The organism is Acidimicrobiia bacterium (genome assembly GCA_035651955.1).
Lineage (GTDB): Bacteria > Actinomycetota > Acidimicrobiia > IMCC26256 > JAMXLJ01 > JAMXLJ01.
In genome coordinates, this window is record DASRES010000091.1 from 1 (window position 1) to 52941 (window position 52941).

The window sequence follows — 52941 nt, forward strand, 5'->3', positions numbered from 1 at the left end:
GTGCGCCTCGCCGAGGGGCTCGCCGCCGCGGTGCAGGACGCGCTCGCGGTGCGGAAGGCGGAGCACGAGCGCGAGGCCGAGGAGCTCGACCGCGACATCGAGCAGCGCGGCTATCCAGATCGGGCCGCGACCCGTTTGCGCCGGAAGCTCGCGGAGCGCCACGCGCGCCACGAGCGCTTCGAGCGCCGTCAGCTGCTCGTCGAGGGGTTCACCGCGCTCGAGTCGGTCTACCGGGACGCGCTCGCCGCGCCCGCGCCGCCGCTCAACGTCGACCGTGAACCGCTCGTCGTCGCACCGGGCGCGGCGGCGGCCGCGCTCGACCGGTGCCGCGAGGCGCGCGAGGCGTTCGAGTTCAACCCGAACGAGGGCCTGCTCCTCGAGTGGCTGCTGCTCCACCTCCCGGCACCGCGAGGCGCCTCCACGCTTTCGGCTCCGCCAGCCTCGCTGTCCGAGGTCTGAGGAGCACAAAGCGTTCAGGGCCCCGCGGGCCCGTCGGTAGACTGCGGGATCCTTCGCCGGGATAGCTCAGTCGGTAGAGCAGCTCACTCGTAATGAGCAGGTCAGGAGTTCGAGTCTCCTTCCCGGCTCCACCAGCAGGTTCGCAGTGGTGTCGTTCGAGGGACGGCGCGCCGGCGTGTGCTTCACGCGCGTGCGGCCGAGCACGGTTCGGCTGTGGTGAGCGCGGGTCGCAATCGCCTGATGCCGGCGCGGATGCGGGTCTTCGCGGTCTCGAGCGGAATGCCTTCGCGCGCGGCGATGTCGCGTGCGCTGCAGCCCCACACCCGCGCGAGCAGCACGGCGCGGCGCTGCTCCTCCGGTAGCTCTGACAGCGCGGCGTAGACGCGCGCGACGTCATCGCGTGGAGCGCATCCCTCGACCTGGTCGCGTCCCGATGTCGTTTGTGCCTCGAGGCCGACGTCTGCCGTCGCGACCGCGTCCGGGCGGCTCGCGCAAACCGCATCGATCGCCAGGCTGCGCGTGATGCTGAGGAGCCACGCCGCGACGCTGCCGCGTCGCGCGTCGAACCCGTCGGCGTGCCGCCACGCCCGGACGAAGGCCTTCTGGGCGACACCCTCGGCCGCGCGCACATCGCCGACGATGCTCAGCGCGAGGCCGAACACCCGGCGTTGGAACCGTCGAACGAAGGCGGATGCGGCGTCCGGCTCCGACGCCGCGAGGCCCGCCACGAGGTCCTCGTCGGGACGTTCCGCCGGCCTCGACCTCTTGACCCGACCCGCCATGCCGTCACCATTTCCGGACACCGTGTATCGTTACACGAACATCGTAAACCAGCTGATAAGATTACGCAACAGCCCGTAATGGTTTTCAGCAGTTCGCCGTACCGAGGAGCCACCGTGTCCGGAAGCGACGCCGCGCCGTCCGAGGCCGCCGACAGCCGTCGCGGGCCCGGGCGTCCCCGGGACGCCCGTCACGACGAGGCGATCCTGACGGCGGCGCGCGAGCTCCTCCAAGAGCAGGGCTACGGCCCGCTCACGATCGAGGCCGTCGCCAGCCGCGCCGGCGTGGGTCGCCCGACGATCTACCGGCGTTGGCCGTCCAAGCCGGCACTCGTCGTCACCGCTCTCATCCAATCCGCGCGCCTCGCGGTGCCCGAACCCGACACGGGGTCTCTGCGTGGGGACCTCGTCGAGGTCCAGCGTCACCAGGTGGAGCTCATGAGCTCGGCGGACAACCGCCGCGTGACGGCAGGCCTCGTCGCCGACCTCGCGGCCGACTCCGAGCTCGCGGAGATCTACGTGAGCGAGTACCTGTCGCCTCGCCGGGAGACGGTGTGGCAGGTCCTCCAACGCGGCATCGACCGCGGTGAGCTCGCTCCCGACGCCGACCTCGCGTTCGCCTACGACCTGCTCGTCGGGCCGCTGTTCATGCGTGCCGTCGTCTGGGGTCAGCCTCTCCCGCCCGACGCCGCCGAGCAGACCACAGACGCGGTCATCGCCGCGTTTCCCGGCGCGCGAGTCGGGCGCGACTCGTCGTCGCCGAGCACGCGCAAGCGTCGTTCGCCGACCGCGACGCACCGCGCCCGCAAGCGCTGACGCTCGAACGGTGCGTCGCCACGCGCGCGTCGCGGGCACCACGACGACGCGACCGGTTCGACGCGGCGTCTCTCCGACGCGCGACGTTCGACCGTCCCGTTGCTGCTCGGTACTGTCGCACGCCGACGGGCGGCGAGTGACGGGCGACACGACGGTTCCGGTTGCGTGTCGTCGACGGGAGGTGCCATGACCGCACTCCTCGAGGTCGACCACCTCGTGATCGGCGCCGGCGCGAGCCGTCAGACGCGGGCGCGGATGGACGCTTCGTCGAACAGCGTCGGCAGCACGTAGCCGTCGCAGCGGCGGCGCAAGCGATATCGCAACGTTCCCGCGTCGGAGATCACGTCGCTCACCTCGAAGCCGCTGACCCATCCGCCCTCGGCGAATCGGCATCGCACCTCGACACCTTCGAGGAGGAGCCGGTCGTCGTCACCGTGAACCTCGCTGTCGCGCGCGGTCGTGCGACGCGATTCCGTCCGTGAGGGCTCGACCGTGCCACCAACGACGCGTCGCTCGGGCGCGCGGTGGCTTCGAACGTCCAGTTCCAACGCGGCGCCGAAGCGCTCGAGCAAGACGAGGATGCTGTCCGTCTGCTCGCGTTGGCGTGACGCGATGCTCTCTCCCAGCTCGCCGAGCCGTTCGAGCACGGTGAGCATCTCACTGCTTCGCTGGTTCAAGGTCCCGGCGAGGTCGGTGACGCAACGGACGAGACTCACGATGAGCTCGTCGCGCAGCGCGTCGTCCGCACGGCGACGCGTCTCGACGTCGTCGAGCGCGCCACGGACCGCATCGCGAATCGCCAGGAGCTCGGATCGCAACGCGCTGACGAGCGCATCGCGTCGTCGAGCGGCGAACATCATCTGCGTGTCGGTGCCCGCGGCGGCGTCGATACAGGATGTCCGGTCACGTCACGGAACCCCCTGCCTCCATGACAGGCCGCCACCGTACGCGGAGGCGCCGTCGGTTCCGTGGACCCCGCGTCGGTCGTGGTCGCGTGCGCGGCCACCAGCCCGCCCGTCTCGCGCCGGCGCGGTCGGCTTCTCGAGGGAGATGGGCTGTTCGACCTATATACACGGTTCGGGGCGATCGCTACGTTCGCGCAAGAGCAAGAGGAGGTATGTCATGGTTCGACGCTTGCTCGTGTGCGGCCTCGCCGTGGTCGGCCTCGTCCTGTCGGGTGCGTCGGTCGCCTCGGCCGCGACCTATCCCAACGGCGGTACGCCGCCGACGACCGCCCAGGTCGAGGCCCGTACCGCGGTGGCACCGGCGACCGTGCCCTCGTCCGCACCGAGCTCCGGTCTCCCCTTCACCGGTGGAGACGTCGCCGGCCTCGCGAGCATCGGTGCGGGTGCGATCGTCCTCGGCGCGTTCCTGACCCGGCGGGGCCGTCGGCGAGCCCACTGACACGGACGCGGGAACCGACCGCCGGAGCACGCACGCGACGCCGCGCGCTCACGACGTCGGCCCGGCTGCCGCGAACCCCTGGCGCAGCGTGTTCTCCGTGACGACGCGCGGCTCGACGAACTGGAGGAGGTAGTCGGGTCCGCCGGCCTTCGAGCCGACACCCGACATGCCGAACCCGCCGAACGGCTGCCGGCCGACGAGCGCACCGGTGGTGACGCGATTGACGTAGACGTTCCCGGCGCGGAGATGCGACGCGGCGTGACGAATGCGCGCCGGTGACCGGGAGAAGAACCCGGCGGTCAGCGCGTACGCGGTCGTGTTGGCGAGCGCGAGCGCGTGCTCGAAGTCGTCGGCCGCCATGCAGGCGAGCACGGGACCGAAGATCTCATCCGTGAACACCGTCGCGTCCGTCCGGTTCACCACCACGACGGTCGGGCCCGCGTACCAGCCGCCGTCCGGGACGTCATGACGCTGGAGCACGACGTCGCCCTCGTCCATCGCGACGCGTTGGTACCGCTGCACACGCTCGAGCGCGTCGGCGTCGATCAGCGGCCCGACGACCGTTCGCAGATCGTGCGCGCTGCCGACCGGCAGCACGTCGACGGCACCCGTCAGCCGCGTCATCAACTCGTCGAAGATCCGTCCGACGCCGATGACGCGCGAGACCGCGGAGCACTTCTGACCCGCGTACCCGAACGCGCTCGCGACGATCGCCGGTACCGCGACGTCGAGGTCCGCGTCCTCGTCGACGACCGCCGGGTTCTTCCCGCCCATCTCCGCGACGACGCGCGTGACGTGGCGCTTGCCCGCCGCGGGTCGCGCGGCGCGTTCGACGATCTCGCATCCGACCGCCTTCGACCCCGTGAACGCGACGGTTGCGACGTCGGGGTGCTCGACCAGGTGCCGGCCGATCTGCTCACCGGGGCCGGGCAGGAACGCCATCACGCCCGGCGGTACGCCTGCTTCCAGCAGAAGGTGCACGAACCGGGACGCGACCCCGGGCGTCTGCTCGGCCGGCTTGAGCAGCACGGGATTGCCGGTGACCAGGGCAGCCACCGTCATGCCGGCGGGGATCGCCAGTGGGAAGTTCCACGGTGTGATCACGGCGGCCGGGCCTCGCGGCTCGTACTCGTAGCGGTTGCTCTCGCCGGGCGCCTGGGCGACCGGTCCGCCGTGCGCGAGTCGCAGCGCTTCCCTCCCGTAGTACTCGCAGAAGTCGATCGCCTCGGCGACGTCCGCGTCCGCCTCCGCGATCGGCTTGCCCGCTTCGCCCACCTCGAGCGCGACGAGCTCGTCACGACGTGCGCGCAACAGCACGGCCGCGCGGAAGATCACGTCCGCGCGCTCGCACCACGGTCGGTCGCGCCATGCTCCCCACGCGTCGAGGGCGACGGCGACCGCGTGGTCGACGTGCTCCGGCTCCGCGGAGCCGCTGGTGCACACGAGTCGCTCGGTGCAGCTCGGGTCACGCGACTCGATCATCGCATCGGTCGCGACGGCCTGACCCTCCATGAGGACGGGCGCGACGAACGGGTACTCACCCGTCGCGCGGTGCATCGCATCACGAATTTGGTCGCGCACCGGCGCGCGACGGAGCTCCGCGTGCGGCTCGTTGACGAACGCACCGCGATCGCGGGCGTCGGTCGCATCGAGCGCGGCCGGCTCCGTGCTCGGCGGGGAAGCGTCGTCCCGCTCCGTGGGTGGCACGAGCAGGCGGTCGAGCTGCGCACCCTCGGCGAAGCGCTGGCGGATGAACGACTCGTTCGACGTGTTCTCGAGCAGCCGGCGAACGAGGTACGCCATCCCGGGGATCAGGGCCCCGACCGGTGCGTAGACGCGTGTGCGCAAGCCGAGCCGGCGCAGGGCATCGTGAACCGGGGCCGCCATGCCGTAGAGGAGCTGCAGCTCGAACGCGGTGTCGTGGAGTCCCGCGGCGCGCGCGTGGACGACGGCGTAGGCGAGGCTGCGTACGTTGTGGCTCGCGAACGCGGGGCGGATCTCGCCGGCGCGAGCGACCATGAGCCGCACGCACCGCTCGTAGTTCGCGTCCGTGTCGCGCTTGTCGGCGAACACGGGCGACGGCCAGCCGGCCGCACGCGCCTCGACGGTCTCCGCGTCCCAGTACGCGCCCTTCACGAGACGAACCTGGAGCGGGACGCGCAACGTCCGCGCCGACCAGTCGATGAGCGCGCGCAGATCGTCGAAGGACTCCCGTAGGTACGCCTGCACGACGCAACCGAGCTGCGGGCCATCGGGGAACTCGCCGCCGATCGCGCGCACGAGGTCGAACGTCAGGTCCTTGACCGCGTAGCTCTCCGTGTCGAGATGTACGGTCGCGTCCGACGCGCGAGCCCGTTCCAGCACCGGTCGGACTCGCGTGAAGGCGTCGGCGACGGCGTGCCCGTTCTCGAGCGGGTCGAACCGGGGCGAGAGCGCCGTCGGCTTCACCGAGACGTTCGCCCGCGGCACCGGACCCCACGGGTCTCGTTCGAGTGCCGGGTCGTCGGGCCAGGACGCGCTGGTCGCGACGAACGCGGCGAGCAGCTCGTCGACGCGCGCCGCGTACTCGTCGGCCTCGGTTGCGGTCAGTGTCTTCTCGCCGAGCAGGTCGACGGTCGATGCCTGGCCTGCCCGCCACAGTCGCGTGAGGCGGGCCATCGCCTGGCGCGCCGTCTCACCCGCGATGAATTGGCGCGCCATGCGCGTGACGGCGCGACGGGCGACGCGCGCCGACAGCCGCGTCCCGAACGGCAGTCGATCGGCGACCGCGATCCCCGTCCCGACGACCGCGGGAGCCTCGACGCCGCCCAGGTACTCCTCGACGTGGCGCACGACGTCGGCGTCGTCGGTGCACGCGGGCAGGACGTCGACGAGCCGGAACAGCTGGGTCTTGAACTCGGGTGACGCCAGCGCCCAGTCGAGCAGTCGCTCGGTCCACGCGCCACCACCCAACCGGACGTGGCCCCGTCCGGCCAGCGTGCCGATGCGCCTCCCGAGCTGCTGGACCTCCGGCTCGAGGTCGTCGGGCGTCACGATCGAAGGGTAGCGACCGTTGCCGTCGACGCCGCGCCGGCGCGATCACTCCGTCAGCTGCTGTGCGAGGGTTGCCGCGAGCCACTGCTCGTAGCGTTGCGCGGTCCAGCCGCGCTCGCCGACGAGAAGCCGGTAGACCTCGGGTGACATCAGCGCGTGGATCAGGTCGGCTGCGTCGCGCTCACGCAGTCCGGGCCTGAGCGCGTGTGCGCGCGCGAGTGAGCGTGCGATCCGGCCCTGACCTTGCTCGCGCTGTCGTCGGATCTCTCCGAGCAGTTCCGCGGCGGCGGGATCGGAACCGGCCGCGCCCGTGAGCACGAGGTAGACGTCGTTCGCGCGCCGGTTGATCGCCGTCGTCACGCTCGCGAGCCCGGCGAGCACCTTGCGCGGGTCGGGTTCGCTGCTCAACGCCGCGACGTCCGGCCGTTCCTCCACCGCCAGAGGCTTGTCGTCACCGGCGATGGACGTGTCGAGCAGCGCCTTCAGGATTCCGAGCTTCGACGAGAACAGCCGGTACACGGTCGCGGCCGGCACGTCGGAGCGTTCGCTGATCGCCTCGACGGTCGTCGCCGCGTAGCCCCGTTCGAGGAACAGCGTTCGGGCCGCGTCGACCACCGCGCGGCGGGCGAGGCGCGTGCGGGCTTGACCGCGGTTGTTCTCGACTGCGATGTCGCGCTTGACGGGCTTCGGCATGAAACGATAGTATCACTCTCAGTTCGAGAGTACCACTACCGAAAGCGACGAAGGAGCGGACCGATGAAGACGATGACGTGCAAGCAGTTGGGCGGGCCGTGCGACCACGGGATGCGGGGCGACACCGCCGACGAGGTGATCAAGGCCCAGGACCGGCACCTCCGAGAGATGGTCGCCAACGGCGACGACACCCACGCCGGTGCGCTCAAGGAGATGAAGGCCAGGTGGAGGCACCCGATCTCGGGCATGGGCTGGTACCGGGCCGCGAAGCGCAACTTCGCGGATCTCCCCGAGGACTGATCCGGCGCGTCGCGCTCAGCTCCGCGATCGCGACGCTGCGGGCGGTCGCCGACGGTCGATCACACCGAGGCGGCCGCCCGGGTCGCCATGCTCGACGAGGCGTTCACCGATCGAGCCGAGTGCGAGGCAGGCCGGACACGCCGCTTCGCGCCAGGCCGCCGAGCCGCCACGCCGGCCCTGGCGGACGACCCAGAAGGCTGCCGCGCCGACGAGCAACACCACACCGAGGACGAGCGCGAGTCCCTTCGCGCGATCGATGAGATCGCGCGCGACCGGACCCAACGCGTAGCCGAGCACCAAGTGGAGTTGTGCGAACACGGTCGCGCCGAGGAGCAGCGGCGGGAGTGCCCGGCGCGGCGTCAGACCGGAGCCTCCTGCCACGATCCCGGTCATCGTGCGCAACCCCGGCGTCGCACGGCCGACCGCGAGCGCGCCACGCCCGCGGCGTTCGACCGCAGCCGTCATCCTCGCCAGCCGTTCCGCAGTCAGCCCGATGTGCCGCGCGATGCGGTTCACGAGCGCGCCCGCGCCGCGCGTGCCGACGAAGAGCAATGTCGTCCCGACGATCGCGACGAGCTCGAGCGCGAGCACACCGACCCACCACGGCAGGGCGCCCGCCGCGACCCGCTCACCCACGAGCAGCATGACCGCGTCGTCGGGAATCGGTATCGGCAGCCCGGCCTCCATGGGAACGAGCAGGATCAGGGCGAGCGGGAGCCCGATCCCGGCGACGTCGGCCGTGGCGAGCATTCCGTGCATCGCTCGAAGTACGCAGCGTCGAGGGCACGCGGATCACATCCTGATCCGGATCGAACGCGGCCCCGACCGGATCGCAAATCGCGCGCATCGTTGTCGGTGCGCCACGGCATGCCAGGATCAGCGGGCGCGCGTCCGGCCCTCACCCTGCCCGGCCGACGCGCGCAAGGGACGGCGGGAGCGGCCGTTTCCGCACTGGTTCGCGCCGCTCCCGCCGTCGTCCGCAGGGAGTTCGTCGCCGGGGCGCTCCGCAGATCGCAGAAGGTTCGCGGCGTGTCGCGTCACGCGGCGAAGTCGTCCTCGAGTCCCTCGAGCCGACTCAGCACGACGGCCACGACGACGTACGCGAACGACTTCGAGGCCACGGGCACGATGACGACGACGATCGACGGGCGCGCCTACACGCATCCGGCGAACGGCACCTGACGCGTTCACGTTGAGGACCTCGGCGACCTCGGCCGGTTGCACCGGAGCGGGTCAGGAGCTCGACGGTCCTTCCCCGCTTGCGACGCCGAACAGCGCGCGCAGCTTGCCGATCGTCGCCTGCTCGTCCGGGTTCACTGCCTTCGAAGATCGCGCCACGGCTTCGGCGATGTCGACGAACCAGCTCGCGACCTCACTCGCCTCGTCCGAGGGGAGCTTCTTCAGCGCGGCGGCCGCGGGCTCGAGCTCGCGCATGACGTTGTCGACCGCGGCCTCCGGTGTGGGACCGCGGTGCTCCTTCAGCTCGGTCCGTGCCTCCTTGGTGTTCGCCTCGGCGACGATCTCGCCGATGAGCTCGTTCGCGGCGCCGTGCTCGCCCGGTCTCGAGATGGAGCGCGCGCCCGCGCTCGCTTCCTTGACCATCGAGATCGGACCGTGCTCGCCGGCGTAGAAGAGCGCCGCGGTCACGAGGAGCGGCGCGTCCGTCAGGGCGTGCCACTCCGCTTCCGTGAAAGCCGACCTGTCCGTCATCCGAGACCTCCTGCTGGTGCTGCCCCTCGGGTTGCTCACGCGCTCGGCGTGCGCGCGCACGCCACAACGTTCCCTCGACGACGCCCTCCGCGCTCATCACCTTCTCACGGTCGCTCGCCCGTCGGGACCGGTGACGCCGTCGGCACCTACGGTTTTTCCCCTTTCTTGGCATGACTCCGCGCGGGTTCTCAGGATCGGCGGGCAGGTTGGGGCGCCGTGCACGCGGTGACCGCGCCCCGTCTCGACGCGCCCGGGTGGCGCCGGCCCGGCGCGCTCTGGTCGCCGTCCGTGGCGGGTGGGCTTCTCGCCGCGGTCCTCGCGACGGTCGCCACGGTGCTGGGCTGGGAGGGCGCCGACTGGCCCGCGCAGGTGTACCGGGTCGCGGTCTTCCGGACGTACGGGTTCATCGGGTTCGACACCGGTTGGTACGGCGGGCACTCGCCGGTCGCCTACAGCTCGCTGTTCCCGCCACTTGCGGCGACGATCGGCGTGCACGTGACGGCGATCGCGTGCGCGGCTGTCGCGACGTGGACCTTCGACCGTGTCGTGCGGGGCAGGTTCGGCACGACGTCGATCCTCGGCACGCTGTGCTTCGCGGCGGGGACCGTCGCCCAGATCGTCGTCGGCCAGCTCGCGTTCCTGCTCGGTCTCACGTTCGCGCTCGTCGCGGTGTTGATGATCGTCTCTGGTCGTCGCACGCTCGCCGTCGCCGCGGCGGTCGCGTGCGCGCTGTCGAGCTTCGTCGCCGCGCTGTTCCTCGTGCTCGGCGCGGTCACGTGGGCGGTCAGCGCACGTGACGGCCGGCGCGACGCGTTGCTCGTCGGTGCCGGCGCGGTCGTGCCAGTCCTCGTCATCACGGCGACGTACCGGCAGGCGGGACGATTCCCGTTCCCGATCACGAGCCTCGTCTGCGTGCTCGTCGCGTGCGCGGCGACGCTGTTCGTCCTGCCACCGTCGCAGCGTCTGTTGCGACGCGGCGCGCTGGTGTACGCGATCGCGTCCCTCGCGCTGTTCGTCGTGCCGACGCCCGTCGGCGGCGTGATGACGCGGCTGGGCACGACGATCGCGGTGCCTCTCGTGTGGTCGGCCGTGTGGCGCGTGCGGCGCGCGCTCGTCGTCCCGTTCGTCGTGCTGACGGTCGTGTGGCAGTTCGCGCCGGCCTTCGGCGCGATGACGACACCGCCCGCGGATCACGTCACCAGCTCCTACTTCACACCGCTCGTCGACGCGATGCACCGGGCCGACCCGGCGCCCGCGCGCCTCGAGATCGCGCTCACACGCATGCACTGGGAGGCCGCGTGGGTCGCGCCGAGCATCCCGCTGGCGCGTGGGTGGGAACGTCAGCTCGACATCGTCGACAACTCGCTCTTCTACCGCGGCCACCTGACCGCGGCGCGCTACCGCGCGTGGCTGGATGCGAACGGCATCCAGTACGTCGCGCTGTCCGATCTCCCGCTCGACGCGTCCGCGCGCGCCGAGGCGGCGATCATGCGCAGCAACCCGAGCTATCTCCGGCTGGTCTGGCACGACGTGCACTGGCGCCTGTGGAAGGTCGTCGGCTCGTCGGGCCTCGTCTCCGGTCCGGCCCATCTCACGTCGCTCGACGCGAGCGGCTTCACCGTCGTCGCGACGGGCAAGGGTGCCGTCGACGTGCGCGTCCGGTGGACGCCGACATGGAGCGTCGGTGACGCCGACGGCCACGCCTGCCTGACACCCGCGGCGCACGGGTGGACCGGCCTGCACGTCGACCGACCGGGCACCGTCCGCGTCACGTCGCAGCTCCTGCCGACGGGCTCGGATGCCTGCTGAGCGCGCAGCTCGCCCCATCTGACGAGCGACGGTTCGCCGCTCACTGCCTACGATCAACACATGAGAGGACACCGCGTGCGCGCGAGGGCCGCCCGCGCGCAGCAGGGCTCGTGAACGCGCGCTCCGACGTCCCCGACGTCGGCGATCTCGACCTCCCGGTCCTCGACCCCGACGACCCGTCGTTGCGGGGTGCGCGGTTTCACGAGGTGCTCGGCGACCTCGCGGCGCGCAGCTGGCTCGCGCGCGCCGAGCTCGGGTACCTCGTCCTCGACCGCGACGCGGGCATGTCGTTCCTCGGGGATCGCCGCCTCGCGTTCCCGTCGGTGCAGATCCTCGAGCTTCAGGGCGTGCACGAGGGCCCCGTCTACGACCGGACCCGCAACGGCCTCATGGCACGCACGGGCGACGATCACGCGCGGCTGCGGCGGCTCGTGACGCCGGCGTTCACGCCGCGCGCGACGGACCGACTGCGACCGCGACTGCGCGAGATGCTCGAGGAGCTGTGGGCGCGCGTCGCGCCGAACGGTCAGACCGAGTTCGTCGACGACTTCGCGCGCCCACTGCCCTCCATGGTGATCGCGGAGCTGCTGGGGCTCCCCGGCGAGGCCGAGCGGCTCGCGGCGTGGTCCGACGCGCTCCAGGGCGTCTTCAAGCTCACCGCCGCGCGCGAGCGTGCCGCCATCGAGACCGCATACCTCGACGTGTACGCCTACGTCGAGGATCTCGTCCGCGAGCGACGCCGGCACCCGGGCGACGACCTCGTGTCGACGCTCGCGGCCATCTCGCAGGACGGCGACCGGCTGACCGACGACGAGTGCGTGTCGCTGATCTGCTCGGTCATCGCGGGTGGTACCGACACCACCCAGGCGCAGCTCGCACACGGGATGCGACTGCTCGTCGAGCATCCCGACCAGTGGCAGCGACTGCGCGCCGACCCGACGCTCGCCGCCCGCGCGGCGAACGAGATCCTGCGCTACGAGCCGATCACACCGTTCACGGCCCGTCTCGTCACGGCACGCGTCGAGCACCGCGGCGTCGGCTTTCCGCAGCACACGGTCGTGTTCGTCTGCTCTGCCACGGCGAACCGCGATCCGGCGCTGTTCGACGCGCCCGATCGCTTCGACATCACGGTGGACCGGGGCTCCGCGCCGATTCTCACCTTCGGCTACGGCGCGCACTACTGCCTCGGTGCGAACCTCGCGCGCGCCGAGCTCGCGGAGACGTTCGCGTTCCTCGCGTCCCGCATGGGTCACGTCGAGTTCGCGGCCTCGCCGGTGTTCGGGCCGACGACGGGGATCTACACGATGGAATCCGTCCCCGTTCGGTTCGGCCCACCGTGAGCGACGGTGAGTCGCGCGAGGGCGTGGCGCTCACGAACCTCGACCAGCCCCTCTTCGACGGGGCCGGCGCGACGAAGCGCGACCTCGTCGACTACCTCGACGGCGTCCGTGATCGCATCCTCCCGGCCCTCGCGGACCGCCCGCTGTCCGTCGTGCGCGTGCACCGCGGCCAGGACGCGTTCATGCAGAAGAACGTGCCGAAGTACACGCCGGAGTGGATCCCGACCGTACGGCTCTGGGCCGAGACGTCGAAGCGCGACGTGTCGTACGCGCTCTGCGACGACCGGCGCACGCTGCTGTGGTTCGCGAACCAGCGTGCGGTCGAGTACCACCCGACGCTCGTGCGATTGCCGCACCTCGACCGGGTGACCCACCTCGTGCTCGACCTCGACCCGCCCGACGCCGGCGCGTTCCGCATGGCGGTCGACGCGGCTCGTCTCGTGCACGAGGTCCTCACCGCGGCCGGGATGTCGGGCGCGGTCAAGACGAGCGGCGCGAAGGGCCTCCACGTGTTCGTGCCGATCGACACGGACACACCGCCCGAGGACGCCGCGGCCGCGATGCGGGCGATCGCGGCGCGCGCCGAGCAACTCGATCCCGCGATCGCGACGACCGCGTTCATCAAGGCGGATCGCGGCGGCAAGGTGTTTCTCGACTCGACGCGTGCCTTCGGCGCGACGGTCGTCGCGGCGTACAGCCCGCGTGTGCGTCCGGGCACGCCGGTGTCGTTCCCGCTCCGCTGGGACGACCTCGACGACGCCGCTCCCGGCGACTTCACGATCCACACGGCGCTCCGCTCGCTCGGGGACACGGACCCGTGGTCGAGCGAGATGCCCGCGCCGCATGCCGTCGATGCGGGCCTCGTCGAGGAGGGCCGCGCGATCCCGGTCGCGCGGGTGCAGGCCATGCACGAGGGCAAGCGCCGGGCCCGGGCCCGCCGGTCGCGCTGATCGGCTCAGGTCCGGTGCGCGACGACGAGCAGACGCCCGGGGCGTGTCCCGGGCGCGAAGCTCGCGACCTCGTCGACCGTGATCTCCGGCCAGCCCGCCTCGCGCAGCCAGGCGAGCGCGGTCTGCCGGTCCGGCACGGTGAGCACGGCTTCCCCGATCGCCGCGAGTTGGCGCTCGCGCGCCAGACGCTCGGCGGACTCGGGCACCCCGCGTTCCCGCGTCGAGATGCTCGCCGCGAGCTCGCTTCGCCCCGCGGCGCGGTTGGCCGCGGTCGCGAGGAGACCGCGGAACGCAGGCTCGGGCAAGTAGCGCAGGACGCCCTCGCACGTGAACAGTGACGGTGCGTCCGCGTCGTGACCCGCGCGCGCGAGCGCGTCGCCGAGTCCGGGCTCGGTGAAGTCCGCGGCCACGAACGTGATGTCGGAGCTGTCGATGAGCAGCTGGTCGAGGCGGGCGCGCTTGTCGCGCTGCGTGGCTGGGTGGTCGACCTCGAAGAACCGGACCCCTGGTGTGCGGAACCGGAGCGCGCGGCCGTCGTAGCCGGCACCGAGGAGGACGACCTGGGCGATCCCGGTATCGATCGCGCGCAGCACCGCGTCGTCGAAGAACTTCGTGCGCGTCGCGATGTAGGAGAGGAACTCGCGGGTGTCGCGGCGTCGTCTCTCCCGTCGGGCGTCGGTGCGCCTGCTCGCGACCGACGCCGCCAACCGGTCGTCAGCCTCCCTGTCGCCGGTCGGCGTCGACGGGCGCTCGAGCACGGCGCGGGCCGCGGCGACGCCGGCGGCGGTGAGGGACGGACCGTCCGGGCGCATGGAGCCATGTCACCACGTTCCCGCGGCTCGGCGCACCGCGTGCCGGTGCCGGTTGGAGACGGTCGGCGCGCGGGACGCGTCAGAGCCCGGGGCTGCTGTGCATGAGGCCGCCGTCCGCGAACACCGTCGTCGCGGTCATGTAGCTCGCGCCGTCGCTCGCGAGGAACGCGACGACGCTCGCGATGTCACCTGGCTGGGCCATGCGACCGAGCGGGATCGCGGCGTCGAGCGTCTGGAGCTTCGTGGGATCGGCCATGGTCGACTGGTTGATGGGTGTCGCGACCGCGCCCGGGCCGACCCCGACGACGAGGATCCCGTGCGGCGCGAGCTCGACGCCGGCCGTGCGCGTGAGCATCCGCATCCCGCCCTTCGAGAGGCAGTACGGCGTGTTGCCCGGCATGGGCCAGTCCTCGTGCACCGACGTGATGTTGATGATCCGGCCGCCACCGCCCTGGGCGATCATCTGCTTCGCGGCGACCTGCGTCCCGAAGAACGCGCTCTTCAGGTTGACGTCGAGGACCTTCGCGTACTGGTCCTCGGTCGTGTCGAGCACCGAGGTCCGGGTCTCGATCCCCGCGTTGTTGACCATCACGTCGACCCGGCCGAACGCCTTCACCGCCGTGTCGACGAGACGCTGCAGGTCGGCGACCTTGCTCACATCGGCGTCGACACCGATCGCGCTGTCACCGAGCGCAGCGATCTGCTGTTCGAGCGCGTCGGTCGCCGCGGGGTCCGCGACGTAGTCGATGACGATCCGCGCCCGTTGCTGCGCGAGCGCGAGGGCGATCGCCTTGCCGATGCCGCTGTTGCCACCGGTGACGATCGCGACCTTGCCGTCGAGCGTCATGCCGAGCTCGCCTGACGGGACGCGCCCAGATGGGCGCGCAACACCGCCAGCGACTCCTCGGCGCGCCCGTCGAGCTCGAGCTCGGCGAAGCGGTCGACCGCGCGCTCGTGCGCCACGAGGTTCGCGAGCACCGCGTCCTCGCGATCCGGCGCGAGCTCGCGCAGGCGCTCGTACTTCGCGAGGTACGACGGGAGCGCGGCGCGCAGCCCGAGCAGCAACGCGTCCCACGGCTGGTCCCGGGTGCTCGCCGCGAGCGCGACGCCGTCGGCCCGGGCCTTCGCGGCGACCGTGTCGATCCCTGCGGCCTCGGCGAGCGGTCGCAACGTGGACGCCGTGTCCCGCTCGACCGCCTGCAACGTGCGCAGACGCTCGAGGCGCGCGGGATTCTGCTCGCCTGTCGCGTCGGCGAGCGCGCCGAAGAACGCCTCGCCCAACACCTCACCCTCGTAGGACTCGCGCAACAGCTCGTCGTGCTCGCTCATGGCTCCGCTCCTGCGGCTCGCTGCCCGGTCGCCGGACGCCGGGCCCGACCCTCACCGCGATCATGGTCCGGTCCACACCCGCCTGCAGGACCGATCACCGCCGCGACGGGGTGAAACTACCCGTACCCCCCGTTCGCCATCGGTCATATCGTTTCCGGACAAACAGGGTCGCTTCTGCTCAAGGGTGAGGGAGCGTATGAAGCGGGTCGGGGTCCTCGGTGTCCTCGTTCTCGTCGCGTTCGGCCTGTCCACGGTCGCCCGCGTCTCCACGACCGGCGCCGTGAGACCGGTCGCTCGCGCTGCCGCGGCGAGCGATCCGGTCATCGCCGCGGCCGGTGACATCGCGTGCTCGCCGAGCGATCCGAACTTCAACCATCTCCAGGGGAGCGGGAACCGTTGCCAGATGATGGCGACGTCCGACCTGCTGGTGAACCACGGGTTGTCCGCGGTGCTCGCGCTCGGCGACGACCAGTACAACGGTGGCTCCTACTCGGACTACCTCGCGTCCTACGACCCGACATGGGGACGCGTGAAGTCGATCACGCGCTCCGCCGCAGGGAACCACGACTACGGCTCGGCCGGCGCGGGCGGGTACTTCAAGTACTTCGGACTCGCCGCCGGACCGGCCGGTCAGGGTTGGTACAGCTTCGACGTCGGTGCCTGGCACCTCATCGCGCTCAACTCGAACTGCTCGGAGGTCGGCGGCTGCCAGACCGGGTCCGCGCAGGAGCAGTGGCTGCGCGCCGATCTCGCCGCTGACGCCAGCCCGTGCACGCTCGCGTTCTTCCACGCCGGTCGCTACTCGAGCGGCTACGGCGGCGACAACACCTACATGGCGCCGCTGTTCCAGGACCTCTACGACGCGGGCGTCGACGTCGCGCTCAGTGGGCACTCGCACGACTACGAGCGATTTGCGCCGCAGGACAACAGCGGGAACCTCGACAACGCGCGCGGCGTGCGCCAGTTCATCGTCGGCACCGGCGGCGCGTTCTTCACCGGCTGGCACGGCATCCGCGACCCCAACAGCCAGGTCAGCGAGAACACGACGTACGGCGTCCTCGACCTCACGCTCCACCCCGGGTCGTACGACTGGAGCTTCGTCCCCGTCGCAGGGAGCAGCTACACGGACACCGGCACGACGGCGTGCCATCACGCGGGAAGCGTCGCGTCGCCGTCTCCGCCGCCGTCCGGCACCCCGCCGTACTGGAACGGCCAGGACGTCGCGCGTGGTGTCGCGCTCAGCCACAACGCCGCCGGCGGATACGTCCTCGACCGGGACGGGTTCCTCCACGCCTACGGCGGCGCGCCCACACTGCTCGCCGGTCATGCCGCGCCGGGCAGCGATTTCGCGCAGAACCTCGCACTGACGGGCACGGACGCGGGCGGCGCGGTCGTCGACCGCGCCGCGGGCGTGTACGGGTTCGGTTCGCCACCACCGGTCCGCACGTGTGACGACAGCATCCGGTGGGGTGTGCCGACGCGCGCGATCGCGATCGACCCGGGCTGGACGAGCGGCACGCTGCGCGGTGCGACGATCGACGGGTGGGGCGGCATCCATCTCTTCTGCACGTCGCCGCCGATCACCACGACCGGGATCCCGTACTGGCCCGGGTGGGACGTCGTGCGCGGGTTCGCGATCACGCAGGGTGGCAAGGGCGGGTTCGTCCTCGACGCCTGGGGTGGCGTGCACGCGTTCGGGAACGCGCACCTGACGTCCGCGACGCCGTACTGGCCGGGCTGGGACATCGCGCGCGGCTTGGCGATCGACGGGAGTGGGCACGGTGTCATCGTCGACGGGTGGGGCGGTCTGCACGCGTTCACGTATCGCACGGGCTGAGGTGACGGATGGTCAGAGGCGAGGGAACCGCCGTGGCGCAGGGCGCGACCGCGCAGGACGCGTTCGACTTCGTCCTCGACCCCGCGCAGTACACCAAGGCCGACACGAAGATGGTGTGGGTGACGAAGCTCGCCGACACGCCGGACGGCATGCTGGCCCGCGAGGACGGCCGGTTCCTCGGCCGGCTTCCCGGGTCGGTCGTCACGCGCTACCGGTGGTCGCGGCCGAACCGCATCGACGTCACGCTCGAGCACGGCGTCCCGCGGTCGCTCCACGCGTGGTTCGAGCTCGACGACGTCGACGGCGGCGTGCGCATCCACCACGTCGAGGAGCTCGACCTCGGCCACGGTCTGCTCGGCGCGCTCCACGACGCGGTCGCACGCCGCTGGTTCGCCGAGTCGGTCCGCCGAGAGGTCGACGAGATCGCGCGGCTGCTCGAACAGGGGGAGCGCGGCCGCGGCCCGCGGTGAGAAGCTGATCGCGTGAGCTCCACCGCGCCGAACATCCTCGTCGTCATGTCGGATCAGCACCGGGCCGACATGATGGGCTGCGCGGGGGATCCCGGTGTGCTGACGCCGAACCTCGATCGCCTCGCGTCGGAAGGCGTCCGCTTCTCGCGCGTGAGCTGCCAGGGGCCGCTGTGCATGCCGGCGCGCGCGTCGTTCCTCACAGAGCGGTACGTGCGCGATCACGGCGTCTACACGAACTGGGGCGAGGTCGCGCCGGACTGCCCGACATACCTCCACGCGTTGCGTGAGGCCGGGTACCACACCGTGCTGATCGGGAAGGCGCACCTCTACCGCGACGAGGCGCACGACGCGCGCCATGTCGACGAGCTCGCGCCCCGTCTGCACGCGCTCGGGTTCGCGGAGGTCCACGAGACGGGCGACAAGTTCGCGACGTCGATACCGAACGCGTACACGGACCACCTGCGCGACCGCGGGCTCCTCGACGTCTACCGCCGCCACATCGCGGATCGCAGCTACCAGGGTGAGAACGAGACCGGTCGCGGCGCGACCAAGCGCGTGCCGATGTGGGACTCGACCCCGTTGCCGGTCGCGCTCGACGACTACGTCGACGCGTGGCACGGCGCGATCGCGGCCCGGTGGATCGAGTCGTACGAGCGGGACGAGCCGTTCTTCGCGTTCGTCGGGTTCCCGGGCCCGCACGATCCCTGGGACGCGCCCGCGGAGGCGGTGGCGCGCTACGCCGGCGTCGACGTCTCGATGCCCGCGTCGACGACCCGACCCGAGCTCGACGGGACCGGCCGGTACGGCGCGCTGCTGCGCGCGTTCCTGCACCTCTCCGACACGGACACGATGACGACCGACGCGATCCGCGGGATGCGACGCGCGTACAGCGCGGACGTCTCGGTCATCGACGACGGCGTCGGGCGGATACTCGGCGCCCTGGACGAGCGCGGGATGCTCGACGACACGTGGGTGATCTACACGAGCGATCACGGCGAGATGGGCGGCAACCACGGCCTCATGTCGAAGTGCGTGCTCTACGAACCCGCGGTGCGCGTGCCGCTCGTCATCCGGCCGCCGTCGGGGGTGCGGACGAAGCCGGCGGTCGTCGACGCGCTCGTCGAGCACCTCGACGTTCCCGCAACCGTGCGCGCGATCGCGGGCGCGCCCGACGTCCTCGGCAGCGAAGGCCGGTCCCTGCTCCCGCACGTGTCCGGCGACGGAGCACCGCTCGAGCGGCGCGACGTGTCGGTCAGCGAGAACTGGGGCTTCGCCGCGTTCGAGACCGCGCGCCACAAGCTCGTCGTCGACGAGGACGCGCTCGAGCCGTGCCAGCTGTTCGACCTGGCCGCCGACCCGCACGAGGACCGCAACCGCCTGCACGACCCCGAGTGCAAGAGCGTCGTCGAGGAGCTCATGGAGACCTACGCGCGGCCGTTCTTCGCGACGGCGCCGGCCCGCCCGCACTCGAGCCCCTTCACCGGCTGACGATGGCAGGCCTGGACGACGTGCGCCGCCTCGCAGGCGACGACAACGGGTTGGCCGTCGTCGCGACGTCCCGGCGCGACGGCACGGTCCAGTCGTCCGTCGTCAACGCGGGCGTCCTCGCCGATCCCGTCGACGGCCATGACGTCGTCGGGTTCGTCGCGCGCGGCGGCACGGTGAAGCTCGCGAACCTGCGACGCGATCCGCGCCTCACGATCGTCTTCCGCGCGGGATGGCGCTGGACGGCGGTCGAGGGGACGGCCGTGCTCGTCGGTCCCGACGACGCGCGCGCCGGGTTCGACGCGTCGCGCGTCCCGCAGCTGCTGCGCGAGGTCTTCACCGCCGCGGGCGGCACGCACGACGACTGGGACGAGTACGACCGCGTCATGGCCGCAGAGCGGCGCACCGCGGTCCTCGTCACGCCGCGGCGGGTCTACGGCACCGGCTGACGGGCGCAGTCGACCACGAACGCGTCGACGGGCTCGTGGCGTCCCGCGATCTCGCACCGGCGGGGCGACGCCGCGGGGAACCGGTCGCGCACGGCGTCGAACGCGGGCGCGCCGACGACGACCTCGTTCGCGCCCGCGTGGTGCTGGAGCCGGGACGCGACGTTCACCGCGTCGCCGAGCGCGGTGAAGTCGACGACGCCCTCGCCGCCGACGTTCCCGACGTACGCCGTGCCCGCGTGCACACCCGCTCCGAGCGCGAGCCCGCGCAGGTCGCGATCCGACCGCACCGTGGAGACGAGCTCGACACCGGCGTCGACCGCCTTCGCTCGATACGACGGACCGGCGATGCCGGGGATGAACAGCGCCATGACCTCGTCGCCGATGAGCTTGTCGATGATGGCGTCGTGCGCGACGAGGATCTGGGTCGCGACCGCGTAGAAGCGGTTGAGCACGCGGGCGAACGACTCGGCGCGTTGGTGCTCGCCGAACGTCGTCGAGCCGCGCACGTCCGCGAAGAGCACGCCGACGTCGACCTCGGCGCCGCCGACGGGGAGCGTGTCGCAGCACCGCGTGCACAGGGTCGGGTTCTTGCGCGACGGGCGGAACCCCGCGAGCGCGACCAGCTTCCCGCCGACGCCGCCGAACGGGTTGTGGCAGACCTTGCAGCGGGGCGCGGACGGCAGGTGCCGGAACACGACGTGGGCGAGACGCAACGGCCGGTGTCCCTCGACCAGCACCTTGTGCCACGTGTCGCTCGCCCGGTCGGCGTCGTCGCCGGCGGCCATCGCGCACTTGTACCACCCGGTCGCGGGGCGTGCCCGCGTGAGGCGCGCGGGCCGTCCCGGTGGGACGCGGGACCGCCCCGGTGGGGTACGACTGGACCATGGCTCCCCACCGCACGGAGCGTCTCGGCGAGTACGCGGCCAAGCGCGACTTCGCGCGCACGCCCGAGCCGTCGGGTGGGACGCCCGCCCCGCCGACGGACCAGCCCCGCTTCGTCGTGCAGCGACACCGCGCCCGGCGCCTTCACTACGACTTCCGCCTCGAGATGGACGGTGTGCTCGTCAGCTGGGCGATCCCGAAGGGTCCGTCGCTCGACCCGTCGGTGAAGCGCCTCGCGGTGCACGTGGAGGACCACCCGATCGAGTACTTCGACTTCGAGGGCGTGATCCCGCGCGGCGAGTACGGCGGTGGTGACGTCATCGTGTGGGACTGGGGAACGTACGAAGCGGTCCACGCGCCCGATCCGGTGCGCGCCGTGGAGCAGGGCGAGCTGCACGTCGAGCTCCACGGTCAGAAGCTGCACGGCCGCTTCGTGATGATCCGTCGCGGCGAGGACGCGTCCGGCAAGGAGCAGTGGCTCGTGTTCCACAAGCGCGACGAGCACGCCGTCGCGGGTTGGGATGCCGAGGATCACCCGCGCTCGGTCCGCAGCGGTCGCACGAACGACGAGGTCGCCGCGAACCCGGATGCGTCGTGGCGCAGCGACGCGCCCGCCGCCGTCGCTCGCGTCGACTTCTCGTCGTCGCGTCCGGACATCGCCGCGCTCGACGCGCTCGGCGCGCGTGGTGATTGGGAGTTCGACGGCGTCACCTTGAAGCTGACGAACCTCGACAAGGTGCTGTTCCCGCCGCGCGAGAAGGGCGGCGAGCCGCTGACGAAGCGCGACCTGGTCCGTTGGTACGCGACGATCGCACCGGTGATGCTGCCGTACCTCGAAGGACGGCCGCTGAACATGCACCGCTATCCGGACGGCGTGGACAAGCCCGGCTTCTGGCACAAGGAGATCCCGTCGCACTCGCCCGAGTGGATCACGCGGTGGCACAACGACGAGGCCGACGAGGGCGAGAGCGAGTGGTACGTCGTCGCGGACCGGCCGGCGACGCTCGCGTGGCTCGCCAACTTCGGCGCGATCGAGCTGCACGCCTGGACGTCGTGCATCCCGCACGTCCACGAACCGACGTACGCGCTCATCGACATCGATCCCGGCGGAGACACGTCGTGGGACGACGTCCTCACACTCACGCGCCTGTACCGCACGGCGCTCGGGCACCTGCACGTCTTCGGCGCCCCGAAGGTGACGGGCCAACGGGGCATCCAGATCTGGGTGCCGATCGAGCCGGGTCCGAGCTTCGACGACACGCGCGCCTGGGTCGAGGCGGTGTCCCGCGCGATCGGGAACACGGTGCCCGAGCTCGTGAGCTGGAAGTGGGAGAAGCACGCGCGCGGCGGGCTCGCGCGCCTCGACTACACCCAGAACGCGATCAACAAGACGCTCGTCGCGCCGTACTCGGTGCGTCCCGCGCCCGGTGCGCCGGTGTCGATGCCGATCCGTTGGGACGAGCTCGACGCCCCCGAGCTCCGCAGCGACCGGTGGACGATCCGCGACGCCGGTGCGCGCGTCATGGAGGTCGGCGACCTGTTCCACGACGTGCTCACGCGGAAGCAGCGCCTCCCGTCGCTCGGAGACGCCGCCTCCACGTAAGCCCTGCCCTGCCCCGCGCCGCGCGCGGGTCACGTCGTCGTGATCTCCTCGAGGACGTGCGCCCGCGTCACGTCGTGGTCGTGCGAGCCCTTCGCGTGCTGCTGCACCGCGGCCACGAGGTGCTCGACCTCGCCGCCCGGGTCGAGGCGGAACTCGACGCCGCACGGGCAGCGCGCGATGCGCACGCCCGGGCCGTCGAGGCCGTGCACGAGCTCCTCGGTGCCGGTGAAGTCGATCGCGACGCACGGCTCGTCGCCGACGACCCAGGCGTCGTGACCGGGTGCGACGACGTGCGCGTCGCCCGGGCCGAGCTCGCGCTCCTCGCCGTCGTCCATGCGGACGCGAAGACGCCCCGAGATCACGTACCCCGTGTGCGCGATCTTGCAGCTGTCCGTCCCCGCGAGCGGCTTCACGTCCTTCGACCACCGCCAGCCCGGCTCGAACACCGCGCGGCCGATCGTGACGTTTCCGAGATCGACGAGGCTGACCTCGCCGTGCTCGAAGGTCGGCTTCTCGTCCGGCGTGTCGAGGTTCTTGACGTCGATGCCCATGCTCCCTCCGTTCGTCGAGCGGCACGGGCATCGTGCGCCGGATGCCGAGGGCTCACATCGGTGAGACCACGTAACGGGATCGCCGCGGGCCTACGTAGTCGCCGTCGCGGGGTGATCCCAGCGTGACCGCGCGCCCGCTGTTGTCGCCGTCACGCGGACCCCGTACGCTGCCGCACCGGTTCAGGGGGTGATGCCCGATGGGTGATCTGTTGGCGGTCGTCACGAGCGTTACGACCAAGACCAGCGCCAGGCACGTCGCCGAGATCGCAGGGATCATCGGCGTGATCGGTGCGATCCTGGTCTTCGTCGGTGGCTGCTTCGGCCTCGGGCTGCTGCCCGGCGGCAACTCGACGGCCCGGCTCGAACGCATCGGCTATCTCGCGGGCGCCGTCCTGATCGGGGTCGCGTTCCTCCTCATCCTGCTCGCGATCCACAGCGGGTTCGGCTCGGTCACCGTCGTCCAGCACTAGACCGGCACGGGACGCAACTCGCGCACGCCTCGAGACCCGACGCGTCAGGTCATGAACCGCGGAACGCGCGCGACGCGCGGCGCCACACCGAGCGGTACGCGTCGAGCCCTTCCGTCGAGAGCCACGCGCTCGGACCGGACGCGATCGCGACACGTTCGGGGACGGTGCCCCACACCGGCACGCCCGCCTCGGTCCAGTCGGTGACCGCGTCCTGGTAGTCGCGCGTGAACGTCCGTGCCGAGCAGACGACGAGCCCGAACGGCGTTCGCTTGGGGACCATGTCGAGGACGGCCTCCACGCGCGCCGTCTCGACGCCGCCCACGCGTGTCGGCACGACGACCACGTCGGCACGGTCGAGCGCCTTGCCGAGGAGCCGCTCGTTCCCCGGCGGCGTGTCGACGACCGTGACCTCCTCGCCGTCGACCCGGTCGAGCGCCTTCGTGAGGAGCCGGTCGGTCGGCGCCTCCACGACCGCGATGCCGTCGAACTCGCCGTCGTCGGCCGCCTCGACCCAGTCGGCCGCGCTGGCCTGCGGGTCGGCGTCGACGAGCGTGACGTCGGACCGGCCGTTGGCCGAGACGGCCGCGAGGTACACGGACGTCGTGGTCTTCCCGACGCCGCCCTTCAGTGCTGCCACGACGATGATCACGGCCTTACCGTAGGTGGCGAGCGCCGGCCGGTGCCCGGGTCCGGGATTATCCCGGTGGCGGAGGCGTTGTCACCTGGAGCCGGCGAGCAGACGCGGCGAGCAGGCGCGAGGGGCCGACGCCGACGACCAGATGCGAGAGGAGCGGAGCGTGGCCGATGGGCTGACCGTCGAGGAGCGCGAGCAGCGCGAAGCGGCGTTGCGCGACCTGATCGACATGATGCGGCCGGCCGTGCAGCAGGACGGCGGCGACCTCGTGCTGCTGGACGCGAACTACGAGACCGGCGTCGTCGACGTGATGCTCCAGGGTGCGTGCAGCAGCTGCGCGATCAGCGCGTCGACGCTGCAGCTCGGCGTCGAGCGGATCCTGACGAGCCGGCTCGACTGGGTCACCGAGGTCCGTGGCGGCGTCGACACGAGCATCGACGACGACGAGAGCGCCGCGCTGGGTCGTGGCGCGTACGTCCCGAAGCTCTGATCGCACCGTGGCCCACGGAACCGCACCGGACATCGTCGACGACGAGCGCCACCACCGCTTCGTCGCCCGTGTCGACGGCCACGAGGCCGAGCTGGTCTACCGCCGCGATGCCGGCGTCGTCGTCCTCGTCCACACCGGCGTTCCCGACGAGCTCGGGGGCCGCGGCCTCGGCGGCCGGTTGGTCGCGGCCGCCGTCGACGACGCGCGCCGCCGAGGGTTGACCGTCGCCGTCGAGTGCCCGTTCGCGCGCTCCTGGATCGAACGGCATCCCGGCGAAGTCGACGGCGTCGCCGTCCTCGGCGCCGACCGCGGCGGGTCCGACTGATGGTCGCTTCCACGTGCACGCACCTCGATACCGTCGCCGACGTCGCGCCCAGCGACGACGGGTGCCACGAGTGCCTGCAGACCGGCGACCGGTGGGTGCACCTGCGGATGTGCCAGGAGTGCGGGCACGTCGGCTGCTGCGACAGCTCGCCGAACCGGCACGCCACCGCGCACTACCACGCGACCGGTCACCCGCTGGTCCGCTCGTTCGAGCCGGGCGAGGACTGGTGGTGGTGCTACGCCGACGGCCTGCTCTTCGAGGTCGACGGCGCACCGCCTTCGCCGTCGCACGCCTGACCACCGCTGGTCAGCCGTTCGTCGACACGGCCGGCTCGGACGCGGACGCCCAGTGACGGCGCAGGTGCCGCGCGAGCTCGTCGGCCCGTTCCAGCGGGAAGAGCAGCCGCGCGCCGTCGAGCTCGACGACGTCCGTCACCCCGGGGATCGTGTCGCGGAGCCAGTACGCCCACGAGACGTCGAACATGACGTCGCCCGTTCCCCACACGACCAGCGTCGGGACGCGCAGGCGCCGGAGCTCCGGTTCCACGGCGAGCAGGTCCTCGGGTCGCAGCGCGACGAGCAGCTGCTCGAAGCGCCGCGCGCGCTCCTCCGTGCCGATCACCGGTTCGAGGAACGACGCCACGACGTCGAGCGGCACGGCGCGTGCGTCCTCGAGCGACGAGCCGAGGAGCGCGGTGCGCGCGGCGTCGAGGTCCGCGAGCAGGGCGGGCGCGGTCGGTGCGAGCGCACCCTGGCGCGCGAGCTCGGCCGTCGGCGCGAACGCCTCGGGCGGGATGTTGTCGTGCGTTTCGCAGTTCGTCAGCGTGAGCGTGCGCAACCGCGCGGGCGAGAGCGTCGCCAGGATCTGCGCGACCGCGCCGCCGGTGTCGTTCGCGACGAGATCGACGCGGTCGAGACCCATCGCGTCGCGGAAGTCGCCGACGAACCGTGCGAGCGCGGTGAGCGAGACGTCCCCCTCGCGTGCCGGCGTGCGCCCGTGCATCGGCAGGTCGAGCGCGATGCAACGGCGCTCGTCCGCGACGCGCTCGATGACGTGTGCCCACAGGTACGCGTTCACACCGATCCCGTGCACGAAGAGCGCGACGGGTCCGTCGCCGATGTCGACGTAGCCGACGTCACCTGCCGGCGTGGTCAGGACGCCGCGGCGCGCGTCGAAGTCGTGCAGTTCCATTCGGGGGCCTCCTCGCTGCGGGGAATCAACAAACCGACCGTCGGTACGATACAGACCGACCATCGGTCTGTCAACGGGACGGTTGCCGGCGAGTCGGCGCGGCGCGAGGGTGGCGGACGCCCCCGACGAGGAGACGGCCCATGCCGGACAAGCCCAGCTACCTCGGACTGCTGAACGCGATCGCGATCGCGGAGTCGCACGCACACGCCTACCTGCGCGAGTGGGCGCAACGGACCCCGAGCGACGACGTGCGTCGCGTGCTGCTGCGCGTCGCGGCGCGCGAGGGCGAGCACGGGATGAGCTTCGCCAAGCGCATCAACGAGCTCGGCTTCGAGGTGCGCGAGAAGGACGACGGCACGTTCGACGACGCCATGGCCGTCGTCCGCTCCGACCGCTCCGACCTCGAGAAGATGAAGGCGCTGAAGCTGCACAAGCTCGACACCGGGTCGGAGCCCGACATCTTCGACGGCTTCTTCCGCGACCACACGATCGACATCCGGACGGGCGAGCTGCTCGGTCGTTACATCGCCGAGGAGCGCGACAGCGCCCGTCTCCTGCGGTCGTGCTACGAGCAGCTCAAGGCCGCGCGCGACGTCCGCGACGCTCCGGCGGACGCGCTCGCGTCCCTCGACGGGAAGGTCGACGCGCTCTGCCGTGCGGTCGAGGAGCTCCGGCAGATCGTCTGCGCGCAGGCGATGCCGGCGAGCACCGCGTAACGCCCACGCCGCGGTCCCGCGGGACCGCGCGACGGTCGTTCTGATTCCCGGGAGTCCCGCCTGGCGAGACCCACGGGCATCTGAATCGTCGCGTTCGCCACCTCCGCATTGCCCACACCCCGATGGGGCAGTGCCGCCCCTGGTTCCGTTCGGTGCGCGATGTCACCGTGCCGGAGGGAACCGAGCAAGGGGGCAGGGCATGAGACGGCTCATCGTTCTCGTCGCGCTGTGCGCGCTGGCGCTGTCGGCGTGCAGCATCGACGACTGGACCGCGTTCGGGTTCAACAACCGGAACACCTTCAACAACATCGGTGGGGTGTCACAGGACGCGATCAACACGTCGAACGCGTCGCAGCTGCAGCGCGCGTGGACGTCGAACGTCGTGCAGGGTGGCTACGGCTCCAGCGGTGTGGTCACGTGGACCGACACCAATCAGTACAAGAACCAGCACGCGTACTTCGACAACAGCGGGATCCTCTGGTCCGTCAACACCGTCACGCACAAGGTCGACTGCGCGGCGAACGACGGCAGCGAGACGTCCGGCTCGAGCGCGAACGACCCGGTCGTGTCGGACGGCGGGCTCGGTTGGTACAACTCGCAGGCCGGCAACGAGTTCGAGCTCTACGACCTGCAGACGTGTGCCGAGCGTGGCGGAACCGACGTCGCGCAGTCCGACTCGGTCCATCCCACGCTGACGATGAACAACGACGGCTACATCTACGTCGGCACCGGTTACGACGAGGTGGACGGGACGGGCACGAGGCAGCTCTTCGGGTCCGTCACGAAGCAGCCGACCACCGCGGCGGCTCCCGGTTGGCAGACGTGGATGGCGACCCCCGTGTGGTCGCCGCCGGCGATCATGAACGGGGTCGTGTACGCGACGACCTACGACACGCTGTACGCGATCCGCAACAGCGACGGCACGGTGCTGTGGCAGACGACGCTCGCGCCGGGTCACACGTCGCCGTTGCGTGCACCGATCGCGGTGCCGACCGTCAACGGCGCGGCGAACACGCCGACGATCTTCGTCACCAGCGAGTCGACGGTGTGGTCGGTGAACGCATCGACCGGCGCGGTCCGCTGGGCGCACAGCAACAACGTGCTCCGCAACGCCGGCGCGACGATCGCCAACAACCAGCTGCTCGTCGCGGCGACGGGCGGCACCGGCGCGCCGGTCCTCGTCTCGCTCGACGCGACGACCGGCGCGGCCGGCTACTCGAAGACGCTCGCGACGCCGTCAGGTGCGTCCCTCGACACGCTGTACGAGCCCGCGACGACGAACGGTGTGCTGGTGATGGCGGACGGGACGGCGGCATGGGCGCTGCGGATCACGGACGGCGCCGTGCTGAAGAGCATGGTCGTCGCCGGCAACACGTCAGCCCACCCGACGATCTCCGAAGGCGACGTGTTCTTCCCGGTCGCGAACGGCATCGACGTGTGGGGCCTGCCCTCGTAGCGGGCGGCTACGTCTCGGGCAGCGGCGGCATCGTCTCGGCAAGGTCGCGGAGCTGGTTCTTCGCGACCTTGTCGAGCGTCGCGCGCGGGAAGTCGTCGACGAAGTAGACGGCGCGCGGAACCTTGAAGTCCGCGAGGTTCGTGCGGCACACGTCGACGATCTTCCGCGCGAGCGCCTCGTCGTCGTCGCCACCACCACCCTTGATGACGAACGCGACCGCGACGACGTCGAGCATCGGGTGCGACCGGCCGACGACGGCGACGTCACCGACGCCGGGAACCTGCCGGCACACGTCCTCGACCTCCTTCGCCGAGACGTTCTCGCCCCCGACCTTCAACATGTCCTTGTCGCGCTCGCTGTAGAACACGGCGCCGTCCTCGCCGACGCGCACGCGGTCGCCGGTCTTGAACCAACCGTCGTCGGTGAAGCTCGTCGCGTTCGCCTCGGGGTTGCCGTAGTACTCGAGGAAGAGCTGGATGCCTCGCGTCCCGCGCACCCACAGCTCGCCGATCTCGCCGTCGGTGCACACCGCGCCCGTCTCCGGGTCGACGACGAGGATCTCGTAGCCCGGCGTCGGGTGGCCCATCGACCGGACGGGAACCCGGTCGCCCGGGCCGCCGTGGATCGCGTGGATCACGGTCTCCGTCATCCCGTACGCGGGCAGCACGCGCGCGCCGAGCATCGCCTCGAGCTCGGGAACGACGAGCCCGAACACGCCGACCTCGAGCGCGCAGTCGGGACGGGGCTGTCCTGCGATCGCCTTGAACACGAACGGGATCAGCGAGATGTGGGTGATCCCGTGCTTGCACACCACCTCCCAGAAGCGGCTCGACGAGAACTTCGGTTGCAGCACGACGGTCCCGCCCGCGCCGAGGATCGTCCACATCGACCAGCTCTGCGCGTTCACGTGGAAGAACGGCAGGTAGACGAGGTAGACGCTGTCGCCCGTCACGCCGATGTTCGACGGGCCGACGCGTCCCGCCCACAGCGCGTTCGCGTGCGTGTGCACGACCGCCTTCGGCCGCGACGTCGTGCCCGACGTGAACATGATCCCCGCGGGGAGCATCGGCTCCGGCGCGCGTGTGGGTGCGGCGTCCGGATCGTCGAACAGGTCGTCGAACGCGACGAACCGCCCGCCGTGTGCTTCGGTCGACGCGGGCTCGCCGCCGTCGTCCGCGGTGACCGCGATCCACTGCAGGCGCGGCCCGGCGGAGGCGACGAGCGGCGCGTACCGAGGCTGGGTCACCGCCGCGACGCAGTCCGCCTGCTCCACGAAGTACGTGATCTCGGCTTCGACGCTGCGCGTGTTCGTCGTCACGCCGACCGCTCCGATGGTCGCGCACGCGTACCAGGCGAGGACCATCTCCGGGCAGTTGTCCGCGTGGACGAGGACCTTGTCGTGCTTGCGGACACCGCGCGCGGCGAGTCCGGACGCCAGCGCACGGACGTCACGGCGGAACTCCGCGTACGTCCAGGCGCGCGTCGACCCGTCACGCGGCTCCCACACGAGCACGCGGTGGTCGGGTCGCTCGGACGCCCAGTGGTCCAGCAGCCAGGGGATGTCCTGACCGGCGAACTGGAACGCAGCAACGGTCTGCGGGTCGATGTCCGGCATGGCAGGTCTTCCGTGATCCGGGAGCGGGTGAGCGGCCAAATGTATGCAGGCGGGTTACGCTCACGCCCCCCGGCGGCCGGCCGACGAGAACCGGGCGCCGATCGGAGGACGAAGATGCGGAGGCAGATCGGATCGTTCGCAGCGCTCGTCAGTGCCGTCGCGCTGCTCGCCGCGGCGTGCTCGTACGTCCCACCGCCCGCGGGCACGGCGCCGCTGCGCTACCGCGACGCGGTCTTCGCCACCGTGTCGAAGACCGCGGACCTGCCGTACGGCTCGGCGGTCGACCAGAACGGGCAGACCGTCACGCTGCTGCTCGACCTCTACCAGCCGGTCGGCGACACCGTGACGGCACGGCCCGCGATCGTGTGGGTGCACGGCGGGTCGTTCTCGGCCGGCGACAAGACGTCACCGGAGCTCGTCGACGAGGCGAACGTGTTCGCGGCGAAGGGCTACGTGAACGTCTCGATCGACTACCGCCTGTCACCGACGGGATGCTCCTTCGGCGGGGCGACCGCCGCGTGCGTCCAGGGGATCATCGACGCGCAACATGACGCGCAGGCCGCGGTCCGCTGGCTGCGCGCGAACGCGACGACCTACCACGTCGACGCGAACCGGATCGCGATCGGCGGGTCGTCGGCCGGCGCGATCACGGCGCTCCAGGTCGCGTACAAGCCGTACGACCCGGGCGTCAGTGGCAACGCGGGGTATCCGTCGGACGTCGAGGCCGCGCAGTCGCTCTCGGGGACCGCGATCCCGACGAGCCTCCCGCGCGCGGGCGGGCCCCAGGTCGTCTTGTTCCACGGGACGAGCGACCCGGTCGTGCCCTACACGTTCGCGCAGCAGACCGCCGCGAACGCGCAGGCCGTCGGCGACGTCGCCGTGCTCGAGCCGCTCGACGGCGCCGGGCACGTGCCCTACCTGCAGTACCGCAGCCAGATCCTCGACCAGACGACGAACCTCTTCTACCGCGCACTGGATCTCGCCCACGCGCAGCAGTGACCCCGCGCCCCGCGTTGGTACACAAGTCGCGCCCATGACCGCGAGTTGTGTACCAACGCGCCGGGCGGCGGCGCGGCTCAGTACCTGAACTGACCGATCAGCGTCTCGAGCTCGGACGCGAGGTGCGCGAGCTCGCCCGCCGACTGGCTGCTCTGCGACGCGCCCGACCGCGTCTCGCTCGCGGCCTGGGCCACGCCGCCGATGCTCTCGGCGATCTCGCTCGTGCCCTGGGCCGCCTCGTTCACCGTCCGGCCGATCTCGTTCGTCGTCGCGGTCTGCTGGTCGACGGCCGTCGCGATCGCGGTCTGCGTCTCGTTGATGCGGTTGATGATCTCGCCGATGCGGCCGATCGCCGCGACTGCCGCCTCGGTGTCGCTCTGGATCGCGCCGATCCGGCCCGACACCTCGGCAGTCGCTCGCGCGGTCTCCTGCGCGAGCTCCTTCACCTCGTTCGCGACGACGGCGAAGCCCTTGCCCGCGTCGCCGGCCCGGGCGGCCTCGATCGTCGCGTTGAGCGCGAGGAGGTTCGTCTGCTCGGCGATCGCCGTGATGACCTTCACGACGTTGCCGATCTCGGTCGAGCTCTCGCCCAGCCGCCCGACGACCGCGTTCGTGTCCTGCGCGATCTCCACCGCCGACAGCGCGGTGCTCGCGGCGTCCGTCGCGCTCGCCGAGATCTCGCGGATCGACGCCGTCATCTCCTCGGTGCTCGCCGCGACCGAGTTGACGTTCGCGGAGACCTCCTCGGCCGAGCTCGACACGCTCCCCGCTTGCGCGGCCGCCTGGTCCGCCGCGGAGCCCATCTGGTTGCTCACCGCGGAGAGCTCCTCGGACGATCCTGCGAGCGTCGACGCCGTCGACGCGATCTTCGCCATGGCCGCCTGGATCTTCTCGACGAACCGGTTGAACGACCGTGCGACCGCGCCGAGCTCGTCGTTGCTGCTCGCGTCGAGCCGCGCCGTGAGGTCGCCGTCGCCGTCGGCGATGTCGGTCAGCGTCTCGTCCAGACGGCGGAGCGGACGCACGATCGACCGCGTGATGAGCAGCGTCGCGCCGATCGTGACCAGCAGACCGATGACGCACAGGATGACGAGCAGCGTCGTCCCGGACGACGCCTCGCTCTTCAACTGGCTCTGCAGGCTCGACGACCGCTGCTCCTCGAGCTTGCGGAGCGCCTCGAACGCGACCGGCAGGTCGTTCGACGGCTTCAGGTTGTCGACCGTCATCACGTGGATCGCGCGCTGGACGTCACCGGCGAGCGCGAAGTTCCGCACCTGCTGGGTGAAGCCGTTGTAGTCGGAGAGGTCGCTCGAGATCCGGTCGAGCAGCTTGTTCTCGGCGCTCGACGTCGTGTTGGCCTTCGCCTGCGCCAGCCTCTTCGTCGCGCTGCCGTAGGCGTCCTCGACCTGCTTCCACGTCGTCTCGGCGAGGTCGTTCTGGCTCGGGTCGCGCAGCGCGACGACCGCGGCGTACATGTTCGACTGGTCGTCGTCGAACAGCCACCCCTGATAGGCCTGTGCGACGGCGGCCTCGACCACGTGGGCCTTCTGCACCTGGTTGGCCCGCGACTTCATCTGCCCGAACCGGATCGACGCGATGATGCTGCACGCGAGGAACACGACTGCACCGACCGCGCCCAGCGCGATGAGCCGCGTCCTCACCGAGACGTTCGAGATCTTCTGCACGGAGACCGCCCTGTTCGCCCTGCCACGTCGTGTCCGGGGGTCTCTCGGCTCCGCACGGGGGCGACCTGAGCCATATCGCGACACGACCTGTCGCTGATATGACGCGTTGTCGACCGCTCGCGGCTTTCGCGCGGGTCGTGCCAGGTGTCACACGGGACGTCGCGTGGCCTGGCGCCGCCGGCGGGCGAGCTCAGCTCCCGCCCATCGCGGCCGCGGCGCGGCGTTGCATCTCGTCCGGCGAGACGTCCTCGACGTGAGTCTGGACGCTCCACACGTGGCCGAACGGGTCCTCGATCTGCCCCGAACGGTCGCCGTAGAACTGATCCTGCACGTCGCGGCGGACCTTCGCGCCCCCCTTGACCGCACGCGCGACGACGTCGTCGACGTGTTCGACGTAGATCGACAGCGTCACCGCCGTGCCGCCGATCGACTTCGGCCCGCGGATCTCCATCTCGGGGTACTCGTCGGAGAGCATCAGCACCGAGTCGCCGATCGTCAGCTCCGCGTGGCCGATGCGCCCGTCGGGCGCGGGCATCCGCATCCGCTCCTTCGCTCCGAACACGCGCGTGTAGAAGTCGATCGCGGCCGTCGCGTCGTCGACGCACAGGTACGGCGTGACGGTGCGGTAGTCGTCGGGGATGGGCTTGACCTCGGCCATCGGCACAACCTCCTGCTCGCTCGCGGACGAGTGTGCCCCGCGGGGCTCAGCGCGGATCGGGCCGGTCGAGGTTCCAGTGGCGCGCCACGGTGCACAGCCAGCCGCCGTCGCCCGTCGGGACCAGCCCGAAGCGGCTGATCGTCCGCTGGCCGCCTTCGTGATCGCTGTACAGGAGCTCCACCTGGATGCGCTCCCGTCCGGAGATCGCGCTGCGCAGCGGTTCCGCGACGGGATCGTCGCGGTCCCGGATCGCGCCCTGCCAGAACCCGACGTCACCGGGCGGCACGTAGAGGTCGCGGGTCTGCGCGCGGAACTCCTCGGGCTCGGCGTGCGGCCGGCTGCCGTCCCACGCGGGGAGGACGTGCCAGGAGTGCAGGACCGCGATGCCGGAACCGACGTTGCGCAGCGGCATCGACAAGTAGATGACCTCTTCCGTCATCTCGACGCTGCCCCGACCGCCCCCGACCTTCGACATGTGCTCGTCGCCCCAGGTGATCTTCTCGACCGGGTCCTGCAACCGGGAGTTGACGAGCACCGGGCGCAGGCGCGTCTCGAGCGCGCGCTCCGCGGTTCGCGCGGCCGCGTTCGCGGATCGCACCGAGGCGAACGTCGCGACGGCGAGGACGAGCGTCCCGCCCGCGGTCGCGAACGACGACACGGTCGCCCAGTCGGTCACGTCACACCAGCCGCCGGTCGATCGCCCACCGGGTCAGCTCGTGGCGGTTCGACAGCTGCAGCTTGCGCAGCACCGCGGAGACGTGCGTCTCGACCGTCTTCGCCGCGATGTTCAGCTCGCGCGCGATCTCCTTGTAGGAGTAGCCGCGCGCGATCAGACGGAGGACCTCGCGCTCGCGCGCGGTGAGCTGGTCGAGCTCGGGATCGACCGTGCCGACCGGGATTGATGCGAACGCGTCGAGCACGATGCCCGCGAGCATCGGTGAGAACACCGCGTCACCGTCGGCGACGCGCGTGATCGCGTCGACGAGCTCGTCGCCCGAGATCGTCTTGGTGACGTAGCCGCGCGCGCCGGCACGGATGACGTCGATGACGTCACTCGGCGCGTCGGACACCGAGACCGCGAGGAAGCGGATGTCGGGATGGTCGCGCAGCACCCGACGGATGACGTCCGCGCCGCCTCCGCCCGGCATGTGCACGTCGACGAGCACGACGTCGGGGTGGCGCTCACCGACGAGCTCCACCGCGGCGTCGACCTCCGAGGCGTCGCCGACGAGATCGACCGCGTCGCCGATCTCCGCGCGGACACCCGAGCGGAACAGGTGGTGGTCGTCGACGACGAACACACGCGGCCTCTCGGCACGCTCGTTCACGACGTCTCCCGTGGCATCGTCAGCTGGACCTCGGTGCCCTCGCCGGGCGCGCTGCGGACGACCGCTCGCCCGTGGTGGCGCTCCATGCGACCGGCGACGGACTGCGCGAGGCCGTGACGGTCGGCCGGCACGTCGCCCGGGCAGAACCCGATGCCGCGATCCCGCACGTACACCGACGCCTGCACCGGGTCGACCTCGACGTACACCGCGACCGACGACGCGCGTGAGTGCTTGGACGCGTTCACCATCGCCTCGCGTGCCGCACGGGTGAGCGCGCCGAGCCGGTCGTCCAACGGACAGTCGCCCACCTTCACGACGTCGATCGGTACGCCGTGGTCGGCCTCGACGTCGTTCGCCACCTCGTCGATCGCAGCCGCGAGCGAGGACGCGGCGTCGATCGGTCGCCCCGCGATCCACGTACGCAGCTCGCGTTCCTGCCGGCGCGCGAGACGGACGACCGCGCGCGGATCGTCGGCGTTGCGGCGCAGCAAGGCCAGCGTGTGCAGCACCGAGTCGTGGAGGTGCGCGGCGAGCTCGGCGCGCTCCTGCGACCGGATCCGCTCGCCGCGCTCCTCGGACAGATCGGTCGCGAGGCGATAGAGCCACGGACCGAACACGAGCCCGAGACCGGCGAGCATCACCCCGATGGTCAGGTACACCTGGCGGACGGGAGCCGAGTGGTTCGCGGCGAGGAACGCGGCGGCGGACGCGAGCACGAGCACCGCGCCGACGACGACGCGCGCCACGGCCGCGGGCCGGTTCCCCGACCCGACGATCGGCCCGATCGCCGCGCTCCACGGACCGCGCCGCGCGTCGTCGACGGCGTCGGTCCCGCGGTCGCCGGTGCCGTCGCGTCGTTGACGCCACAACAGCGCGACACCGACCCCCGCGACGGCCGCGGGCCACACGATGCTGTCGACGAACCCCAGGCGCAGCTGGCGCAGCAGGAGCAACGTCCCGAGGACGATCGCGCCGACGGCCAGCGCCTGCGCAGCGTCCCAGGCGCGCGCGGGCCTCGACGCGCGCACCCGGGTCGTCGCCGAGCTCTCGCTCGGGAGGACGATCCACCCGAGCACGTACAGCGCCACGCCGACCCCCGCGACCGCGCTGAGCACGACGAACGCCACGCGCAGCAGGTTCGGGTCGACGCCGAACGCGTTCCCCATCGCGGCCGCCACGCCCGCGACCCGGCGGTCCGCGCTCGGGCGGACGAGACGCTGGCGCAGCGACGCGGGCGACTGCATGCGCCGATGATCGCACGGCACCCCGGGCGCGACGACCGGTGGTGACCCGGACGCGACCGGACGGTTCTCGGGGTTCGTCGGGGGAGTTCCCCGATCGACCACCGGCACCCGGACGGCGACCATGGCGACGTGACCACCGAGAGCCCCCCGACCCGCGTGTACCGCACACGGCGCCGCGTCATCGCCGGCGTCGCGGGCGGGTTCGGTCGCTACTTCGCGATCGACCCGAACGTGGTGCGCATCGTCCTCGTGCTCCTCGCGTTCGCCGGTGGGATCGGGATCCTGCTGTACCTCGCGGCGTGGCTCATCGTTCCCGAGGAGCCGGTCGGCAACGTCGATCCGTCAGCGGCAGGGCACCCGCCCGCGCGCACGAACCTGCTCGCGATCGTGCTCGTCGGCCTGCTCGCGCTCGTCGTCGTCGCGACGATCGGCCGGCGCACGTTCGACGTCGCTCCCGCGACGGTATGGGCACTCGCGCTCATCGGCGGTGGTGCGGCGGTCCTGTGGCTGCGCTCGCCCGATGCCCGCACCGCGACCGGCGCACCGGGCGAGACGACCGCTCCCACACCCCCCGGCGCGACGCCGCCGGCGCCGGCGTACCCCCCGCCGCCGGCGCCGGCGGTCGCCGGCACGCCGTCCGAACCGTGGACGGTCGCGCCCGTCGCGCCCTCGCCGTTGCAGCGCATCGCACCGGTGCTGGGCCGGATCGCGGTCGTGCTCGTCGCAACCGTGGCCGCGGCGGTGATCGCCGCGATCGGCGTGCTGCTCGTCGAGGGACCCGGTTCGGTCGACGTCACACCGCTCGAGGCCGTCGTCGTCGGGATCGTCGTCGTCGCCGCGGCCGTCGTGTTCGGGATGGGGCGGCGTCGCCTGCCGGACGCCGCGCCGGTCGCGCTCGCGCTCGTCGCCGTCGTCGCGTTCGCGGGGTGGATCGGGCCGCCGTTCCAGGGCGGCTGGGGCGTCCGCCGGGTCACGCCGGACGTGCTCGTCTCGCGCGAGAGCGTGTACCGCCTCGCGGGCGGCCGGTTGACGATCGACCTGCGCGACACCCGGCTCGGTGAGCGCGCACGGATCCTCAGCACATCGGTCGCGACGGGCAGCGTCGACGTCATCGTCCCGCGCGACGTGAACGTCGAGCTGCAGGCGCACGTCGACGCAGGAGGTATCAAGTCGTTCGGCGTCGACGAGGGCGGGCTCGGTGTCGAGCGGCACGCCGTCGACCGCGTCACGGGCGCGACGCGCACCCTCCTCGTCCGCGCCCGCGTCGGTTGCGGCGAGATCGTCGTCCGGCGCGACTCGGGGAGGACGCAGCCCGTCGCCGTACCGCCCATACCGAAGGTGCCGTCGCCCCCACCGGTCCCGGCACCGGCGCTCGCACCAGCGGTGTGGTCGACACCCGCGTCCAAGGAGGCAGTCGCGTGATCGAGGTCATCGGGCTCACGAAGCGGTACGGGGCAACCGTCGCGGTCGACGACCTGTCGTTCAGCGTCCGTCCCGGCCACGTCACGGGCTTCCTCGGGCCGAACGGTGCAGGCAAGACGACGACGATGAGCGTGATCCTCGGTCTCGACGCGCCGACGGCCGGCCGCGCGACCGTCAACGGCCGCCCGTTCGACGCGATGCGCGCACCGTTGCGCGAGGTCGGCGCATTGCTCGATGCACGCGCCGTCCACGGCGGTCGACGCGCGCGTGACCACCTGCTGTGGCTGGCGCGCAGCAACGGCATCCCGCGCCGCCGCGTGGACGAGGTCCTCGCCATCACCGGTCTCACCGACGTCGCGGGAAGGCGGGCCGGGAAGTTCTCGCTGGGCATGTCGCAACGGCTCGGCATCGCGGCCGCGCTGCTCGGCGACCCCGGCATCCTGATGTTCGACGAGCCCGTCAACGGGCTCGATCCCGAGGGGATCCGTTGGATCCGTGGCCTGCTGCGCAACCTCGCGAGCGAGGGCCGCACGGTGTTCGTGTCGAGCCACCTGATGAGCGAGATGGCGCTCACCGCCGACCATCTCGTCGTCATCGGGCGCGGGCGGCTCATCGCCGACGCGAGCGTCCGCGACGTCGTCGAGCGCAGCGCGACGCGCGGCGTCCGCGTCCGTACGCCCGACGGTGCGCGCCTCGTACGGCTGCTCACGCAGCGCGGGTGGAAGGTCGAGTCGGACGACGACGGTGCACTGCGGGTCGCCGGTGTCGAGTCGCGCGACGTCGGCGAGCTCGCCGCCGCGCACGACGTCGTCCTGCACGAGCTCGTGCCCGAGCGTGCGTCGCTCGAGGAGGCCTTCATCGAGCTCACCGACGCGAGCGTCGAGTTCACGGGGACGACCGGAGGAGCAGCAGCATGACCGTCACCGACGTCGACACGATGACGACGGCCCGTCGGCCCGTCCCGACCGCGCGACGTGAGAGCCATCTCCGCCGGGTCCTCGGCGCGGAGTGGATCAAGACGCGCTCGATCCGCTCGACGCAGTGGTCCCTCGTCGCGCTGGCGGTCGCGACGATCGGCATCTCGATCCTCGCGTGCGCGCGCACGTCCGCTCGCTGGAGCGGGATGCCGCTCGACCAGCAGCAGAGCACCGACGTCACGAACCTCAGCCTGAACGGGTGGTACCTCGGTCAGCTGATCGTCGGAGTGCTCGGGGTGCTCGCGATCACGTCCGAGTACGGCAACGGCATGATCCGTACGACGCTCGCGGCGGTGCCCCAACGCCGGCTCCTGCTCGCCGCGAAGGCTGTCGTGCTCGGCGCGGTGGTGCTCGGCGTCGCGCTGGTGCTCTCGTTCGCGTCGTTCCTCATCGGTCAGGCGTTCCTCGCGAGTACCGGGCACGGCGCCTCGCTCGGGAACGGCGACGTGCTGCGAGCCGTCGTCGGTGCGGCGCTATACGCGACGACGATCGCGCTGCTCGGCTTCGGGCTCGGCGGCCTGTTCCGGAGCACGGCCGGTGCCGTGAGCGGCCTGTTCGGCATCCTGTTCCTGCCCCCCGTGCTCGCGGAGGCGTTCAGCGGCTCGTGGCACCGGACGATCCAGCGGTACGCGCCGATGAACGCCGGCAGCCGCGTCCTCGCGGTGCTGCCGTCGCAGAACGCGTTGGGCCCCTGGGCGGGGATGGCGGTGCTCGCGGGGTACACGGCGGTCGTGCTCGTCGCGGCGTTCTGGATCGTGCGCCACCGCGACGCGTGACCGTCGCGCGCGAGGATCGTCGTCGTGGCGGAACGAGTGATCGACCTCCTCGACGGCGACTTCTACGTGAACGACCCGTATCCGACGTACGCGTGGATGCGCGACCACGCGCCTGCGTACTGGGACCCGGTCAACGAGCTGTGGGGGATCTCCCGCTACGACGACGTCGTGGAGATCGAGAAGCGCAAGGACGTCTTCATCAGCTCGGACCAGCGCAAGGGCGGGTACCGGCCGAACCTCCCGGCCGATCCGGCGCTGATCGGGCTCGACGATCCCCTGCACCAGCAGCGGCGCAGCCTCGTGTCGCGCCGGTTCACGCCGCGCGCGGTGACACGTTGGGAGCCGCACGTCCGCGACGTCGTGACCCGGCTGCTGGACGCCGTCGAGGCGAACGGGGGCCGCACCGAGGTCGTGAGCGAGCTCGCCGCGCCACTGCCCGCGATGATGATCGGCGCGCTGCTCGGCTTCGACGACGACCTGTGGCCGAGCCTGCAGTCGTGGTCCGAGCGCTCCATCGCGCTCGGCGGTGGTCCCCGCTACCGCAACGAGGACGGCGCGGCGGCGGTGATGGAGTTCGCGGTCGCGGCCGCGGACCTGTACGAGCGCAAGAAGCAGTGCCCGGTCGACGACGTGATGTCGGTTTGGACCACGTCCTCGCTCGACGGCGAGCCGCTCGGGCTCGACGTCGTCATCCCGGACTGCCTGCTCCTCTTGGATGGGGGCGCGGAGACGACGCGCACGGTCATCGCGCGCACGCTCGTGAACCTCACTCGGTGTCCGGATCAGTGGGCCCGGTTGCGGGCCGGCGCCGACCTGACGGTCGCGACGGAGGAGTTCATCCGCTACATCACGCCGATCCACAACATGTGCCGGGTGGCCAACCGCGACGTGGAGATCGCGGGGGAGACGATCCGGGAAGGGCAGCAGGTCGTGCTCATGTACTCCTCCGCGAACCGCGACCCCGCGCACTTCGACGATCCCGAACGTCTCGACGTCACCCGCGACCCGAACAACCACCTCGCGTTCGGCTTCGGCACGCACTTCTGCCTGGGCGCCGCGCTCGCGCGCCTCGAGATCCGCGTGTTCTTCGAGGAGCTGGTGCGCCGGGTCCGTGCGCTGCGGGTCGTCGAGGGCACCGAGCCCGTCGAGATGCCGAACGCCTTCGTCTACGGCCTGCGCGAAGCGCAGATGGAGTTCGACTTCGCCCGTTGACCGGTCCCGCGGGACCGCCTGAACCGCGATTCAGATGACCGTCGATGCCCCGAGGCGGGATTCACCGTCATCTGAATGCGGCGCCGGCTCGTTCTCGCGACGACCAGATACGCCCGCGGTCCCGCGGGACCGCCGCGCCACGATTCATGTGCCATTCGGTCTCGCCTGGCGAGACCTCCGGGCACCTGAATGCGGTCGAGCGCGTCCGTGTCGTCGTGCTCGAACCCCGACGGCACGTCATTCGCGGTCGGTGAGCCCGCTGAGGCGCGACCGCGTACGTTCGTAGACGTATCGCGACAGCAGGCGGACGTCTTCCACCGCGCCCGTCTGTTCGTTCACGCGGGGAACGTCACGCCGGTCAGCTCCTCCGACATCGCCCACAGACGGCGCGCGGAGTCCGGGTCACGCGCCCACGGCATGACGTCGTCGCTGATCGCGCGGTCGGCGAGGTACGCGCCGCCGTGGTCGTCGAGCTCGGGTGCCGTCACGGCCCACACGGTCGTCGCCGCGCCGACCTCCACCGGGACGGGCTTCGGCATCCCACCGCCGGGCGTCCGACGGGCACGCTTTCCGAGCTCGGTCAGGTCGTCGCGCGTCATGTGACGTGCGAGCTCGGTCGCGACGACGCCGGGATGCACGGCGTACGCGTGCACGCCGCGCCGGCCGTATCGGCGTTCGAGCTCGAGCGTGAACAGGATGTTCGCGGTCTTCGACTGCCCGTACGCGGCGAACTTGTCGTACTCGTGGCGCTCGAAGTTCGGGTCGTCCCACACGATGTTCGACGCTCGGTGCCCTGCTGACGACAGGTTCACGACGCGCGCCGGCACGCCGGCGAGCAGCAGGGGCATCAGCAGCCCGGTCAGCGCGAAGTGGCCGAGGTGGTTCGTCCCGAACTGCAGCTCGAACCCGTCCGCCGTGCGCTCGAACGGGGTGAACATCACGCCCGCGTTGTTCACGAGGACGTGCAGCGTGTCGTGTCGCGCGGCGAAGGCGTCCGCGAAGGCCCGCACGCTCGCGAGCGACGCGAGATCGAGCGTCATGTGCTCGACCGTCGCCCCCGTAACCCGGTCGCGCACGGCGGCGACCGCGGCCGAGCCCTTCTCGGGGGTTCGCGCCGTCAGGACGACGCGCGCGCCCTGGTCGGCCAGCGCCCGCGCCGTCTCCAGTCCGAGGCCCGTGGTCGCGCCGGTGACGACGACGACGCGGTGGCGTTCAGGCATGCAGCGCCACCGGGAGATGCTTGATCCCGTTGATGAAGTTCGACCGCAGTCGCTCGGTCGCACCCGCGCGCTCGATGCGCGGCGCGCGCTGCACGAGCTCCTCGAACAGCACGCGGATCTCGAGCCGAGCGAGGGACGCACCCAGGCAGAAGTGCGGGCCGCCGCCTCCGAACGCGATGTGCGGGTTGGGTGTCCGGGTGACGTCGAACGTGAAAGGCTCGTCGAACACCGACTCGTCGCGATTCGCGGAGATGTACCAGAGACTCACCTTGTCACCGGCCGCGATCTCGGCGTCGCCCAGCACGTGGTCGCGCGTCGTGTTGCGCCGGAAGTACATGACGGGGCTCGCCCACCGCAGGATCTCCTCCGTCGCGACGGCGACACGCGACGGGTCGTCGACGAGCAGCGCGTATTGATCGGGATACGTGAGCAGCGCGTCGAGACCGTGCGAGATCGCGTTGCGCGTCGTCTCGTTCCCCGCCACCGCGAGCAGCAGGAAGAACAGGTTGAAGTCGAGCTCCGAGAGCCGGTCGCCGTCGACCTCGGCGTCCAGCAACGTCGTGACGATGTCGGGACGATCGCCCATGGTCGCCATCGCTCCGGCGTCCCGGCCTCCGGTCACGCCTCCGCTCTGTCTCCGACTCGGATCGCGGCGGCGGTCGTCGGCGAGCTGCTGCGCGTAGAGGAACATCTCGACCTGCGCGGCGGTCGTCGCCTCGGAGCTGACGATGTACTCGGGGTCCTCGCTCCCGATCATGCGGTTGCTCCACTCGAAGATCTTGTGGCGATCCTCGAGCGGCACCCCGATCAGCTCGGCGATGGCCTCCAATGGGAGCTCGGCGGCGACGTCGACGACGAAGTCGCACGTCCCCTTCGCGATCGCGCCGTCGACGATCTCCACTGCGAGCTCCCGGATGTGCGGCTCGAGCGCGTTGATCATGCGCGGCGTGAACCCCTTGTTCACGAGCTTGCGGTAGCGCGTGTGCTCGGGCGGGTCCATCGTGAGCATCAGCTTCCCGCCCTGCTCGAACTCGCCCGGCTCGATCAGCTCCTCGAGCCCGACCACGCCGCCGCGGTCCTGGTCCGACGAGCTCGTCTCCCAGTCGCGGTTCGTCGCGACGATGTCGTCGTAGCGCGTGATCACCCAGAAGCCCGGCCCGTCGGGCTCGGGATGGCGGTAGACGGGCGCGTGCTCGCGCAAGTAGGCGAACCACTCGTGCGGGACGCGCTCGGTGAACACGTCCCGGTCGAGCAGGTCGATGTCGCACAGGGAGGTCTCACGCAGCTGCATCGCGCCAGCATGGCGCCCGTGGCGCCGCGGCGCTACCGCGTCACGCGAGGCGCAGCGCGAGCGTCACGATCTCGAACGGCGCGACGTCCAGCCGGACCCGTGAGCCGTCGACGGGGACGTCCTCGACCTCGCGCTCGAGGAGGTCGGTGGTCGTCGCCCGCGCCAGGGGTCGTGCGGCGTCGACGACGACCGGTCCCCGCCTTCCCCACGCGTCGTACAGCCGGACGACGAGCGCGTCGGGGTCGTCGTCGGCACGCTTGACCGCCTCCACCACGACGTTCGGCGCGTCGACCGTCACCAACGATCCCGTCGCCGGACGCCCGCCGTCGTGGACGCCCGTCCGCACCGCGCGCAGCGCCACGTTGAGGTCGTAGCCGGCGTCGATCACGCCCACGTCGCGGAGGTCGCCCGCGTGCGGGAGCAACCGGTACGTGAACGTGTGGTGACCCCGGTCGGCGACGGGGTCGGGCCATGTCGGCGCGCGCAGCAGCGACAAACGGATCACGTCGCCGTGCACGTCGTACCCGTACTTGCAGTCGTTGAGCAGCGCGACGCCGTACCCGGCCTCGGACAGGTCCGCCCACTTGTGCGCGCAGACCTCGAAGCGGGCGAGATCCCAGCTCGTGTTCTCGTGGGTCGGCCGCTCGACGTGCCCGTACTGGATCTCGTAGGTCGCCCGTGGGCTGCGCACGGCCACCGGGAACGCGACCTTGAGGAGACGGTTCGTCTCGTGCCAGTCGACCTCCGTCGCGAACTCGACGAAGGCCGACGACGCGGTGAGCGACACACGCTGCTCGATGCGCGAGCCACCGAAGGCGCGCACGATCCGGAGCGACGCGCGCACAGGCCCCTTCTCGACCACGTCGACGGACTCGACGTCGGTGAGGTCCTCCACGGTGTCGAACGCGAACCGGTCGACGTCCCACGCGTCGTAGAAGTTCGGGTAGTCCGGAAGGAGCTGGAACACGTTGGCCGGCCGGCCGGGAACCAGCACCTCGCGTCCAGCCGCCTTGTCGAACACCGACGTGAGGAGGCCACGCTCGTCGAGCTCGACGCGCAAGCGCGCGTTCTCCAGGCAGCCCGGCTCGGCGACGAGATCGACCGTGTCCGTCGTCCCGTCCCGTGCGACCAGGTCGTGGACCGCCCACCCGCACGGCGGCACGACCGCCTCGAACAGGACGCGTCCGTCGCCGTCCCGCTGCACGGGCCGGAGCGCGCCCGACGCGTCGCGCACCGCGCCGATCTCGCCGGCGACGTCGTCGACCTCGACGACCTCGCGTCGCGCGTGTGACAGCGAGTTGCACACGACGACCGGCGCGGTCGTCGCCGACGTGTCGACGTCCGCGGCGAGCGCGTCGAGAGCGTCACCCGCGATCGCGTCCGCCGTCGCGCGCACCTCCTCGTGGGCAGCGTGCGTGTCCTCGTACACCCAGTGGATCCCGGAGCCCGGGATGATGTCGTGGAACTGGTGGAGCAGGAGCGTCTTCCACGCGGCGTCCAGCTCGCGCGCCGCGTACGCGCGTGCAGGCTGCACGAGCGCCGACCAGAGCTCGGCGTCACGCAGCGCGTACTCGCCTCGCCGGTTGCCGAGCTTCGTCCTCGCCTGGCTCGTGTACGTGCCCCGGTGCAGCTCCAGGTACAGCTCGCCGACCCAGACCGCGGGGTCGCGGACGTCCTCCTCGGCCGCGGTGAAGAACGCGCGCGGCCCCTCCATGGTGAGGTGCGGGAGGCCGTCGAGGTCGGCGAGGCGACGTGCGGACTCCAGCATCGTCGTGGTCGGACCACCGCCGCCGTCGCCCCACCCGAAGAGGTACATCGAGCGCGTCGCGCGCGCATGGTCCTTGAAGTTCTGGACGCCGTAGCGCAGCTCGCGCACGCTCACCTGCCCGCCGTACGTGTCCGACGGTGGGAAGTGCGTGAAGACGCGTGACCCGTCGATCCCCTCCCACAGGAACGTGTGGTGTGGGATGCGGTCGTACTGGTTCCACGACAGCTTCTGGGTCAGGAACCAGCGGACGCCCGCGCGCCGCATGATCTGCGGCATCGCGGCGGAGTAGCCGAACACGTCCGGCAGCCAGACGTCCTCCGTCTCGATGCCCAGCTCGTCGCGGTAGAAGCGCTTGCCGTGGACGAGCTGGCGGACGAGCGACTCGCCCGACGGGATGTTGCAGTCCGCCTCGACCCACATGCTGCCCGTCGGCTCGACCCGGTCGTCCGCGATCGCGTCCTTCAGACGCGACCACAGGTCCGGGTAGTGGTCGCGCATCCATGCGAGGTGCTGCGCCTGTGACACGACGAAGCGGTACTCCGGGTACTCGTCCATCAGCGCGAGCGCCGTGCTGAACGTGCGCGCGCACTTCCGGACCGTCTCGCGCAGCGGCCACAGCCATGCCGTGTCGAGATGCGCGTGACCGCAGATGCTGACCCGGTGCACGTCGGGCGCGGCCCGCATCGCGAGCAGCTCTCGCAGGATCGGTTGTGCGCGCTGGTACGTCCCGCGGACGTCGGGCAGCGCGATCGCGTCGCACGCGCGCGCGAGCCCCGCGCGTACGCGCTGCGCGCGCGGGTCGTCGCCCGGAAGCTCGCCGAGGAGCTCGAACAAGACGCGGAAGTCGTGCCAGAACGCGCTGAACGCCGCGTCGCGGACGTGGAGGTCGGCACGCTCGAGCGTGTACAGCGGCGCGCCGCCCGGGTCGGGCATGAGCAGGGGCCACGGGTTGAGGCCGAACGGGGACCGCGGGTTCGCGGCGGCCTCGACGTAGCGCTCGACCTGCTCACCACCGCGTGCGGTGCGCGTGATCAGGTGCTCGCGGTGGTTCGGCGACAATCCCTGCACGGGGGCGCCGCCGTCCCACACGAGGGCCTCGGCGCCGAACCCGGTGTCGCCCGCGTTGCCGATCGCGAAGCCGAGCGCGACCTCGCGCCCCGCCCATTCGTCGGGGATCGTGCCGCGCAATCGGAACCACGTCGTGTCCCACGCCGCGCCCCACGCGCCGCCGACCGGGAACGGCTCGTAGTCCGCGCGGAGCGCGGCGTCGATGCCGATCGGCTCGCCGTGGACGTGGTGGGCGGCGACGTCGAGAGCGACCGACTCGTTGCGCAGGGCGGGCCGCACGAACTCGAAGAGCACACGTGCGATCCGCCCGTCGGTGACCGCGTCCTCCTCGCGCACGGCGCGGGAGGCTACGCCACACCGAAGATGCGGCACTGACGTACGGATTCCGTACGTGAGTGCCGCATCTTCGGCTCGTGGGTCAGACTGGGCGCCGCCGACGGACGGGGGGAGAAACCGATGGCGTTGCGACGCTGGTGCGTGCCGTTCGTGGTCGTCGCGTTGACGGCGGTCGGGTGCAGCCGCTCCAGCAGCACGACGTCGTCGTCGACGTCGACGACCAGCGCGGGCACCTCGGCCGGCGGTACGGGCGCGGGCGACTTCGGCACGTTGAAGGCGGTGTGCGGACCGGGGAACGCGACCGGAGCGACCGACCAGGGCGTCACGGATCACGACATCACGGTCGGCACGATGGCCGACCCCGGCGCGGCGGCGCAGCCCGGGCTCGACCAGGAGATCTTCGACGCGGCCGAGGCGTTCGTCGACTGGTGCAACGCGGCGGGCGGGATCCTCGGCCGCAAGCTCGTCGTGCACAAGTGGGACTCGAAGCTGACCGAGGTCGCGCCCCGGATGATCCAGGCCTGCCAGGCCGACTTCATGCTCGTCGGCAACGGCGAGGCGCTCGACGCGACGGGCGTCGAGCAGCGCACCAAGTGCAAGCTTCCCGAGATCCCCACGTACGACGTGTCGGTGCAGGCGAGCACCGCGGCGCTGTCGGTCGAGCCGCTGCCGAACACCGACTACGCGAGCGGTCTGTACGCGGCGTACCGGCACATCGCACAGGCTGACCCGGCGGCCGCGAAGCACTACGCGATGCTCGCCAACCAGCTGCAGTCCATCAAGGACGCCGCGGTGAAGGACCGGGCCGGCGCCGAGGCCGCCGGGTTCACGACCGTGTACTACGACGAGCTGCCGCTGCTCGTCGACAACTGGCGCCCGTACGCGGAGAACATCAAGGACAAGGGCGTCCAGGTGTTCACGATGGAGAACAGCGTGCAGGGCACGGCCGCGCTGTTCAAGGCGTTGACGGAGCTCGCCTACAAGCCCAAGTACGCGCTCTTCAACCCGAACCTCTACGACCCGACGTTCCTCCAGAACGCGGGCGACGCGCTCAACGGTACGACGGTGCTCATCAACACGGGCTTCGTGCCGTTCGAGCTCGCGAGCACGCATCCGGCGACGAAGCAGTACATGGACCTCGTCGCCCAGTACGCGCACGCGAAGCCCAAGGCGCTCGGCGCGCAGGCGTGGTCGGCCTGGCTGCTGTTCGCGGAGTCGGCCAAGGCGTGCGGCTCGAACCTCACGCGGGCCTGCGTGCTCGACCACGCGAAGTCCGTGCCCGAGTGGACGGGCGGCGGGTTGCACGCGCCGTCGCACCCCGGCGACGCGACCGGCCGGCCGAGTGAGTGCTTCCTGCTCGTGCAGGCGACGCCGAGCGGGTTCACGGTCGACACGAAGCTGACGCAGCCGAACAACGGGCCGTTCAACTGCTCGCCCGACAACGTCAAGCGTCTACCGGGCTTCCCGAAGTGAGCGACGGGGTGAGCGAACCGTTCGTCTACGACCCGTCGACCGCACGGTTCCAGGACGAGCTGTGGGAGGTGTACCGCGTCCTGCGCGACCGGTACCCCGTGTACCACGACGCCGCGCGCGAGCAGTACGTGCTCACCCGCTTCGAGGACGTGTGGAACGCGGCGCACGACAGCGCGACGTTCTCGAGCGTCGTCGCCGAGGCGCAGACGTTGCTCCCACAGATGATCTACATGGACCCGCCCCGGCACACCGCGATGCGCGCGCTCGTGTCGCGCGCGTTCACGCCCCGGCGCGTCGCCGCGATCGAGCGGCTCGTGCGCGACACGACGCGCGCGCTGATCGACGGCATCGCGCAACGGGGCGGGTGCGATCTGCAACACGAGTACGCCGCCGTCGTGCCGAGCGTCGCGATCGCGCGGATGATCGGCGTCGACGACGAGCACGTCGGCTCGTTCCGGCAGTGGACGGAGTCGTTCCTGGAGATCCAGGGCTCGGCCGACTACGCCGACGCAGCCGCGAAGATCTACGGCCTGTTCGCGGAGCTGCTCGTCGAGCGCCGCGCCCACCCTCGCGACGACCTCATGAGCGCGCTCGTCGAGACACGCGTGGACGGCGAGGGATTGAGCGACGACGAGCTGCTCGGGTTCTGCCTGCTCCTCATCCTCGCCGGCAACGACACCACGTCGAGCCTGATCGGGACGGGCCTCGTGCTGCTCGCGCGCCATCCCGACCAGCGCGCGCTGCTGCGCGACGACCCGTCGCGGCTGCCGAACGCGATCGAGGAGATGATCCGGGTCGAGTCGCCCGTGCAGGCGCTCCCGCGCACGACGACCCGTGACGTCACCTTGCACGGCGTCGACATCCCGGCCGGCTCGCGGGTGATGCTCGTGTGGGGCGCCGCGAACCACGACGAGCGCGAGTTCGCCGATCCCGAGCGCTTCGACGTGACCCGGCCGGTCACCCGGCACCTCGCGTTCAGTCACGGCGCGCACTACTGCCTCGGCGCCAACCTCGCCCGTCTCGAGGCTCGCGTCGCGTTGGAGGAGTGGCTCGCCCGCTGTCCCGACTACGTGCTCGACGACGAGCCGTCGCGCGTCGTGTCGATCTGGGCGCGGGCGTACCGCCGCATCCCCGTGCGCGTGAAGCCGTGACGGGAGACGCCCGACGCGCTACGCGGGCTGGTCGCCGTGGTGGCGGAACAGCACGAGCTCGAGCAGCACGAACTGGATGACCCACAGCGAGCCGAAGGCCGCCAGGTTGGCGCACTCGACCGCGATCGTGTGCCCGAGCCGGCTCCAGTGGTTCGTCCACTCGCCGACGAAGTGCACGGACGCCGTCGACAGGACGAGTCCGGCGACCGTGAGCGCGACGTAGGGGACGATCTCGGCGGCCACCGATCGGCGTCCCTGCTTGCGCCACACCCAACGCCGGTTCAGCTCGAACGACGGGATCGTCGCGATGAGCGTCGCGATCACGTTCGACCAGGCGGGCGGTGCGTCGAAGACCCCGACGAGCACCCCGAGGATCGTGAGGCTGACGCTCGTCGCGATGATGGAGACCGCGCCGTAGCGCCAGATCTTCGCCGCGTACGTGCGCCACGCCCACGCGCACAGGGACCACGGCCGGCGCACCGACGCCGCGCGCCGCGCCGACTCGCGACGCACTCCGGGCGGCGGCGCCGTGCGCGGCTGCCTCCCGCTGCGCGCCGTGGACCGACCACGGGCCACCGTCTCCTCACGCTGCATCCGTGGACCCCTCGTCGCCCGCTGCCCGTCCATCCCCGGCCCTGCCCATGGTGTTGGTCCATGGTGGCCCGGCCGGCGCCACGCTCGGACGCGGCCGGATCGCGGCCGGACAGGGTGCCACATGACGCCACGCTCCGCCCGCACCGGTCCGCATTCCGCGTTCGGCGTCCGACCGGCCAGCGTGCCCGCCGCCCCGCCTGTTCGAACCGGGAAATTCTCCCGACGGCCGGCCGGTCAGACGATGCTACTTTACGTCAACGTCAACTTCTAGGCGCCGTGCCCGCCGTGCCCGCCGGGCATCGGGGTACGGCCGAGCCCCCGGGAGGAGGAGCGTGGTCACGCTCGCCGAGCAGCCGACGACGGAACGGCCGCAGGGCTACAAGTGGACGGCGCTGTCGAACACCACGCTCGGCGTGTTCATGGCGTCGCTCGACTCGTCGATCGTCCTGATCTCCCTGCCGGCGATCTTCCGCGGCATCCACCTCGACCCGCTGCAGTCCTCGAACATCGGCTACCTGCTCTGGATGCTCATGGGCTACCTGGTCGTCACGGCCGTCCTCGTCGTGACGTTCGGGCGCCTGGGCGACATCTTCGGCCGGGTGCGCATGTACAACGCGGGGTTCGCCGTGTTCAGCCTCGCGTCGCTCGCGCTGTCGCTGTGCCCGTGGACGGGTGGGCAGGGCGCGATGTGGCTCATCATCTGGCGGGTCGTCCAGGGCATCGGCGGCGCGCTGCTGACGGCGAACTCGGCCGCGATCCTCACCGACGCCTTCGACGCGAACGAGCGCGGGTTCGCGATCGGCGTCAGTGTGATCGCAGGCATGGCGGGCTCGTTCATCGGTCTCGTCGCGGGCGGACTCCTCGCCGACGTCGACTGGCGCGCGGTGTTCTGGATCAACGTGCCGATCGGCGCGTTCGGCACGGTGTGGGCGTACCTCAAGCTGCGCGAGGTCGGCATCCGCACGCGCGCGCGGATCGACTGGTGGGGCAACCTCACGTTCGGCGTCGGGCTCGTGATGATCCTCATCGGGCTCACGTACGGATTGATGCCGCACGGTGGCCGGTCGATGGGCTGGCTGGGACCGTGGGTGCTGTTCGAGCTGATCGGCGGCGCCGCGATCCTCGTCGTCTTCTGCGTCATCGAGACGCGCGTCCCGGACCCGATGTTCAACCTCGGGCTTTTCCGCATCCGCGCGTTCGCGGCCGGCAACATCGCCGGGCTGCTCGCCGCGATCGGCCGCGGCGGCCTGCAGTTCATGCTGATCATCTGGCTGCAGGGCATCTGGCTGCCGCTGCACGGCTACAGCTTCGAGCGGACGCCGTTGTGGGCCGGCATCTACATGCTCCCGCTGACGGGCGGGTTCCTGCTCGCCGGTCCGGTGTCGGGCTGGCTCTCGGACCGGTACGGCGCGCGCCCGTTCGCGACCGGCGGCATGATCCTCGCCGGCGCGACGTTCGGCGCGCTCATGCTGCTCCCCGCGAACTTCACGTTCCCCGTGTTCGCCGCGCTGCTGTTGCTGAACGGCATCGGCACGGGCATGTTCTCCGCGCCCAACATGACCGGGATCATGAACAGCGCGCCGGCCGACCAGCGCGGCGCCGCGTCGGGCATGCGTTCCACGTTCCAGAACACGGGCATGGTGCTGTCGATCGGCGTGTTCTTCTCGCTGATGATCGTCGGCATGTCCGCGACGCTGCCGACGACGATGTCGCAGGGTCTCCAGGCGAACGCGGTGCCGGCCGCGACGGCGGAGCGCATCGCGCACCTCCCGCCCGTCGGGAGCCTGTTCGCCGCGTTCCTCGGCTACAACCCGATGGAGAAGCTCCTCGGCGCGCCGGGACCACACGGCGAGCCGAGCGTCCTGTCGCAGCTGCCGCCCGACAAGGCCGCGCACCTCACCGGGAAGACGTTCTTCCCGCACCTCATCTCGCAGCCGTTCAAGGACGGGTTGGTCATCGCGTTCACGGCGTCGATGATCATGTCGTTCATCGCGGCGTGGGCGTCGTGGCTCCGAGGGTCCCGCTTCGTGCACGAGTCGAGCGGGGTCGGGACGTTCGGCGCGCCCGTGGACGACGACGCGCCGCCGGGCGACGCCCCCGAGCCCGACGAGTGGGTGCCCGCCTGACGCACCCCCCGCGCGAGCCACCCCCTGCCTACACTGACGGGCCTTGCTGGGGGACGTTGGGGCACGAACCGCGCGCGTCGGCTCGGCCGAGACGTCGCCGGACGACCGGCCGCTCGCCGGCACGGCGGCGCTCCGCCGTCACCTGCTCCTGATCGTCGCCGCGCTGCTGGTCGCCCCGTTCGTGATCGGCGCGATCCGGATGGTCTTCGCGATCGGCGGGAGCTACGAACCGTGGGCCGACCACGCCGCGATCGAGCTCAACATCCGCGACATCGGCCACCACGCGGTGCTCGTCGGACTGTTCTCGCGCTACGTCTGGTTCCACCCCGGGCCGCTGCTCTTCTACGTGCTGCTGATCCCGTACCGGCTGCTCGGCTCCATGTCGGTCGGCATGCAGGTCGGCGCGCTCGCCATCAACGCGGCATCCGTCGCGGGCTGCCTCGTCGTCGCGCGTCGGCGAGGTGGCACCCCGGCCATGCTGTGCACCGCGGTCGCGCTCGGTCTCTTCATGCGTTCGACGGGCGCCGACACGTTGCGCGACCCGTGGCCGCCGTACGTCGCGGTGCTGCCGCTCGCGCTCGTGCTCCTGCTCTCGTGGAGCGTCGCGGACGGACGCGCGTGGGCGCTGCCGTGGGCGGTCGGCGTCGCGAGCTTCGTCGTGCAGACCCACATCGGGTTCGCGCCGGTCGCGCTCTCGCTCGTCGTGTGGGGGCTGGTGGTGTCGTGCGTGCGGACGTTCCGCTCGCGCCGTCGCCCGGAGGTGTCGGCACCGCTGCTGCGCCCGTTGCTCGCGAGCCTCGCGACGGGCTTCGTGCTGTGGATCCCGCCGCTGTACGCCCAGCTCTTCACGTCGGACCACAACCTCAGCAAGATCTACCACTACTTCACCACGGCGCACGGCGCGGCGGGCTGGTCACGCGGTTGGCGCGTCGTCGAGTACCAGCTGAGCCGTCGCCCTGAATGGCTGTTCGGTGTGCGCAACTCGTTCCTGAGCGGCTTCGCACCGTCCGCGCAGGGGGCCGCGGTCCCGTGGCTGCTCGTGCTGGGCGCGGGCGCGCTCGCGGTGGCGATCGTCCTCCGACACCGCACCCTCGGCATGCTGCTCGCGACGCTCGTCGTCGCCACCGCGACCGCGGTCTACGCGGTGAGCTCGATCACCGGCGGCGTGTTCGCGTATCTCGTCCGCTGGACGTGGGTCATCGGCGCGTGCTGGGGCATCGCGATCCTGTGGGCGGCATGGCTCGCGGTCTCCGAGCTCCTGCTCCCACGCCTCGCGGGGCGCGTCCCGCGCCCCCGGCTCGCGCCCGCGACGTCGGCGGGCGTCGCGCTGCTCGCCGTGCTCGCGCTCGCGACGACGGCGTCGGTCTCCGCGGTCGTGTCCGCCGGTCCGCAGGCGTCCCACCAGCACATCATCCGGAGCGCCTCCGCACAGGTGCGCGCGCATCTCCCACCGGGGAGTGGACCCGTCGCGTTCGTCGGCTCGTTCGGCGGGCTCGAGGAGAGCGCGATCGCGCTGCAGCTCGAGCGGCACGGCGTGAAGATCTTCTTCAGCGACTTCAACGGCGACAACCTGCGGACGCGTCGTCCGCACGGCGTCGTGCGCGTCCTCGTCAGCGTCGTGAGCGGACCGGCGTCTGTCGATGCAGCCACGCCGCCCGGCGCGACGCGCATCGCTCGCGCCGTCGTTCCCTACTCCCGCGCGGAGCTCGCTCGCGCACGCGCGGTCGTCCGCAGCGCCGAGGCGCGATTCGGACCGCAGTCGAGATTCGCAGCCGCCGCGCGCAACCAGCTCCGTACCATCGAGACGCACCCGAAGGACGCACTCGTCGTCTTCGCGCAGCGCGTCCGCTGACGCGGCGCCGAGCCCGTCAAGCGCGCGCGCCGTCCGTCGAGGGACGCGGACGGAGTCGACGGGCCTCCTCGAACACCGCGACGGCCCGCTCGTGGAGCGCGACGGCCCGTTCGTTGACCTCGCGTGCGAGCTCGTGGACGGCGCGGTCGTCCG

At 71.5% G+C, this 52941-nt stretch carries 49 protein-coding genes, 1 tRNA gene and 1 pseudogene; 28 read left to right on the forward strand and 23 right to left on the reverse strand.

The window, feature by feature from the left end:
- Window positions 1-459 (forward strand): hypothetical protein (locus VFC33_20360; protein HZR15599.1); only part of this gene is annotated, 459 nt, incomplete at its 5' end.
- 55 nt (window positions 460-514) lie between these two features.
- Window positions 515-590: transfer RNA gene (locus VFC33_20365), tRNA-Thr, on the forward strand.
- 51 nt (window positions 591-641) lie between these two features.
- On the opposite strand, the gene VFC33_20370 is transcribed toward VFC33_20365, so the two are convergent.
- On the reverse strand, window positions 642-1187 hold the full coding sequence (locus tag VFC33_20370) for a sigma-70 family RNA polymerase sigma factor (protein HZR15600.1): 546 nt from the start codon (window positions 1185-1187) through the stop codon (window positions 642-644).
- A gap of 168 nt (window positions 1188-1355) precedes the next feature.
- Here VFC33_20370 and VFC33_20375 point away from each other — a divergent pair, with 168 nt between their 5' ends.
- Window positions 1356-2054, forward strand: a complete 699-nt coding sequence (locus tag VFC33_20375; GenBank protein HZR15601.1) for a TetR/AcrR family transcriptional regulator — start codon at window positions 1356-1358, stop codon at window positions 2052-2054.
- A gap of 239 nt (window positions 2055-2293) precedes the next feature.
- Here the strand turns inward: VFC33_20375 and VFC33_20380 are convergent, their stop codons facing one another.
- Window positions 2294-2914, reverse strand: coding sequence for a hypothetical protein (locus tag VFC33_20380; protein HZR15602.1), 621 nt, complete (start codon window positions 2912-2914; stop codon window positions 2294-2296).
- A 262-nt stretch (window positions 2915-3176) separates the two neighbouring features.
- On the opposite strand from VFC33_20380, the gene VFC33_20385 reads away from it, so the two are divergent.
- On the forward strand, window positions 3177-3458 hold the full coding sequence (locus tag VFC33_20385) for a hypothetical protein (GenBank protein HZR15603.1): 282 nt from the start codon (window positions 3177-3179) through the stop codon (window positions 3456-3458).
- A 48-nt stretch (window positions 3459-3506) separates the two neighbouring features.
- Here the strand turns inward: VFC33_20385 and VFC33_20390 are convergent, their stop codons facing one another.
- Together VFC33_20390 and VFC33_20395 are read right to left on the reverse strand one after the other, a co-directional pair.
- Complete coding sequence (locus VFC33_20390; protein HZR15604.1) at window positions 3507-6491, reverse strand: proline dehydrogenase family protein; 2985 nt, start codon at window positions 6489-6491, stop codon at window positions 3507-3509.
- A gap of 45 nt (window positions 6492-6536) precedes the next feature.
- On the reverse strand, window positions 6537-7184 hold the full coding sequence (locus VFC33_20395; protein HZR15605.1) for a helix-turn-helix domain-containing protein: 648 nt from the start codon (window positions 7182-7184) through the stop codon (window positions 6537-6539).
- A gap of 63 nt (window positions 7185-7247) precedes the next feature.
- Here VFC33_20395 and VFC33_20400 point away from each other — a divergent pair, with 63 nt between their 5' ends.
- Window positions 7248-7484: a hypothetical protein gene (locus VFC33_20400; GenBank protein HZR15606.1), complete on the forward strand. Its 237-nt coding sequence runs from the start codon at window positions 7248-7250 to the stop codon at window positions 7482-7484.
- 15 nt (window positions 7485-7499) lie between these two features.
- Here the strand turns inward: VFC33_20400 and VFC33_20405 are convergent, their stop codons facing one another.
- Complete coding sequence (locus tag VFC33_20405; protein HZR15607.1) at window positions 7500-8243, reverse strand: VTT domain-containing protein; 744 nt, start codon at window positions 8241-8243, stop codon at window positions 7500-7502.
- A 474-nt stretch (window positions 8244-8717) separates the two neighbouring features.
- On the reverse strand, window positions 8718-9194 hold the full coding sequence (locus tag VFC33_20410; GenBank protein HZR15608.1) for a hypothetical protein: 477 nt from the start codon (window positions 9192-9194) through the stop codon (window positions 8718-8720).
- Window positions 9195-9410: 216 nt separating this feature from the next.
- Between VFC33_20410 and VFC33_20415 the strand changes: the two genes are divergently transcribed.
- The 3 genes from VFC33_20415 to ligD all read left to right on the forward strand — a co-directional run bounded on the left by VFC33_20415 (window position 9411) and on the right by ligD (window position 13293).
- Window positions 9411-11003: a hypothetical protein gene (locus VFC33_20415; GenBank protein HZR15609.1), complete on the forward strand. Its 1593-nt coding sequence runs from the start codon at window positions 9411-9413 to the stop codon at window positions 11001-11003.
- A gap of 110 nt (window positions 11004-11113) precedes the next feature.
- On the forward strand, window positions 11114-12343 hold the full coding sequence (locus tag VFC33_20420; GenBank protein HZR15610.1) for a cytochrome P450: 1230 nt from the start codon (window positions 11114-11116) through the stop codon (window positions 12341-12343).
- Complete coding sequence (gene ligD / locus VFC33_20425) at window positions 12340-13293, forward strand: non-homologous end-joining DNA ligase (protein ID HZR15611.1); 954 nt, start codon at window positions 12340-12342, stop codon at window positions 13291-13293. Before VFC33_20420 ends, ligD begins: the two co-directional genes overlap by 4 nt.
- Before the next feature lie 5 nt (window positions 13294-13298).
- Here the strand turns inward: ligD and VFC33_20430 are convergent, their stop codons facing one another.
- The 3 genes from VFC33_20430 to VFC33_20440 form a co-directional block, all read right to left on the reverse strand.
- Window positions 13299-14105 (reverse strand): SAM-dependent methyltransferase, encoded by an 807-nt coding sequence (locus VFC33_20430; GenBank protein HZR15612.1) that lies wholly within the window; start codon window positions 14103-14105, stop codon window positions 13299-13301.
- Window positions 14106-14184: 79 nt separating this feature from the next.
- Complete coding sequence (locus tag VFC33_20435) at window positions 14185-14952, reverse strand: glucose 1-dehydrogenase (GenBank protein ID HZR15613.1); 768 nt, start codon at window positions 14950-14952, stop codon at window positions 14185-14187.
- Window positions 14949-15434 (reverse strand): hypothetical protein, encoded by a 486-nt coding sequence (locus tag VFC33_20440; GenBank protein HZR15614.1) that lies wholly within the window; start codon window positions 15432-15434, stop codon window positions 14949-14951. The genes VFC33_20435 and VFC33_20440 overlap by 4 nt, the downstream gene beginning before the upstream one ends.
- Window positions 15435-15630: 196 nt before the next feature.
- Here VFC33_20440 and VFC33_20445 point away from each other — a divergent pair, with 196 nt between their 5' ends.
- The 4 genes from VFC33_20445 to VFC33_20460 are packed head-to-tail and all read left to right on the forward strand — an operon-like array spanning window position 15631 to window position 19675.
- Window positions 15631-17271, forward strand: coding sequence for a metallophosphoesterase (locus VFC33_20445; protein ID HZR15615.1), 1641 nt, complete (start codon window positions 15631-15633; stop codon window positions 17269-17271).
- 32 nt (window positions 17272-17303) lie between these two features.
- A complete protein-coding gene (locus tag VFC33_20450; protein HZR15616.1) occupies window positions 17304-17741 on the forward strand; it encodes an SRPBCC family protein in 438 nt (145 codons plus the stop codon).
- A 12-nt stretch (window positions 17742-17753) separates the two neighbouring features.
- A complete protein-coding gene (locus tag VFC33_20455; GenBank protein ID HZR15617.1) occupies window positions 17754-19229 on the forward strand; it encodes a sulfatase-like hydrolase/transferase in 1476 nt (491 codons plus the stop codon).
- Window positions 19230-19231: 2 nt separating this feature from the next.
- Window positions 19232-19675, forward strand: a complete 444-nt coding sequence (locus VFC33_20460) for a TIGR03618 family F420-dependent PPOX class oxidoreductase (GenBank protein ID HZR15618.1) — start codon at window positions 19232-19234, stop codon at window positions 19673-19675.
- Here the strand turns inward: VFC33_20460 and VFC33_20465 are convergent.
- The gene (locus VFC33_20465) at window positions 19660-20460 is read right to left on the reverse strand and encodes an adenylate/guanylate cyclase domain-containing protein (GenBank protein ID HZR15619.1); all 801 of its coding nucleotides are present in this window, start codon (window positions 20458-20460) and stop codon (window positions 19660-19662) included. The genes VFC33_20460 and VFC33_20465 overlap by 16 nt on opposite strands.
- Window positions 20461-20558: 98 nt before the next feature.
- Here VFC33_20465 and VFC33_20470 point away from each other — a divergent pair, with 98 nt between their 5' ends.
- The gene (locus VFC33_20470; protein HZR15620.1) at window positions 20559-22160 is read left to right on the forward strand and encodes a DNA polymerase ligase N-terminal domain-containing protein; all 1602 of its coding nucleotides are present in this window, start codon (window positions 20559-20561) and stop codon (window positions 22158-22160) included.
- 221 nt (window positions 22161-22381) lie between these two features.
- Here the strand turns inward: VFC33_20470 and VFC33_20475 are convergent.
- Window positions 22382-22711, reverse strand: a pseudogene (locus VFC33_20475) (cupin domain-containing protein).
- A gap of 197 nt (window positions 22712-22908) precedes the next feature.
- On the opposite strand from VFC33_20475, the gene VFC33_20480 reads away from it, so the two are divergent.
- Window positions 22909-23181: a hypothetical protein gene (locus VFC33_20480; protein ID HZR15621.1), complete on the forward strand. Its 273-nt coding sequence runs from the start codon at window positions 22909-22911 to the stop codon at window positions 23179-23181.
- A gap of 49 nt (window positions 23182-23230) precedes the next feature.
- Here VFC33_20480 and VFC33_20485 read toward each other — a convergent pair whose 3' ends face one another.
- Window positions 23231-23830: a ParA family protein gene (locus VFC33_20485; GenBank protein HZR15622.1), complete on the reverse strand. Its 600-nt coding sequence runs from the start codon at window positions 23828-23830 to the stop codon at window positions 23231-23233.
- A gap of 148 nt (window positions 23831-23978) precedes the next feature.
- Here VFC33_20485 and VFC33_20490 point away from each other — a divergent pair, with 148 nt between their 5' ends.
- From VFC33_20490 to VFC33_20500, 3 genes are read left to right on the forward strand one after another with little or no spacing between them, the layout of a single operon-like run.
- Window positions 23979-24305, forward strand: a complete 327-nt coding sequence (locus VFC33_20490) for a NifU family protein (protein ID HZR15623.1) — start codon at window positions 23979-23981, stop codon at window positions 24303-24305.
- A 7-nt stretch (window positions 24306-24312) separates the two neighbouring features.
- A complete protein-coding gene (locus VFC33_20495) occupies window positions 24313-24630 on the forward strand; it encodes a GNAT family N-acetyltransferase (GenBank protein ID HZR15624.1) in 318 nt (105 codons plus the stop codon).
- On the forward strand, window positions 24630-24926 hold the full coding sequence (locus VFC33_20500; GenBank protein ID HZR15625.1) for a UBP-type zinc finger domain-containing protein: 297 nt from the start codon (window positions 24630-24632) through the stop codon (window positions 24924-24926). The genes VFC33_20495 and VFC33_20500 overlap by 1 nt, the downstream gene beginning before the upstream one ends.
- Window positions 24927-24936: 10 nt before the next feature.
- Here VFC33_20500 and VFC33_20505 read toward each other — a convergent pair whose 3' ends face one another.
- A complete protein-coding gene (locus VFC33_20505; protein HZR15626.1) occupies window positions 24937-25821 on the reverse strand; it encodes an alpha/beta fold hydrolase in 885 nt (294 codons plus the stop codon).
- Between the two features lie 140 nt (window positions 25822-25961).
- On the opposite strand from VFC33_20505, the gene VFC33_20510 reads away from it, so the two are divergent.
- Together VFC33_20510 and VFC33_20515 are read left to right on the forward strand one after the other, a co-directional pair.
- Complete coding sequence (locus VFC33_20510; GenBank protein ID HZR15627.1) at window positions 25962-26537, forward strand: hypothetical protein; 576 nt, start codon at window positions 25962-25964, stop codon at window positions 26535-26537.
- Between the two features lie 199 nt (window positions 26538-26736).
- Window positions 26737-27993: a PQQ-binding-like beta-propeller repeat protein gene (locus tag VFC33_20515; protein ID HZR15628.1), complete on the forward strand. Its 1257-nt coding sequence runs from the start codon at window positions 26737-26739 to the stop codon at window positions 27991-27993.
- A 7-nt stretch (window positions 27994-28000) separates the two neighbouring features.
- Here VFC33_20515 and VFC33_20520 read toward each other — a convergent pair whose 3' ends face one another.
- Window positions 28001-29608, reverse strand: coding sequence for an AMP-binding protein (locus VFC33_20520; GenBank protein ID HZR15629.1), 1608 nt, complete (start codon window positions 29606-29608; stop codon window positions 28001-28003).
- 114 nt (window positions 29609-29722) lie between these two features.
- On the opposite strand from VFC33_20520, the gene VFC33_20525 reads away from it, so the two are divergent.
- Window positions 29723-30607, forward strand: a complete 885-nt coding sequence (locus VFC33_20525) for an alpha/beta hydrolase (protein HZR15630.1) — start codon at window positions 29723-29725, stop codon at window positions 30605-30607.
- A gap of 77 nt (window positions 30608-30684) precedes the next feature.
- On the opposite strand, the gene VFC33_20530 is transcribed toward VFC33_20525, so the two are convergent.
- The 5 genes from VFC33_20530 to VFC33_20550 all read right to left on the reverse strand — a co-directional run bounded on the left by VFC33_20530 (window position 30685) and on the right by VFC33_20550 (window position 35522).
- On the reverse strand, window positions 30685-32292 hold the full coding sequence (locus VFC33_20530; protein HZR15631.1) for a methyl-accepting chemotaxis protein: 1608 nt from the start codon (window positions 32290-32292) through the stop codon (window positions 30685-30687).
- Window positions 32293-32482: 190 nt separating this feature from the next.
- The gene (locus VFC33_20535) at window positions 32483-32950 is read right to left on the reverse strand and encodes a VOC family protein (GenBank protein ID HZR15632.1); all 468 of its coding nucleotides are present in this window, start codon (window positions 32948-32950) and stop codon (window positions 32483-32485) included.
- A gap of 46 nt (window positions 32951-32996) precedes the next feature.
- Window positions 32997-33626, reverse strand: coding sequence for a hypothetical protein (locus VFC33_20540; GenBank protein ID HZR15633.1), 630 nt, complete (start codon window positions 33624-33626; stop codon window positions 32997-32999).
- A 1-nt stretch (window position 33627) separates the two neighbouring features.
- Window positions 33628-34278: a response regulator transcription factor gene (locus VFC33_20545; protein ID HZR15634.1), complete on the reverse strand. Its 651-nt coding sequence runs from the start codon at window positions 34276-34278 to the stop codon at window positions 33628-33630.
- Window positions 34275-35522 carry a PspC domain-containing protein gene (locus tag VFC33_20550; protein ID HZR15635.1) on the reverse strand — a complete coding sequence of 416 codons (1248 nt, stop codon included), beginning with the start codon at window positions 35520-35522 and terminating at the stop codon, window positions 34275-34277. The genes VFC33_20545 and VFC33_20550 overlap by 4 nt, the downstream gene beginning before the upstream one ends.
- Before the next feature lie 129 nt (window positions 35523-35651).
- Here VFC33_20550 and VFC33_20555 point away from each other — a divergent pair, with 129 nt between their 5' ends.
- The 4 genes from VFC33_20555 to VFC33_20570 are packed head-to-tail and all read left to right on the forward strand — an operon-like array spanning window position 35652 to window position 39909.
- Complete coding sequence (locus VFC33_20555) at window positions 35652-36944, forward strand: PspC domain-containing protein (GenBank protein HZR15636.1); 1293 nt, start codon at window positions 35652-35654, stop codon at window positions 36942-36944.
- Window positions 36941-37861: an ATP-binding cassette domain-containing protein gene (locus VFC33_20560; protein ID HZR15637.1), complete on the forward strand. Its 921-nt coding sequence runs from the start codon at window positions 36941-36943 to the stop codon at window positions 37859-37861. Before VFC33_20555 ends, VFC33_20560 begins: the two co-directional genes overlap by 4 nt.
- Window positions 37858-38697 (forward strand): ABC transporter permease, encoded by an 840-nt coding sequence (locus VFC33_20565; protein ID HZR15638.1) that lies wholly within the window; start codon window positions 37858-37860, stop codon window positions 38695-38697. The genes VFC33_20560 and VFC33_20565 overlap by 4 nt, the downstream gene beginning before the upstream one ends.
- Window positions 38698-38721: 24 nt before the next feature.
- Window positions 38722-39909, forward strand: coding sequence for a cytochrome P450 (locus tag VFC33_20570; protein ID HZR15639.1), 1188 nt, complete (start codon window positions 38722-38724; stop codon window positions 39907-39909).
- Window positions 39910-40244: 335 nt separating this feature from the next.
- Here VFC33_20570 and VFC33_20575 read toward each other — a convergent pair whose 3' ends face one another.
- The 3 genes from VFC33_20575 to VFC33_20585 are packed head-to-tail and all read right to left on the reverse strand — an operon-like array spanning window position 40245 to window position 45592.
- Complete coding sequence (locus tag VFC33_20575; GenBank protein HZR15640.1) at window positions 40245-41129, reverse strand: oxidoreductase; 885 nt, start codon at window positions 41127-41129, stop codon at window positions 40245-40247.
- Complete coding sequence (locus VFC33_20580) at window positions 41122-42420, reverse strand: cytochrome P450 (GenBank protein HZR15641.1); 1299 nt, start codon at window positions 42418-42420, stop codon at window positions 41122-41124. Before VFC33_20580 ends, VFC33_20575 begins: the two co-directional genes overlap by 8 nt.
- Before the next feature lie 40 nt (window positions 42421-42460).
- Window positions 42461-45592, reverse strand: a complete 3132-nt coding sequence (locus tag VFC33_20585; protein ID HZR15642.1) for a glycoside hydrolase family 38 C-terminal domain-containing protein — start codon at window positions 45590-45592, stop codon at window positions 42461-42463.
- A 120-nt stretch (window positions 45593-45712) separates the two neighbouring features.
- Here VFC33_20585 and VFC33_20590 point away from each other — a divergent pair, with 120 nt between their 5' ends.
- Window positions 45713-47065 (forward strand): ABC transporter substrate-binding protein, encoded by a 1353-nt coding sequence (locus tag VFC33_20590; GenBank protein HZR15643.1) that lies wholly within the window; start codon window positions 45713-45715, stop codon window positions 47063-47065.
- An 8-nt stretch (window positions 47066-47073) separates the two neighbouring features.
- Window positions 47074-48216: a cytochrome P450 gene (locus VFC33_20595; GenBank protein ID HZR15644.1), complete on the forward strand. Its 1143-nt coding sequence runs from the start codon at window positions 47074-47076 to the stop codon at window positions 48214-48216.
- Window positions 48217-48234: 18 nt separating this feature from the next.
- Here the strand turns inward: VFC33_20595 and VFC33_20600 are convergent, their stop codons facing one another.
- The gene (locus VFC33_20600) at window positions 48235-48810 is read right to left on the reverse strand and encodes a GtrA family protein (protein ID HZR15645.1); all 576 of its coding nucleotides are present in this window, start codon (window positions 48808-48810) and stop codon (window positions 48235-48237) included.
- Between the two features lie 332 nt (window positions 48811-49142).
- Here VFC33_20600 and VFC33_20605 point away from each other — a divergent pair, with 332 nt between their 5' ends.
- Window positions 49143-50936: an MFS transporter gene (locus tag VFC33_20605; GenBank protein HZR15646.1), complete on the forward strand. Its 1794-nt coding sequence runs from the start codon at window positions 49143-49145 to the stop codon at window positions 50934-50936.
- A 43-nt stretch (window positions 50937-50979) separates the two neighbouring features.
- Complete coding sequence (locus VFC33_20610) at window positions 50980-52788, forward strand: hypothetical protein (GenBank protein ID HZR15647.1); 1809 nt, start codon at window positions 50980-50982, stop codon at window positions 52786-52788.
- The last annotated feature ends 153 nt before the right edge of the window (window positions 52789-52941 follow it).

Coding starts and splice junctions, on each gene's coding strand:
- VFC33_20575 (HZR15640.1), bottom strand. CDS start 41,129: ATGCCTGAACGCCACCGCGTCGTCGTCGTCACCGGCGCGACCACGGGC.
- VFC33_20385 (HZR15603.1), top strand. CDS start 3,177: ATGGTTCGACGCTTGCTCGTGTGCGGCCTCGCCGTGGTCGGCCTCGTC.
- VFC33_20525 (HZR15630.1), top strand. CDS start 29,723: ATGCGGAGGCAGATCGGATCGTTCGCAGCGCTCGTCAGTGCCGTCGCG.
- VFC33_20405 (HZR15607.1), bottom strand. CDS start 8,243: ATGCACGGAATGCTCGCCACGGCCGACGTCGCCGGGATCGGGCTCCCG.
- VFC33_20565 (HZR15638.1), top strand. CDS start 37,858: ATGACCGTCACCGACGTCGACACGATGACGACGGCCCGTCGGCCCGTC.
- VFC33_20500 (HZR15625.1), top strand. CDS start 24,630: ATGGTCGCTTCCACGTGCACGCACCTCGATACCGTCGCCGACGTCGCG.
- VFC33_20470 (HZR15620.1), top strand. CDS start 20,559: ATGGCTCCCCACCGCACGGAGCGTCTCGGCGAGTACGCGGCCAAGCGC.
- VFC33_20410 (HZR15608.1), bottom strand. CDS start 9,194: ATGACGGACAGGTCGGCTTTCACGGAAGCGGAGTGGCACGCCCTGACG.
- VFC33_20510 (HZR15627.1), top strand. CDS start 25,962: ATGCCGGACAAGCCCAGCTACCTCGGACTGCTGAACGCGATCGCGATC.
- VFC33_20380 (HZR15602.1), bottom strand. CDS start 2,914: ATGATGTTCGCCGCTCGACGACGCGATGCGCTCGTCAGCGCGTTGCGA.
- VFC33_20515 (HZR15628.1), top strand. CDS start 26,737: ATGAGACGGCTCATCGTTCTCGTCGCGCTGTGCGCGCTGGCGCTGTCG.
- VFC33_20480 (HZR15621.1), top strand. CDS start 22,909: ATGGGTGATCTGTTGGCGGTCGTCACGAGCGTTACGACCAAGACCAGC.
- VFC33_20460 (HZR15618.1), top strand. CDS start 19,232: ATGGCAGGCCTGGACGACGTGCGCCGCCTCGCAGGCGACGACAACGGG.
- VFC33_20520 (HZR15629.1), bottom strand. CDS start 29,608: ATGCCGGACATCGACCCGCAGACCGTTGCTGCGTTCCAGTTCGCCGGT.
- VFC33_20505 (HZR15626.1), bottom strand. CDS start 25,821: ATGGAACTGCACGACTTCGACGCGCGCCGCGGCGTCCTGACCACGCCG.
- VFC33_20550 (HZR15635.1), bottom strand. CDS start 35,522: ATGCAGTCGCCCGCGTCGCTGCGCCAGCGTCTCGTCCGCCCGAGCGCG.
- VFC33_20445 (HZR15615.1), top strand. CDS start 15,631: ATGAAGCGGGTCGGGGTCCTCGGTGTCCTCGTTCTCGTCGCGTTCGGC.
- VFC33_20535 (HZR15632.1), bottom strand. CDS start 32,950: ATGGCCGAGGTCAAGCCCATCCCCGACGACTACCGCACCGTCACGCCG.
- VFC33_20395 (HZR15605.1), bottom strand. CDS start 7,184: ATGCCGAAGCCCGTCAAGCGCGACATCGCAGTCGAGAACAACCGCGGT.
- VFC33_20440 (HZR15614.1), bottom strand. CDS start 15,434: ATGAGCGAGCACGACGAGCTGTTGCGCGAGTCCTACGAGGGTGAGGTG.
- VFC33_20435 (HZR15613.1), bottom strand. CDS start 14,952: ATGACGCTCGACGGCAAGGTCGCGATCGTCACCGGTGGCAACAGCGGC.
- VFC33_20600 (HZR15645.1), bottom strand. CDS start 48,810: ATGCAGCGTGAGGAGACGGTGGCCCGTGGTCGGTCCACGGCGCGCAGC.
- VFC33_20580 (HZR15641.1), bottom strand. CDS start 42,420: ATGCAGCTGCGTGAGACCTCCCTGTGCGACATCGACCTGCTCGACCGG.
- VFC33_20430 (HZR15612.1), bottom strand. CDS start 14,105: ATGCGCCCGGACGGTCCGTCCCTCACCGCCGCCGGCGTCGCCGCGGCC.
- VFC33_20400 (HZR15606.1), top strand. CDS start 7,248: ATGAAGACGATGACGTGCAAGCAGTTGGGCGGGCCGTGCGACCACGGG.
- VFC33_20590 (HZR15643.1), top strand. CDS start 45,713: ATGGCGTTGCGACGCTGGTGCGTGCCGTTCGTGGTCGTCGCGTTGACG.
- VFC33_20465 (HZR15619.1), bottom strand. CDS start 20,460: ATGGCCGCCGGCGACGACGCCGACCGGGCGAGCGACACGTGGCACAAG.